We start from the raw sequence: 57,671 nt of genomic DNA, 5'->3' as shown, positions 1-57,671 counted from the left end.
CGGGCCTACGTTTAGAATCAATTCCTTTGCGGAATTCAAAATCGATTCCTGTTTTTCACGAGCTCTTTTTTGGACCGGGTTGGCCCTCGTAAGCAAAATTGACTCTCCGTCCATTCTGCCAGTCTGTATTCTTTCTTTTTTCATTCAACCAAATCATTGTTGACAAAAACATGAGGATCCCTCAGTATCGAACTAAGAAAATTAATGAGGGTTCCTCATTTTTAACTTTACCTCGGAAAGTCTATGAAACAAAAAATATTGATCGCCCTACTCTGCGTTGCCGCAGGCCTTCTTCTGATTCTATGGAGGTCTTTGTCCTACCCTGAAATCGGGATACATCCCAGAACCGATTTTATTTTAGATCAGGTTCGTGTCTTCGATCCGGATCGTAAGATTGTTTCAAACCTCAGTCTCGAATTTAGAAACAACCGGATCTTTAAAATTCAAAAAGATCGACCCCACAACAAAGCGGAATTTTCCGGAATGACCGTCACTCCTGGAATCGTGGATATGCACGCTCACCTTCCTCCGCACAACCTGCTGGATTTGATCCCGTATTTTTCTCTTCTCTACCTTTCGCACGGAGTGACGAGTGTACGGATCGCGGGGGACATCGATGGAACGGCCGTCCCCTACGCAAGAAAAGGGATCGAAGAGGAAAAATTTTTCGGACCAAAGATCGTATCCTGCGACGCGTTCGTAACTTCGGGAATTCCGAGATGGAAGAATTCGATCGTCGTAAATTCTCCGGAGGAAGCGAAGAGAGCCGTTTACGAACTCAAAAAAAAAGGCGCAGATTGTATCAAATCATATGAGAATCTCAGCGTTCCCATGATCCGAGCGATCGTAGAAACCGCGAACAAAGAGGGTTTGCCGGTGATCGGTCACGTCCCCTACGGAATGACTTACGAAGAATCGAATATTCCCGATGTTCAGCATTTTTTCGGAATTCCAAGACCTCAATCCTTGGAAAAAGACAGCGTTCTAAACCGAGGTTCGGACTGGGGTGAAGTAAGCGAGAAATTGTTAAACGACATCGTTCACCATTCCATCAAACACGGAATCGCCAACACGCCTACGTTAGTCGCCTCAGAAAGACTTTTGCTTTTTACCGATTACGAATCCGCCAGAAAAGATCCGGCAGTTTCTTTGATGCCCCGATTTTATAGGGAAGTCGTTTGGAATCCTGAGATAGGAATCCCGGCATATCGAGGAATCGGGAAAGAATATCTAAAGAACCACGTTCAGAGCGCCCTTACAAAAAAGAAAACCTTACTTCGAAAACTTTACCAAGCAGGTGCGACCCTTCATCTGGGTTCGGACGCACAACAACCCTTTGTGGTTCCGGGCGCAAGTTTGCACCAAGAGATGCGTCTCTTTCGAGAAGCGGGGATTCCCGCGATGGATGTTTGGAAAATGGCCACCGTGGACGCAAATCGGTCTATCGGCAATGAATCTTCTTTTTCTCTCATGGAAGGCGCTTCACCGGATCTTTTGATTTTTAAGGAAGATCCCACGAACGATCTGACAAAAACATCGAGTCTCTACGCGGTCGTTTCTCGGGGTAAATTGTATCTCAAAAAGGATTTGGATTTTCTCGTTCAAGAGTTTCAAGAACAACAGTCCGAATTTCTTTTCGAACAACTTTCCCTTTTTCTCGGAAAATTAGCGCTGGAAAAACAGACAAAAGAATTTAAACACTGACCATGAAAAAATTTTCATTTTTTGCGTTATCCCTTTTCGGTCTCGTTCTTTTGTTTACGGTCTTTCGGACGTTTTCGGCAAGCTCATTCCAAAAAAAGATCGACCCGGTTCCTAAAGAAACGCTACCGATGGAAGCCGCCTTACGACGACTTTCGGAGGGAGTTCGCTTTAAAACGGTTTCTTCCCTCGAAGATACGAACGCAAACTCGCGTGAATTCCTATCGTTAAACGAACACATCCGGAAGAGTTATCCATCCGTAGAAGCGAAACTTAAAAAAACGAAGGTAAGCAACTTTTCCTTTTTTTACGAATGGCAGGGTAAGAATCCGAATTTAAAACCGATTCTTCTTTGCGCGCACACGGACGTAGTGGACGTGGATCCGAGCACGATTTCTCTTTGGAGCCACCAACCGTTTGGAGGCGAAATACGGGACGGTTTTGTTTGGGGAAGAGGTGCTTGGGACGACAAAAGTAGCGTTTTTGCTATATTAGAATCTATTGAAATTCTAATAAAGAAAGGACATGTTCCGGAACGTTCTATTTTTATTGCGATCGGTCAAGACGAAGAGACGATCTACGGAAAACTCGGCGCAAAGGCGATCACCGAAATTTTCAAAAGAAGAAATCTTCGTTTTGAATACGTTTTGGACGAGGGTCAGATCATCGCAGAAGGTTTGATACCGGGAATCGAAAAACCGATCGCGTTGATCGGAATCGCCGGAAAAGGTTATCTTTCCCTTGGGCTCGAAGTCGATCTCAAAGAAGGAGGTCATTCTTCTATGCCTCCGGAAGAAACTGCGGTCGGAATTCTGAGCTCCGGTCTTTCGCGAATGGAGCAGAATCCGTTTCCGCTTTCCTTAGGAGAAATACAGAGAACAACCTTTCAGTGGCTCGCACCCGAGATGAAATTCGGATCCAGATGGGTTATGAGCAATCTATGGCTCTTTGGTCCGATTCTAAAGTCGCGTCTGAGTGAAAAAAATTCCACGAGGGCACAGCTTCATACTACTTCCGCAATTACAAAAATTTCCGGCGGGTTTAAGGACAACGTTCTTCCGGCGAGCGCCGAAGCCACGGTTAATTTTAGAATTCTCCAAGGGGATTCTCACCGGGGAGTTTTGGATCGAACCGAAAAAATCCTAAACGACGAAAGGATTCGTCTGAATCCTCCAGATACGATTTTCGAACCTTCCTCCGTTTCGAGCACCGATTCGATCGGATTTGAAACGATTCGACGTTCGATCCAAGAAACGATTCCCGATGTGATCGTCGCTCCTGCGCTCGTCTCCGCGTATACGGATTCCCTTCACTACGGAACTGTTGCGGATAACGCATATCGGTTTTTTCCGGTCCGAGTAAAACCGGAGGACGTAAAAAGATTTCACGGTATAGACGAAAGAATTTCGATTTCGAACTACGAGGAAATGATACGATTTTATATCAGATTGATTCTCAATTCTTCCAATTGATAAACGAAGTCGTTTTCGATTAGGTCGTAAAAAATTCCACTTCGGATTTGAGTTTTCCGGCTTGTTCGTTTAATTTGATGGCGAGTTCGTCGATTTCGGATACGACTTGATTTAAGAATTCGGTAGTTTCTGAAATGGCGACGATCGTTTTGGAAAATTCCGTCGAAGTCTGCGCTTGTTCCTGTGTATGGTTTCGAATTTCATCCGAAGAAACGGAAAGATCCGAAAACGCCGATTTCACTTGTTCGCTCGCCACAAGTTGAGAATCCGAAAGTTTTGTTACCGCCGATACCCGATCCAGTGTGACTTCCACCGTGTCCCCGATTCTTTTAAAAACGGTCTGAGTCGATTCGATCACTTCTCTTCCGCTCTTCGTGGCATTTAACGCTTCCGCGATCGCACTCGTAATTCGTTTCGCGTTGTCCTGAGTCTGCTCTCCGAGCTTTGCGATTTCCTGAGCGACGACAGCGAATCCTTTTCCGGCTTCTCCTGCCCTAGCGGCCTCGATCGCGGCGTTTAACGAAAGTAAGCCGATTCGGTCCGTGATGTCTTTGATGACGTTTACGGTCGCTCCCATTTTAGAAGTACTTTCTTCGATCGCTTCCATCGCTTTTTGAGTACCTTGTAAGGCGTCCTCTCCACTTTTGGTTTCGCTCCTCATCCGATCCGCGTCGACCTTCGTTTCGAGAAGCGCTGTGTGAACCTGGCGGATTCTTCCTTCCAGTTCCACTAAGGAGGCTTGGGCCTTTTTCGCGATTTGAGTCTGACCGTCCGCACGCGACGCCGTAGAATGGATCGAAGCGGCGATCTCTTCCACTCCGGAACTCATTTCTTCCGTGGACGCGGCTTGGTCCTGCATCTTTCTGGACAAATCTTTCGTGTTATCTCCGAGAGTTTTGGAACTTCCGGACAATTTTTCCGCTTCTCTCGAAACACTTTTTACGATAATTCGAAGTCGCTTAACAAATTCATTCAGTGCGCGACTGTTGGAACCCAATTCGTCGCTCGATACCATCGGAAGGACGTGGGTAAGATTTCCGTTGGACATTTCTCCGAAAATACGAATCATGTTTTCGGAATTTCTCCGGATCGTGAGGGAAAGCTGATACGAAGCCACAACGACCGCGATCAGCATAAAAACCAACGTTAGAATCAGAGGAATGGTCACGTCTCCCAGTTTGATCCAACCTGAGGTCTCTTCGAAAAGGAGGTAGCCGAGAATGATGATCGGTAGGATTGCGATCGCCGTGATCGTACTAAAGATTCTCGCGTGAACTCCCACCATAAGAATCCGATCGGAATCGATCTGAACTTCGTTGAGGCGATCCGATTCCAAGATATCGACAAAGCTGGATTCGGTGAGGAAAAAATGGGATACTCCCAAAATCGGATAGATGATCAACGGAAGAAAAGCAAATGGAATGGATTCCAAAAAGGTGGGTGTAAAAAAGAAATGCATGAGCCACCACGCAAATGGAATTCCTAAACTCCACTGAACCAGATAAAAAATGGAATTATAAACTGGGAAGTTCAGAATTTTCGTTTTTACCGCGACCCTCTGCTGTGTATTGAGAGAAAACCAAGTCTGGTCTTCCAGATTTTGAAGGATTCTTCCCAAATAAAAAAAGCGGATCGTAGGAAGCACATAAGAAGTCAGCGTTGAAATCGCGGCCGCAATAATGACCGCGATCGCCTGATCGAAATCATATCCTCCCGCAGAGATAATAAATAAGACCGCCAAAGGAACCGCCAAAATCGTTGTGAGCAATTCCAAACCGACTGTTAATTTCCATCTAAGTTTGAGTGATTCTGACTGATTCATTTCTTACTCTTTTTTAAAATTCGAACAACCAAGATATAATAAGGATCTTACTGATCCACTTTTTATCAGACGACCCTATTTTTTTTTGAAAACACGGAGGTAAAGAATTCCCATCCAACGGATCGTTCCTTTCTCAAAAAGACCGGATTCTGACACAAATTTTGCAACCGACTTCGAGATTGGAAAAGATAGGATCGGCTTGATTCCTTCATCGAAAAAGTCGGAATCAGAGGATTCTTCCCTAATCGGTTTTTGTTTCCAAGAATCTACGTCTCTTATGCGGTCTTTGTGTCCGGTTCGAAGGCCAATGCTTGTTCCGAGTCAAGTCCGGCGCTTCGGAGACGATTCATTGTTTGGTGATAAAGCCTTTTGACAACGTGCTCGCTCCAACCAAACCAGATTCCGATTTCCAAAAATGTATAGATCGAATCCGTTCTCAGAAGTTTTCTTTTGAATTTTTCCTTCAACCTCGAAGAGACAAAACTCGCGTCCTTTCGTTTGGAAAAGAGGATTTGATGAGAGGATTCCAATTTTTCCAAAAGTAGAAGTTCCTTATTTCGAGTGCGAAATCGTTTTTCTTTTCTCTCGCGTAAAAATTCGGGGATGGAATTTCCTGAGGCAAGGAGAATACTCTTGAGGAGGAGGATCTCCTTTCTTTCCAAATAGAGATTGTGTTTTAATTTGAAGATGAGTGTTCCTCTTCGATCCAGATTTTCCAGATTCTCTCGGAGAAAATTTCGGAAAGGATCGATAGAAAGTTCATAATCCGGTTCGAAAAAAGGAGATCCTTCCAGTCGATCCGGATCCAAAAAAGAAGCCTCTTTTTGAGAAAGGATTCTTTCCTTTTTCCATTGATTGTAGACGAGATGTTTCCAGAAGACAAAGGCGAAGGCAGGGAAATTTCGATAACCTTTTGTTTCAAAGATTTTGGAAAAGATTTCGATTTTTTGAATGAATTTAAGAATCACTTCCGCCCTTCCATCTTCATCCAGAGTATATTTTCGAGTCGCAAATCGTTTGATCCAAAATTCAGCCTGCTTGAGGAGAGAATCGGACTTACCGGTTCTTTTATATTCTAAATAAGAATTTATTAATATACGATCGATATCTGTCTTTTGATTCATAGTCGAAAAGAGGTGGATCGGAAGCTTCTTTGTCCAAAACTTTTGAGGAATCGATCTTCCACCTTTGATCAAAATCAATCTTTCTTTGGATAAAATTCTTCATTTTTTGATTGGAAAACAATCTCGAGAGAGATACAATTTTGGGAAAAAAAGAGAAACAAACATGCAAAGACTGATTAAAAAAATACTGGTTCCTGTGGATGGCTCCGAGAGTTCGAAGAAGGCGTTGGAGATGGGGATCGCGCTTGCCAAAGCTTCCGGAGGAAGTCTGACGATCTTAGAAGTCGTGGAAGAATTCGGCCCTCTCCCGGGTTATTATGAAAAAGCTCCGGAAGGGAAGGACAGGGTCAAATGGATCAGCGAACAGAGATTCGAAAAAATTCATTCCATCTTGGATGAATCTCCGGAGATCAAATGGGATCGTTTGGTCCTAGAGGGGTATCCTGCGGACACGATCGTTGAGACCGCCGCAAAAGGAAAATATGACATGATCGTAATCGGATCGAGAGGACTCTCGGCTGTAGGAAGATTTTTGGTTGGCTCCGTTTCGGACCGAATCGTCCACCACGCCCCTTGTTCCGTGACCGTTGTGAGATAAGAATCAAAAGTACGTCGCATTGTGAAGAAAGGAAAAAGTCGTCGGAACTACGACAAGAGATCGTGGGAGAGAATTGCACTTGCGAAAAGGAGAATTTTCTGATAGAGGAAAGTTCATCCGAGGTTTCCCGCGGACCCGCCTCCTCCACCCATTCAGGGTGGGGGCGCGCGACTTTCACGGAAAAGTCGTCGGAACTACGACAAGGTCTTACTCGCTCGCGCTTCTAACGAAAAGATCTCTGCTTCGAAGGGAAATTCGACTTCTTTCGACTCGGTGAAGAATGAAATCTCTGCGGAGGTCTTCCTCCTGAATTCGTCTTGGGCTTGATCCTTCCGGTAAAGTGCATTACGTTTTCCGAATGGAAGGGCTGATGTTGATTGACGGGAATCTTCTGTCCGATCACTCTTTCGATGTCTCGAACGAATGCCCTCTCTTCCATGTCGCATAACGAAATCGCGACACCTTGTGTCCCGGCTCTCGCGGTTCTTCCGATTCTATGAACGTAACTCTCCGGAATATTCGGAATTTCGTAATTGATCACGTGGGAAATCTCATCGATGTCGATCCCTCTTGCGGCGATATCGGTCGCGATGAGGGCGCGGATTTTTCCGGCTCTAAAATCTTCTAAAGCCCTTTGTCTCGCGGATTGGGATTTGTTCCCATGAATCACGTCCACCGAAATTCCGCTCTTCCCCAAAAGTTCGGAAACACGATTGGCTCCGTGTTTTGTCTTCGTAAAAACGATCACCCGTTTGAGTTCCGGATTCTTAAAGAGATGTTTTAGAAGTTCCTTTTTCTTATCCGAATCCACGAACATTACGGATTGCTGAATCAGTTCCACCGTCGAAGAAACCGGAGTCACTTCGATTCGAACCGGATTTACGAGCATCGTCCCCGCAAGTTTTTCGATATCAGGGGGCATCGTCGCGGAGAAGAAAAGATTATGACGTTTTTTCGGCAACATCGCGATGATCTTTTTGATCGAGTGAATAAAACCCATGTCGAGCATCCGATCTGCTTCATCCAAAACGAAAACTTCGAGTTCGCTCAAACTTAAGAATCTTTGATCGATCAGATCCACGAGCCTTCCTGGAGTCGCCACAAGAATGTCCACGCCGGAAGAAAGACTTTTCACCTGAGGACTCTGACCGACGCCCCCGAAGATCACGGCGGTTTTCAATTTCAAGTGTTGACCGTAGACTTTAAAACTATCATGAACTTGAATCGCAAGTTCTCTCGTAGGAGTTAAAACTAAAACTCGGGTTTGTTTCGGTGCGGCCTTTCTCGAATTCGTAAATAAACGATGAAGAATCGGGAGCGCAAAGGCGGCCGTTTTTCCGGTTCCCGTTTGGGCACAGCCCAAAAGGTCCTTTCCTTCGAGCAAAGGAGGAATCGCCTGAATTTGGATCGGAGTCGGTTTCGAATAACCGACGTCTTTGATGGATTGTTGGATTAAAGGAGCAAGGGGAAGATTTGAAAAATTTTCTATTGGATTGTGCAATGGGAACCGACTTGTTTCATCCAGATTTTGAGAGATCCCCCAAAGAGAATAGAAGAATAAGTTTTCCTTTTTTTACGCAGGCATCACGTCCGGACCGAATTCCGCGCCGGGAATCAGAGTGACCCCGGGAAGATTTCTCCAGTCGGGATGATCTCCGATATGTCTGTATTCGTGTTCCCAGACGATTCGATCCTTTACGACCAAAAAGGCTCCGGGCATTCGCAGAGAATTCCTTCCGGGAATCCCATAAAAAAGGCCTTTGAGAGTGGCCCTTGCCGTTCCGATCAAAACTTCGGGACCCGCTAACTGGACCAGAGTCGCATTTTTTAAACCGAGATTCTGATAGAATTCAACCCTCGAATCGGCTACAACCGAAGCCTCTTCCCAGATTTCTCCGAAAAATTCTTTGGCTTCTCCTAATTCTCCCGGAAAGAAAAAAAGAATCGGAGGAAAAGAAAGACAAGACTCGGAAATTTCTCTGAGATCTTGAACGGCTTCTCTGCTAAAAATACAACCGGAATGTCTCAGAAAGACGAGAAGGCTCAAACGAGGAGGGAGACAAGGAAGAATCGTCTTGGCACGCAGATGGATTCCACTCACCTCTTTGGTTCGAAAAACTTCCGGAAGAAACTCCATACTTCCAGTATGACCTCTTAAATTTCCTTGTAAATCGATTGATTTCTTTGTTTTCGAAAAATTAACTGCATTTGCATGGAACTCCTGACTCCCGATAAGATCATCGCAATCCTAACCTTAACCCTCATGGAAATCGTCCTTGGAATCGATAACATCGTCTTCCTATCCATCGTAGCCGGAAAACTTCCCAAAAATCAACAGGCTAAGGCGAGAAATTTAGGACTTACACTTGCCCTTGGATTTAGAATCGGACTTCTCTTTGCGGTCACTTGGATCGCCTCGCTTACCAACGCGCTCTTCACCGTCTTTGATTTTGCGATCTCCGGAAGAGATCTTATCATGTTAGGCGGGGGACTTTTCCTCATAGCAAAGAGCACGAGCGAAATTCACGGAAAGATAGAAGGAGCCGAAGACGGACATTCCGGATCCGAGAAAGAAAAAGTTTCCTTCTGGGGAGTGATCGTACAACTCATTCTCTTGGACATTATTTTCTCGGTGGATTCCATCGTAACGGCAGTCGGCTTATCCGGACACTTTGAAGTGATGGTGGTCGCCGTCCTTCTTTCGATGATCGTGATGTTGATTTTCTCGGGCGCGGTCAGCGATTTTATCAACGAACACCCGACGATGAAAATTCTTGCGCTTTCATTTTTGATCATGATCGGAGCTATGTTGTTTGCGGACGGGCTTCACTTTCATATCCCGAAAGGATACGTCTATTTTTCGATGGCTTTCTCTCTCGGAGTCGAACTCATCAATTTAAGAATCCGCAAAGCCGCATCTAAGAAACGCTGATTCCGACTTTCCGATTCCAAGAGGACCATTGCAGGTTGTAAAACGGCGCGAAGGCCTTCTTGGGACGTTTCTTTTTTAATTCGTTTAACAAATTCGCGTTCCAAAAACGATATTCTTGAAGAGCCACTCGACCTGCCTTTTCGCTCAAAAGATCGATTTCTTTGGAAGGATTGGAATTCTTTTCCAATTTGGAAAGTTCTTGAAACCATTCTTCTTCCAGAGAAGCGATTCTGGGTTGAACCAAATTTTTTGCGTCCGGATAAAAACGCTGAATCTCTCTATAAAATTTTTCGTGAGTCCACCAAAGAGAAGTATCCAAGAACGCGCTCGGTTGTTCGAAATTCTTCTCTAAAAAACTGGTACCGGGAAAACCCGCGGGAAGAAAAAGAGAAATCGAGGGAATCGCAGTTCCCGTAAACCAGAAACGATTTTTAGAAGTTTCGTTTTTCAACTCAGCCACAAAAGAACCCGTAGTACCGTTAGGCGTAATCGGTCCGGTCGCGTGAAGACAAACGGAACCCATATCGGAAGAAGAAGGATAAAAAGAATGGGAATTCCCCGGCTCACCTTCTTGTCTCAGAATTTCCATCGCGTCTCGAGGACCGAATGTTCCTTTTCTGGATTCTCCCATAGAAGCGGTCCGAGCTCGACGGAGTTTACATTTGCTGAAAAAAGTAAAAAAGGAATCCGAAAATACTTTACGAAACGAAAAGGGTTCTCCCTTTTTCAACCAACCTTCCTTCAGAGCAAACTCGATCGCGCGAGGATGAATCGCATCGAAGTTATCCTCCAAAGTAAGTCCGTTCGAGATCGAATAAAAACCTTCGATTCTTTTCCAAGCCCAGAACTTACCGGCAGTCTCGAGTACAAAGGCGTTTTGAGAATCCGCGATCAAAAAACTATTGTGATAATAAAAGGAAGAATTTGAATAACCACCGCAGGCATCCGGGCCGAACTGTTCCAAGAGTTGAAGAATGGTTTCTCTTGCGGCCTCCGCATTCTTACTTCGTTCCAAGGCCAACCGAAGAAGGTCCATTCCAGTAAGACCTTGATTCTTTTTTTCAAATGGGATTTTTGTAAAGACCGCCTCGTTACCGATGACGACACCGGAAGAATTGGCGCCCATTTCCGCTCCCCACATCTGAAACGGTTTCGATAAGATCACTTCCTGCGTTTCTTTCACGCTCGGAACCTTGATATACGTGCACTGCGTCTCTTTTTCTCCCGTGCGAGAAAGAACACGAAGAAGAGCTTGGGCCTCGTTGGGTTCTCGATCGGAATTCTTACCAAAAATCATAGAACCGTTGCCCGTAAAGGAAGGAGTCGCTAAGAATGTATCACACATGACGGGAAAACATTTCCTCTTTACAGGGCTTAGCAAGCTTTTTTAAACCGACTTGCAAATCGAAACCAACCTTTGAACCTCCAATTTATAAGAATAGAATCGGAACGTCCGTCATCTTCCTAACCCGCACTTTCTGTACCCAAAATCGATTTCTTTTTTCCAAAAAAGGGAATAGACGATTGTTTTTCGGTTGACAAATTACTTCATGTTTAAATCATTTAAAAACAAAGCAACTACTTCAAACATAAAGTATTGAGAGTTGATAGAAGGAGAATCATTATGTTAGAAACACTTTTTTCCACAAATTCCGATCTTGGCCCTTTTCTTTTAAGGGTGGTATTAGGACTCGTAATCTTTCCACACGGAGCGCAAAAACTCCTCGGATGGTTCGGCGGCTACGGTTTCAAAGGAACCATGGGTTATTTTACGGGGACCGTCGGACTTCCTGCGATCGTGGCTTTCCTTGTCATCATCGGAGAATCTCTCGGTTCCGTCGCGCTCGTGTTCGGACTTCTCACTCGTTTTACCGCGTTGAGCATCGCGATCATTATGTTAGGAGCGGCCTTTTTGGTTCACAGAGAAAACGGCTTCTTTATCAACTGGTTCGGTGCGCAAAAAGGAGAAGGATATGAATTCCATCTTCTTGCGATCGGTGCCGCCTTGGCCCTGGTTCTTACGGGTGCAGGTGCGTTTTCCTTGGACACTTGGATCTTAAGCTTACTTTAGAATTCTATTGTATAAAGTTTAGAGAATATGATCGATTGAGAGGAAATTCTAAGAAGAATGTCTGTTTCTTTTTTCGGACATTCTTCGAGTTTTCAAGTCTTGTCTAAAGAAGACAAAATTTAAAAGAGCTTCCGTTTCTTAGGAGAAAAGAGTATTTACATTTTTATCAATAGATGACAAAAAAATAAGAATCAAGCTCGCTCCTTAAAAAAACGTACCCATGATTTGAATTCTTCCCCGCGCAAAGTGCCCGTGCCCTTTCTCCAATTTAAAATTAAATCGTAATTCCTGTAAAAAGAGATTCTTTCGAGAAATCTTTTTTTCTCCGCAAAAATTCATTCTCGTCCAAAAGAGATCGAATCTTCCTTCCGAGATCGGAAAATTAATTTTATCTGCGTTTCAGAAGAAAGTTAGGTTTGCCCTTGGAAAAAAAGAGTCTTATAGACTTCCGGAAGTTGTGTCGGTTTTTGAGTCGCAAAGTTGAACCAGAGAAACTCTCCCTTTGCAGTCGAAACACATTCTCCTTCTTGATTCCACATCGTACAAGAGATGTGAAAGGAGCGGGAAGTAACGGAATCGACCTGTAAGGTGATATCCAAGACTTCCGGATAACGAACCTGTTTTCTATAATCAACTTCGATATGAGTGATCACGGGTCCGCCGGTCGAGGGACGATCCGGTGAATCCCAGAGCTTCAAATCGGAAAAGTAATTCGCCCTCGCGTTCTCAAAATACTTGGCATAGACTACGTGATTCACGTGCCCAAAAGCATCCATGTCTCCCCAGGCGACTTTCTGAGAGTAACTGTATTGATAACGAATCGGCTTTGGCATTGTCTTTGATTCTTCCTTGAATGGATCCAGCGTTCCGGTCCAAACTCAATTTTTAATTCAATAGATTCGATTTATGTAAATTAGGATTTTAGAAAACATTTCTATAAATCGAATTCTGATCTCACCGCTTTTGCGAAGTTCGTATAAACGCCTAGCAACCCTGCTCCAAAGCAAATCTCGCCGCTTTGACGAAGTTCGAATAAACGCGCGAGCATCCCAACTCCAAAGTGAATCTCGCCGTTTTGACGAAGTTCGTATAAACGCGCAAACGAGCCCGCTCCAAACCCGAAACACATTGCTTTCACGCAGTTCGTATAAACGCACGAACATCCCAACTCCAAAACAAATCTCATCGTTTTGACGAAGTTCGTATAAACGCATGAACAGCCCCGCTCCAAATCAAAACCCGTCGTTTCCACGAAGTTCGTATATACGCCCAATATCCCCGCTCAAAAGCAAATCTCACCGTTTTGACGAAGTTCGTATAAACGCGCAAACATCCCCGCTCCAAAGCAAATCCCACCGCTTTCACGAAGTTCGTATAATCGCGCAAACAATCCCGCTCCAAAGCAAATCCCGCCGTTTCCACGAAGTTCGTATATACGCAAAATCGGAACCGTCCGTCGAAGTCCCTACTTTCAGCTTTTGCAAAGGTTAAAAAGCTGAATTGCTACCACCTTCTTCTGCCTAAACCGCTTTTGCGACTCCAGGCCGAAGTTTCATTCTTCTTTCAAAAATATTTCGGCGCATTCTGCCTATAAGCCGGATTCTGTCCTCTCCGAAGAGATGGATGGCCATTTATCTTGCTCCGAAAGTTACCGATCGGAGTCCTTGCTCTCTACCCGCAACCCCGCGGAAACGGCTAAAGGTTGCCTATTTGAGATTGCACCCGGGAGGGTTTACCATTCCCGACTTCTCTCGAACTCGGAGGTGGGCTCTTACCCCGCCATTTCACCCTTACCTCTGCAGAATTGCTTCCGAAAAGGCGGTTTCTTTTCTGTTGCACTGTCCATACCCTAACCCTTGAAATTGCTTTCAAGAATCAAAATTCCGGGAATTACCCGGTCCCGTGTTTCCTGGTGTCCGGACTTTCCTCACCCTTCTCATTTCTGGGAAGTAGCGCGACCATCTGGCAGAATGCTTGAGATAGACAATTTTAGAAGCCCTCCTCAGAACCAGAAAAAAAAGAAAGAATCTGAGATTCTCCCCGAAAACTGGCACGGCACTTGCATATATCTATACAGAAGCCGGATTTAGGGGTGATAAGATGAACAAGTTTATAACAGTTGCTCTCTTTTTAAGCATTTTTACTGGACTTTATGCTATGCCTGAGGCCCAAAAGGTCGAGGAAGAGCTTATTAAGTTTACACCAGAGAATGAAATCCAACTCGCAAACAAGCTGAGTGCCCTGGGAAGTCTCAAACAAAAAGTGAGAGATTACAACTCAGCGATTGAACTCTATAACAAATCCCTCACAGTTCGTGAAAAAATAGGAGAGAAAGAATCTTCCGGATACGCTCTGGTTCTTTATCTCAAGTCCATCTCCGAGTTTCGCCAAGGAAAATCTTGCCAAGCTCTGGAAAACATTAAGAACGTAATTTCAATTTATCAAAAAATCGGGGATATCGACGCGGCCCTCAATGCGGAAGAAGAAGCTTATAAAAAATACCAAGAAGCTTGTTCCATCCACATGGAGAACGTTGCGAACGCGCAATAACTCAAGTAATTTGAGCCCATTAATTCATCCCATCTCTAGTTCTAACTGACTTGGCCCGCCCGAAAGGGCGGGATTTTTTTTTGATTTGACTCTTCTCCTTTCAAGACTAACCTGAAATTCCGGATCTTTGGTGTTTATGACTCCTCTCTTCGTCTAAACTGATCCGGGTTAAAAAAATAATTCGGAGCCGCCTATGAAAATAAATTATAATTGGAAGAATGTAGATCATTCGAAAGCCGCCGAAGAATATGCAGATAGTAAACTGGATCGTGTTTCAAAATATCTCCATTCCGTTCAATCGTTCGAGATCTCTTTCGAAATGATTCATGGAGAGGTGAGTGCGAATCTCAATCTGCACGGAGACGGAAATAAATTCAACGCACAAAATTCTAACAAAGATATCTACGCTTGCATCGACGGTTTGGAAGATAAGATCGTAAAACAAGTCAGCAAACACCACGATAAGAAAGCCACTCACTGATTCTATTTCGAAAGTCACCGCAACACTCCGGTGGAATGAAGATTTCCGCCGGATTCCAATCCAAAGAATAATTCTCAATGTCCTTTTCCCGAAAATTAGAAGAAGCGAATCAATATCTTTCCGATGGAGATTTTGAAAAGGCAAAGAAGAATTTTGATTCTCTCTTAAACGAAGATCCCGAGCACCCGGAGGTGATCGCCGGATTCTTCATTGCATCGTATTGGGACAATCGACTGGATCGAATTCACAACGCAAAAGAAGGAAGGGAAAGAAGTCATCTTCTTGTTCAATATTTTTCGGAGTTCCAGAACTCCTTCGAACTCAAAAAATTTACGGGAACGTCTTCGTTTCGTTGTATTTCGGAATCGGTTCTTTCCGAAGCAGTGGATCAACTGAAGATCTCGGTTCAAAGGGAAGGTTTGCATTTTCAAGACCCGTCCGCGCTTTTGGGACTCATCCGCGAACTGATCCGTTTTCGGGATTATAGAAACGCGCTCGAAATTTTGAACTACGCTTCTTCCGTGGAAAGGAATTCTCCCGAGTTTCTCTATCTTCGCGCAGAATCGCTTTTTCAAACCGGAGAAGAAAGAAGGGCTCTCATCTTGTTTCGGGAAGCGTTTCTCAAAGATCCTACCGCCGCCCCACTTTCGGTGATCAAGTCGGAACCGATTCTGAACTGGATAGAAACCCTAAAAAGTTCCTACCAAGAAGAATCGGATCTAAAAGAAGTGCTTCCGGTCGTCCTCGCAGAAAGAGGAATCTTTGAAGAGACCAGAAACTATTCCGAAAAGGAACTCTTAGAATATTATAAAAACTTAATCCGCCTAAAAGACACTCTGAATTCCAGAAAAGATCTCTACGATTTCAAAATCCGTTGTAGAATCCTCCAACACGCCTGTCTGATTTTGGACGTTTGCCGAGGTATGCAATACAGCGAAATTTTCCAAGAATCCAAGAGAATCTTGGATTCCGTCGATCCCGGTTTTTTTCAAAGAAGACAGGATGGAATTCGGAAATAAGAAGTTTTTTTGAACGAAAACTCTGTTCCAGAATTTTCATTCGAATCGAAAGAATGATCTCGGTTCTTTGCTGGATTCGCTTTTGAAGGAGATTCTTACTTTGAAAACTTGCCAAATGTAAGAGTTCCTACTTTTGTAATACGGAAAGTCAGCTTTTGTAAATGATTCTTACGTTGAAACATTCCTAAAAGTTAGAGATCCTACTTTTTACATACGGAAAAGAGTCAGCTTTTGAAAACAATGCTTACTTTGAAAATTCCCCAAAAGTAAGAGTTCCTACTTTTGAAATACGAAAGAGTCAGCTTTTGCAAACGATTCTTACTTTGAAAAATCCCTAAAAGCAGGAGTTCCTACTTTTACATACGAAAAAGAGTCAGCTTTTGCAAACGATTCTTACTTTAAAAACTTCTCAAAAGTAAGAGTTCCTACTTTTGTAATACGGAAAGTCAGCTTTTGTAAATGATTCTTACGTTGAAACATTCCTAAAAGCAGGAGTTCCTACTTTTACATACGAAAAAGAGTCAGCTTTTGCAAATGATTCTTACTTTGAAACATTCCTAAAAGTTATAGATCCTACTTTTTACATACGGAAAACAGTCAGCTTTCGCAAACGATTCTTACTTTGAAAAATCCCTAAAAGCAGGAGTTCCTACTTTTACATACGAAAAAGAGTCAGCTTTCGCAAACGATTCTGACTTTGAAAACTCCCGAAAAGTAAGAGGTCCTACTTTTGAAATCTTAAATAGGAAGAACATAAAGAACTTGGGACCAAGTCAGTTTGAAGGCGAGCATTTCGAAAGGAAAGAATTGGAAAAATGGCTTAAAGGAATTTGCCGTTCCTAAATGAGAACGGCAAAAATTTTCTTAAGGAAAAGAAAAGAAAAAAGATGGAGAGGCTTACTTTCCCTGCGTCATCTCTAAAATTTTACCTAATTCTTCAGCGGTTCTCAGATCTCCCTTTTCGGAAAAATATCTCTGGAGCGAATCCAAGGTTTTTTTGGCTTCTGCGTTCGCCGGAATTTGTTTCAATAGAACCGCGTCGAGTTCCGCCTGAAAAGATCCGGAAGAAGGAATATCCTTAAAATTACCGGATTCATTTTGGCCGAATACGGTTCCGGATCTTTCCGTTCGTATCGGTGACGTGGATGTCTGAAAGCGATTGTACGAGACGAATACGATGGCCAATGCCAAAGCGGCAGAGAAAGAAAGTTGTAAACCACGGTTGGAAAGAACGTTTTCTCGGATTCTTTCCCATCCTCTTTCGGGTTCGGGCTGTATTTGTTGGAGTTGGTTTTTCAATCGGAGGGAGAATTCTTCACTCAGCAAAATCGAGCTGAGTTCTTTCTTTCGGAGTTCGGACATCGTCTTTACGAGAGAATTTTCTATCTTGAGAAGATCCCCGTCCTCTTTTCTCAGAAAGAGCGGAACCTTGAATTTTGATTGTAAACTTTTCATCTTTTTTCTACCTGAAGTATCCTTCACCCTTGCCGTCTTGTAAAATCAAATGTTTTAGAAATTCTTTCGCCTTAAAGAGCCTGCTCTTTACGGTTCCTACGTTCGTCCCCAGAACTTCTGCGATCTCCGCGTAGGACATTTCTTCGAAATATCTCAGTTCGATGACCTCTTTGTAGAGATCTTCCAACTCGTTGATTTTGCTAATTAGATAGTTGGACTCATCACTAAGTTCAATTTTTTTTTCGAAACCAACCCTCTCATCCGTGACTTGGTATTCCTTATCGTCCATGGAATTCTCTTTAGCTCGTTTCCGTTTCGCTAACAAGTCCTTCGATTTGTTCACGACAATCCGGTACAACCAGGTATAGACTCCGGATTCGGCTCGGAAATTGCGGATGGAACGATATCCTGAAATCAATGCGTCTTGAACGATATCCTCCGCGTCATCTCCGTCTTTGACCATGGAGATGGCCTTTCGAAAAAGTCTTTCCCGAAATGGATTCACGAGTTGAATATAGGCTTCGTCATCACCCTCTTTGATTTTTTTAAGAAGGCCGATTTCGATTTCCCGCAGAGTTGGTTTTTTTGGGGTGATTTGTTTTTGGTCCATGCTTGTAAAAGTTGAATCCTGAATTCAAGGATCCTCAAGGAAGCGGATATGGCAATCCGGAAAATAGGATGAAAGAAGAATGGTTTAAGGATCTTGCAATGAGAGATTGATCAGAACCAGCGTTTCAGTAAGAATCATAGGCATTCGAAAACGAATTCCGTAGACATATCTCAATTTATGATCGATCGTTTCCGGACCGGACCATACGATATCGCCTTCAAACTCGAGACGTCTCGAAGTCTTTTTCTCGATGACCGATCCGCACACCGGTTCCGTCCGCTCCAAATCCTCCCCGTTAAATATCAGACAAATCCCCGTTTCCGAAATATTTCCTAACTTCGCATGAATCGTGATTAAACCGAATTCGATTTGTATGATATAGTCCGCATAGACACCCGGATAGTATCGATGGCTTCTCGGTTGTTGATCAGGGTTTCCGGACATCCAGATCAGGGTTACAGCAGAATCAATGTTTGTCGAGAAGGATTTTCATTGCGAAATTCTTCGACAAGTTGACGAACTACGTTTATCAACGAAGTTGTTTTGTTAGACGAAGTGGACAGGCTAAATCATCAAAACTGAAAGTAGATAAAAGGGACTTCTAGATCCGGAGTCAGAAGAGCCAAGCCAACGAATAAAATTGGATAGAATGCAAACTCGAACCAAACCGGAATATTCCAGCTTTTCTTTTTTTCAAATATGAGATAACCGAGCCACTGCCCTACAAAAACCGCGATGATCACCGGGATCCCGGTTTTCAACATGTAGGGACGTAAACCACCCTCGGTAAAGAGAAACATTCTCTTTACCATGATCCATTCTTTCGTAAGAGATTCTGCACGAAAACAGGTTCCAACAGCGACGGAAACAAAATTTGCCAAAAAGATTTGAATCGGAGCCAGGAGCTTCTCCGGAAGCAATCGAAAATGGGGAAAGTGTTTTTCCTTAATACTTCCGTACATGGCTTCGATCAAAAGAAGGGTTCCCTGACAACTTCCCCAAACGATAAAAGTCCAGTTGGCTCCGTGCCAAAATCCGGCTATAAACATCGTAAACCAAAGATTGAATCTATGACGAAATGCGCCGGCGCGATTTCCACCTAACGAGATGTAGACGTAGTCCCGAAGCCAAGTGGAAAGAGTGATATGCCATCTCCTCCAATATTCCGTAATACTTCTCGCCGTAAAAGGCATTCGAAAGTTTTCCGGAAGTTCATATCCCAGAAGAAGCGCCGCCGAATACGCCATGTCCGTATAACCGCTGAAATCGCAATAGATCTGAATCATAAACAAAGTGGCCGCAAGCCAGAGTGCCGCCGTTCCGTAATTTTCAGGATTTGCGAAGATCAAATCTACGATCGGTGACACGTTATCCGAAAGTACAACTTTCTTGATATAACCCAGGATGAAATAACGGGTCGCTTTGCGAAACGGAATCTCCGTTATATTCTTCATCGTTTCCATCTGCGGAAGAAACGTCCTCGCCGTTACGATCGGTCCCGCGACGAGTTGAGGAAAAAAAGAAACAAAGAGTGCGAATCTCAAAAAACTTTTTTCAGGAAGAATCTGACCTCGATAGACGTCGATCGTATAACTCAAAGATTGGAACGTATAAAACGAAATTCCTACAGGAAGAATGATATTCAAGATCGGAAGAGAATTTCCGATTCCGAACGTTCCAAGAAATAAATTGATCGAATTTGCGAAGAAATTATAGTATTTAAAAAAACCGAGAATAAAAACGAGATTGAGAACCAAGCTGATCGTGATGAGAAGAAATTTGGTTTCCTTGTTCTCGGTTTGGTGGATTCTTTCCGCAAGAACGAAATCGATTACGGTGGAAAGAAGAATCAATCCTCCGAATCTCCAATCCCAGCTCATATAAAAATAGTAGCTAACGGTGAGAAGAAAACTATGTGTAACGGTGAGAGCTTTCGAGTCTTTCCCGAAGAAATAGGGAATTATATACCAGTAGATCAGGAATACGAAGACAAAAAATACAAAAAATTCTAAAGTAGGAAAAAGCAAACTTCTACTCCCGATGTTCCTCTCATGTTTTTCCAAAGCTGGATCCGGTCAAGGAAATATGAGCACCCCGACTTTCTTCTCCCGCTCCAATTTCTCTTATCTGAAAAAAGAAAAATCTTGCATAATTTCGGATTCAAGGATTCACTTCTCAGAAATCTGACAAAGGAGTTGTTTTTCATGCAACAAAGTAAGTTTCGTAAATCTCTCGTCGTTCTCCTCATTCCGATGATCACCTTGATTTCTTTTGCTAATTGTTTTGGTAAATTTGCCATCGTCAAAAAAGTCTATGACGTAAACGAAAGTTTCAATATCGGAAGCGGACTACTCGCAAAGATCATCAAAACTCTCGTTATGTATTTTCCCTTCAGCATTCTCTATGCAGTGGGCTTTTTCTTTGACATCATTCTTTTTAACCTGATCGAATTCTGGTCCGGAAGCAACCCGGTAGGTTACAATGAATATGATCAAGATGGAAAATTCGTAAAAACCTTCGAAAACCAAGGCGAGAAGCTGACTTTAACATATTCTAATTTTGGAAGCAGACTGGATCTTCAGGTGGAAAAGGAAGGAAAGACACAATTTCTTTCCACTCTTCGTTCCGAGCCCGGAAAGTTTTTCGTTGAGAAAGACGGGAAACTCGAAGAAATCGCTGTGAGCGCGGAAACGATCGGTTCCAAAACCATCCTGAAGATGGCAGAGCAAGGAAAATTAAAATCTACAAAAGTGATCGAAACCAAAACGTTAAACGAATTGGAAGCGAAGCTGACAGCAGAAGCCCTTTAAAAAACATTTCAGTAATCGGGGATCCTTCCCCGGTTACTGAGTTGCTTTTACACGATCCGGAATTTTTAGAACTCCGAACTTGCCTATGTTCCTTTTCGCAAACCACCCCTGATTCACTTCAAGAGCATACAAAACCTTCTCGCTTGAATGATAGAGTTCCTTCGTCTGATTCGGCTTCATATCGTGAATGTCCGTAATTCTCTTGTCACGATTGAAATACGCGATACTCAGAGGAATCAAAGTATTCTTCATCCAAAAACTCAAATAATCCGGTTCTGAAAAGACGAAGAGCATTCCTTCGTTTTCCCCCATCGATTTTCGATACATCAATCCACGAGCACGGTCGGCCGGAGTATTCACGACTTCGACGAGAAGAGGATGTTCGTCCACATAGATCGTGATTTTTTCTATCTCTCTCGCGGATATGTTGTATGAAATCGTGAGAAGAAAAAGGAAAATGAAAAAGTATTGGAATCGAAGTCGGAACATTGTTTCGTTTTTTTTGTTTTCCATTGTTTATGCGGAAATCGAATTTTTGATTCTTCTTTTTTGCGCGTTGTCGGAGTTCCGACAACGTACAAGAAGAGAAATTTTTCGTTGCAGAAAACCCGTTTCCGTGATAGGAGAAATTTCCCGTTTTTTCCCGCCTCCACTCCCCTCCACCCAAGATCAGGGCGGGGCCCGGCGAGGTTTTCACGGGAAATCGTCGGTGCTCCTACGGAAAAGTAGGATCTACCACTTTTTTCCCGTTTTTTAAAAGACTAAAAATGAGCCGGTCTTTTTTCCAAGAATGCGCTCATCCCTTCCTTGGACTGACCTCCGTCAAAGCAAGCGCCGAATGCTTTTTCTTCGATCGAGATTCCTTCTTTGAGAGATACGTCCAATCCTTGTTGAATCGTTTTTTTCACCCTCTCGATCGCCTCCGGTCCTTTTTTCAGGATGGAATTCGCAATCATTTTACAAACTCCTAATAGATCGTCGCCCTCTTTCACGAGTTTGTTGAGAATTCCGATTCTATAACCTTCTTCCGCAGTGATCATCTCTCCCGTGAGCACAAGTTCAATCGCTCTCCCGTATCCAATCAATCTTGCGAGTCTCTGCGTTCCTCCGAATCCGGGAATCAGCCCGAGCGAAACTTCCGGTAATCCTAATTTCGCTTTTTCCGAACCGATCCTCATATCACAAGCAAGCGTGAGCTCCATTCCTCCACCTAACGCAAATCCGTTGATTGCCGCGATCGAAACGATCCTAGATTGATGCAATTTTTGGAATACGGAATTCCCAAGTTTGGAAAATTCTTCTCCTTGCGAGATTCCTAATTCCTTCATCTCCGCGATGTCCGCACCTGCTACAAAGGCTTTTCCTTCCCCGGTAAAAATCATCACTCGAATTTCTTTATCTTTTTCCAAAGAATCGATTTCTTGACCGATTTGAGTCAAAACTTCCTTGTTCAATGCGTTGAGCGCGGACGGTCTTTGGATGGTTAGAATTGCGATTTGCCCTTCTTTGTTTACGTTGATTAATTTTTCACTCATTCTTATTTTTACTCCACTTCCACAATGAGAAAGAGGGTGTCATCCTCCAGTGCTACGTTCCCAAAAAATTTCTCCACTGCCTTCTGCACGTTGGCTTTGAAGACGATCAGATCTTTTTCGAAACGATTCTCATTCAATATTTCCAAGAGGCCTTCCGTTCCAAGCTGTTTTCCTTCCTCGTTCTTGTTTTCTATCAACCCGTCGGTGTATAAAAAGAATCGATCCTCTTCTATGAGAGGAAGTTTTACCTGTTCGGCGATCGGCTTTTTAATCCCGAACCCGAGGATCGCACCTTCCGTTTCGATTTCATGGAACTCTTTCTTAAAAGATCCGTGTATCAGATATGGATGTCCGGCGTTGGAAAAGGTAATCTCCTTTGAAATAAAATCCAGAAACATATAAATCGCGGAAGCGTGATACGACTGAAACTGTTTTTGTAAAGAATCGTCTATATAATCCATCAAGCGGGAGGGATGGACTTTGAGAATATAAGGCATCGTAGAGACCATGATTTTTACCATCGAAGCGACCAACGCCGAAGCAATACCGTGCCCCGCGATATCCGTTAGGAAGATTCCTGTGTTTCCTTCCCTTAATTGAACGAAGTCGAAAAAATCACCTCCGATATGATTCGGAGTAATTCTCATCACCTCGTACCGGATTCCTTTGATGCTCAGTCGTCCCGGAAAAAGATTTTCCTGAACCTGCTTTGCAACGGTAAGATCTTGTTGAATGTATTTGTATTCGAGATCGAGCTCGGAAGAAATCGAGATCAATCGTTTTACGATGATCACCGAGGACGTTCCGATGATGATACAAAGGCCATAGACGACATCGGGAACAAAGAGAATTCTCGGAAAATCGTCCAAACCAAGTTCGATCCTCTTTATGGAAACGAAAAAAATATGCAGTGCGATCGCGATGACTCCCGTTAAAAAACAAGAGCCTTTTTTGAGACGAAACATCTGAAAGATTACGATAAGAGAAATGAGTAAGAAGTAGTTATTATAAATCTGTAGGCTTTCCAAATCCTGAAAACTATAAAAGGATTCGTGAAAAAGATTCATCATCAAAAAGATGATCGCGACGTTTGAAATCTGAATCACCGAGGAAAGAAATTTTTCCTGAAAGGAAAGAACCAAACTCATCACGTTGATCAGAAAGATGATTCCCAAATACAAAACTCCTCTTTCCGAATTTCGGACTTCGGGAATCGCAAGGGTCGGATACATCGTAAAGTGAAGAAGAAACGCAAGTCGAATAAAGGACTGATCGATCCGTGTCTGATCCTTCCAAGCCTCCGCCTCGCTGTAGTTGAATTCCCTATCAAAAAAAGTAAAGGGATTCAGGACGCCGGATCGAAATCTATTGAATCGTTTTATCCAAGTCATAGTGTGTGATTTCCGATCCGGAAAGATAAATTTTCATATTCCAACCGGATTCGAGATACTGATCCAATTTTTCGGATATTTCCAGCGCTTCTTTTTCGGTATTCACGCGAATAAAAAAAGAACCGGAGGTCGATTTATAATTATATGGATATCGTTCGTTTAACAAAAGTGTGACTCTTAGGTGATCGGCGCGAGTTTCGATTACGATATGAGAAACATGTTTTCTGTTGATGATTCTTTCATGAATCGGAAGGCTCCAAGGATTGGTTTCCGCGACTGCAGATAGGGTCATAAAAAAAAACGCAGGCAAAAGGAAATAGAACTTCATCGTTTCTGAAATCCCCTAGCCTGGGAACTTTGCGTCCAAATTTATAAGGCTCCCGGAATAGCGCAAACCATTCCGTTTCATACCTCTTTTTTTTTCGAAAATCATACGGATTCGGATTCGAGTTTACATTTTACCCGGACTTTGGAAAAATCTTTCCTATGCATTTATTTCCCGGTAATGTCTTGGAAAAACCTTTCCGAATGATCTGGATCTTCTCCATCTTTTTGTGTTTTTCCTTTTGCAAACCGTCTTCGGATTCAATGGGAAATAATCCATACGCGGAGATCTTTTCAAATCATAAAATAACAAAAGTGGAGCGTTATACGCTCACTCCAAGCTGGGAAACTCGAATCACGACTTTGGATTCAGACGAACAAAACTTTCTTCAAGAATTGAATCGAATCGACGGATTTGAGGATTCTCCGATCCCCGATCCGAATATCGAAGTGTGGAAGAATCGCCTACGCACCGTTAGGAAAAATTTTCCCGATTCCGTAAATTCTATCTTGGACGAGTCGCTTTTTCGGCTGGTCCTTTGTAAGAATTTAGGCGGAACCGGTTTGACCAGTTTTGTATACACTGCAAAAGGTCCAGTGGGTGGCGTCATTTTTTTGGATACCGGGATGCTCACCCAAACTGCGAACGAATGGATTACAAAAAAGGAGAATTCTCCGTTTTACCCCGGAAAAACAAAAGTTTCCGTTGAGATCGAATCGCCGTTAGGCGATGATTTGGAACACACAACGGAATACATCCTTCTTCATGAAATCGGACATCTGATCTCCGTTCGTGAAAAAATCGTTCCAGACTTTAGGGATAAAATCAGAGACTTTAGTACTTTCGAATTTTCTAATGGGATCTGGAAAGGAGAATTGGACTCGATTCTCGATTCACAATTTCCTTTGAGAAAAAAAATCCGCTTCTATACGACTAAACCGATGGATCTCGATTCCAATTGGAATCAAATCTATCCGATTTTAGAAAAAACACCCTTCCCCACTTTGTATTCGGCGATCAGTGGAGACGATTTTTTCGCGGAATCCTTTGTATCCTACGTGCATACCGAGATTCAGAAAAAAACCTGGAGATTACAAATTCTACGCGATCGACAAAAAATATTCGAAATGAAAAACGGGATCCAAGAAGCACGCTGTCGAAGGCAAAAGGAATTTTTGGATCGTTATTTCGGGAAAAAATAGTGGACTAGTTCGGTCTTTCGCCAAGTAAAAAGATTTCCTCGTTTTGGATTTTCTTGCGAGAAGAATCAATTTCCGAAAAAAAGATTAAGAGTATAGACGTTTCCTATTTCAAATCCATTTCTTCGCTAACCAATGGAGGTTGGATTCCCTACGGATCAACGCCTGAAAAGCGAACTTAAATCGGCATCGATTCCTTACATCGAAAAATTCTTTCCGTCTCCTTTCGTAAAATTGCGATCTTACTTTAGATCCATCTCGAGCATTCTCATGATTTTCTAGGATGAAAAACTCATTCACCCCTTAAAAGGAGTACACCTCTAAAAAAATGGATAAATACATTGGTGGTTATTTTTTTGAGACCATCAGTTTACCGGCAATCAAACTTATCCGTCGATTTGCCACCTCTAAAGTGCAAATCGAAAGGCAAAGTCGTATGTGAACCTTCGAAATCCCCCCGTGAAAGTGATCAACATTGAAAATTTCGCTTTTTGAATTACGAGAATCGAAATCGTGATCAAGGAAGTGTAACGGTGCACCTTACTTTGATATTCATTCGATTCCGATCGGAATCGACGGCTATTCCGGCATATTCTATTTTTTGAATGATCGTATTACTTTTTTTGCAACAGCCATACGTTTTCTTTTGCCGGGCAAACCCTTTTCAGTCCGCCTGGAACCTCTTTTGTTTCCACTAAATTCAATTGGTAATGATCGGAATACTGTTTCAGAACCTCTTCGTTCTGAATCGAAAAAGGAGGGCCTCCGATCAAAGTCTGATCGTATTCGTAACAGATCAACAGTTGAGGGGCGTTGTGCGTGATCTTCATTAAATGAGTCGTATAACGATCTCTCATCTCTTTCGGCAACGCAACTAAGGCGGCTCTATCGTAGATCGCATGAATCGTACCAAGTGCCGCCTCGTTCAATTGAAAGATGTCGCCCACAAAGATATCAACATTCTCCGCGCTATATCGATCCAATTCGCCGAGCTTTGTGATCGTAGGCTCTACCCCAAGACCGGAAAACAATTGTTCGATCGCAATCTGACTCAGCTCGGCACCCGCGACCCGATATCCTTTCGAAAGAAGCCAAGCAATGTCGAGTGTCTTACCGCATAACGGGACGAATACGCGATTTCCCGGATTCAAGGACAATTCGTGAAAGTAGGTGACTAAGAACGGATTGGCTTCGCGCTCGTGAAACGCGATCTCATTCTTACTCCATCTCTGATGCCAAAAATTTGCATCCATAAAAACCTCTTCAATAGTTTGCTACAAAGAATCCTTCGGTTTGGAAAGCAGTAAAGCGGGATTTGCATTCTTGAGACAGAAACGCGGCGAAGCGTTTCAAAAGATAGAATCCGGTGTTGTTCCCTACGAAACGATAGAATTTTTTTAAAAGATTCCGGTTTTCGTTTCTCCTTGCGTTCGACATTTAAAGCGCCTATTAGAGCGTGATATACGAAGTCTTTCGATGCGGAACGGATGACAATTTTCGATTATACAAGATTCTTCTAATATACAAACCCGAAAAGAGGGCGAACCTTTGACGATTGGCTCATCTCGTTTTTGGCGGCTCGTTAACGAAGCTCGAACGAAATCTTGATCTTTTGATAACAAGTTGAACTTACACCGTCCATCTTACAAGGTTTGCAGGAGCCGCATTCAACATCTTTCCCGCAGAGTCGTTAAAAGCCGAATCATCGCAACGATTCTTGGATATACATTAGTTTTCTAATTTTCCTTGCGAGTTGACTATTACATACGTATAGATCGCGCATTCGTAGATATTTTTATGAATAGCCGAACAAGGATAAGAGTTGATCGTCGATGCCCAGACGGGTTGGACCGAATGTTCAAAACTATCGTCCGAAAGAGGAAAGTTCTTCTCGATCAATTCTTGGCAAGAAATTAGATTCTTACTGATACCGTAATTGATGTCGGGATCGGAAAGTTTTGATTTCTCTCTTCGATCGGCAAACAAAACATTTCCTAGGAAAAAACCGCGATCCATCCGAATTTAAAAAATTTCAAAGGTTCGATCCTAACTATCAAACACAACAAGCGGAAAGGAGAATCTTATTCCTGCTCTTTCGTCCGTCATTATTATATCAAATTTTTTCGGTTTCCGAAATCTTGAATTTACCGATCAAACGAAGTAATCCCTCTGACTGTTTGTGCATATTACCCGAAAATCCCGTGAGATCGTCGGCTCCACTCGCAATATCCTGGGTACCATCGGAAATGCTCACAATCGTTTTTGTAATTTCTTCGGAAGCTCGTTTCTGTTCTCGAACTGCTTCTTCAATCTGAAGACTAAAACTCATAAGGGAACTTGCGCTTTGATGGATTTTCTCCGTATTCTTTTCCTGAGTATTGACGGAATCCAAAACGTTCTTCGCGGAAACTCCAAACATATCGACGGAACTTCTTAGTTTTGCAAGAATCCCGGACGCCTCTTTTACTTTGCTCGTTCCGTTCATCACGGCGCGATTCGTAGAATCGACAAGCTGGCCGATTTCTTGAACGCTATTGGAAGTCTGGGAAGCGAGTTTGGAAATTTCCTCTGCGACAACGGCGAAACCTTTACCCGCTTCTCCTGCCCTCGCGGCCTCGATCGCGGCGTTTAACGCGAGTAAGTTGGTCTTTTCGGAAATATCGGTGATGATCGATAGGATCTCGTTGATCCTTGACGCGCTATCCCCGATTTCATCCATCGCCTTAGTGGATTGATTCATAGAACTTTCACCGGTGGTCGCCTGTTGTTGCGATTCTCCCGCAAGCGAGGCCAAGGATTGCATTTCCTCATTGATCCGGGCGATTTGTTCTTTGAGAAGAACTACGTTCCCGTCGATATCCTTCATATGAGAAATGGCCTTCACCATCGAATCACCGACGTTCTCCGCAGAAGCCGCGAGCTCTTCGATTGCCGCCGAAGATTCTTCCGAGGCCGAAGCTTGTTCTTGAGCCACGTCATAAAAATTCTTAGAGGATTCCGCCATCTTATCCGAAGTTGCATTGAGAGATTCAGAAGAGCCCTTGATTTCGAATATGATTCCCTTGATATTGTTCTTCATCCGATCCAAGGATTGAAGTAACTTTCCGATTTCATCGGATCTTTCGTAGCTGTTGTTTACCACGAGATTTCCGGAGGCGATTTCTTCCGAAAAAGAAATGGCGGCATTGATTCCTCGAGTAATCAATTTTTGGAATATAAGATTGAATACGATTACGATGGCGATCATCGTAATGAAAGAGGAAGCGACCGTTTCCAAGATGATTTTTCCCAGATTGCTCCAAAAAACTCGATCCGGGACGCTGACTTCCAAAATCCATTTTTTGTCGTAGTTTCCGAGTAAGAACGCGTAGAAAAAATGAGTAGAACCGTCTTTTTTGAGAATCTGAAGATCTTGTTTCTCGCTTCCTTCCAGAATGGTTTTCTTCCATTCAGGATCTTGAATATTCTTTCCCACCAATCCCGGTTCTTTTCCGTTTGCCGCGTAAAATCCTCCCGGTGAAATCAGACTGAGATATCCTTCTCCTTGAAAAGGTCGAATCGGAGCGAGCATCCTTTGCATATTCTCCATCGTGATATCCATCCCAACCACGCCGACGATCTCACCATTTCTCCTAACAGGCTTTACGACCGAAATCATAAGAATCTCTTTACCCGAAACCGGGTATGCAAAAGGATCCGCGATATAGTCTCTTCCCGTTTTTTTGGGCATATTATAAAAATAACCGCTCGCATCTTGGTTTTCGTAATAGACCACCGGTTCCAAAACCAAGGGTTTGTCCGGTCCGGCCGCTTTATTGATGTAAGGAACGAATCTTCCCGTTGCATCATATCCCGTTTTATTAATATACTGCGCGTCCTTGGAATCAAACCTTCCGGGTTCGAATACGGACCAAGCGCCGAAATAATTCGGATCCGTTTTCGCGAGATCTTTCAGTGTTTCGATCGTTTCTTCCCTACTCGGTCTCGCGTGGGAAAGTTGAAATTCCAATCCCCTTAAACCTCCGAGTGCCTTATCAAAAAAATCCTGGATCTCAAGAGCGTATCTCGAAGCAATCAAAGATGAAGAGTCTCTAATATCTTCCGTAAGTTTAAAATAGGTAGTGATGGTGTTGATCGTAGTAATCGCCAAACTACCTGCCAATAAAATGAGAGAAAGATATAACGAAATTCTAAATCGTATGCTCATGTGATTCCTGAACTTTTTTGTTTTTAATAAATAATTAGAAGCTATGCGAAAATCCGATGCTAAACCAGAATAAATGCGCAGGAATCTTTTGTAACAAATAGGATTCCCGAATCGCTTGTCTGAGAGATCCGTCTCCGGCATCCGGAATCAAAGGACTGTTTGCGATCTGATCCAATAAGAATTGATTGATCGGACCGTTTACCTTGGAAGGATCCACAATCAAACCGTCCTTCGAACTTCGGTTGACATAACCGCCGGTCGCGCCGTAGTAATTGTCCGTATCGTACATATACAGATTCGGTCTATAAACGTGATTGCCTTTGATAAAGAATTTTCCGAAGTAAAAAGTCAAACTGCTCGTGATATCCTGGATCCCGTTTCGATTGTCTACGATGTTGTTCGACATTGCATAGCCGATGTTGACGGCAGGAGTGATCCGGAAGAATTTTTCGCTGAAATATTCATGACTCATATAAAGCGAAAGATAATTCTTGCCCGCGGCCAAACCCGCATTCTCCTGGCTCATCTGGGTATAAAAAGAGATCGTAGGAGTGACGTAAGAAAGGAACGGGAGTTGCCAAAAGATATAATACTCCTGCCAGGCGAGCCTCGTGATTTGGTTGGACGTGTTGTTCGAACTCGTCACACCTTGCGCGGCGAGAGAATTATAACCTCCTAATGGAGCGGAAACATAACCGGGGTTTTTGTTAAACGTATTGTAAAACCAAGTTCCTACGGTGAATTTACCCCAGCTCGTTTTTTCAAACGTGTAATAGAATGCGTAGAAAAGACCGTCAGCCCGTTTCATACCGTTCTGTTCTTTGTAAGGCCTCGGGGTCAGACCGCCGCAGGTAGGTCCAGTCGATAAGTTACCGCTCATCAAGTTACTCTGCGTATCATAGACACAACTTTGATTCGCCAAATCGGGATTAGGCGCCGTAAAAGGATTTCCTTGTCCTGGATAAGCAGGCCCCGCTCCTCCGGGAGAAAGTTGAAATCTTCCGTCGTTGTCTCGATCGTTTCTTTCGGTCAACTGAAAGTTTCCCCAAAATTGAACCATAAAACCTTTGAGCGGGGTATTGATGTTGATCGTAGGTTGATAAGAAGGTACGAACGTTGTCGCCGGGTAGCTATCGTTTCTTCTTCGATTTGCGATTTCTCCGGAAAAGCTCAACCCCCTCCAGATAAAGTCGGAGACGATCTCGTGAGTCACGTCGATCGTAGTATCGTTCCCTTGCGTTCCTGCGTGAGGCGGTTCTCTTTCAATGGGCGCGGCGATACCTGCATAAGGGTTGGTATGAGTCGGTTCCGTTTTTGGAGAAGTCGAAGATTTATCGGAAGCCGCCAAGGCATTCTTCCCTTTCTCCTGCGGTTTTTCATAGGTCACGCTTACGACGTTATCCTTATTGATATAACGAATGAAATCTTCGTTCTCCGCGAGGAGTATCTTCTCGTCATCTTCAAGAATTACCTTTCCGCGATAGATCAGACCGTTTTTTAAACGGACGATATCCGCGGCGAGGATCGGGAATGCAAAGAAGAGAAATGCGAAAAAAAATAGAAACGTCTTCGGCCTCATAAAGTTTCCAACCTTATCAATTTTTTATTTCCAAATTTTCCAATTTTCAAAGAGAAATGAAACCGAATTGAAGCTCTGTGTTTTTAACAAACAACCCGGGAAGAATAACAGAAATAGAAACCGAAGGCAAGAATCAACTCAGAAAAAACTTTTTCTTTCGAGCAAGTTCGGTTCGTTGAAATTTCAAGAAGTGCATTCTTTCCTTCAAAGGAGGAAAGAGAATTGAGACAAAACAGCGTCTTTTTAGAGATAATTTTAATAAAAATTCAACTCGTATAAAAAAGAGGAGGTATAGTTTTATAAATCGAAGCAAACTGAGACCCGCGTTCTCCAGCAAACTTACAAACAGTTCATTTCCGGTGAGAAAATAGAATTGCAAAGAAATGCCTTACCCAATTCGAAAAGAAGAATTAAGATAGAATGAATTTGGAAGGAGACTGAAATCTGAAAATCCAAACTGAGTCTCTCAATGAAATCGGAAAAAAGAATCATGAAATTTTATTTAAGACATAAGCAGGCTTTGAAGTTTTCTGAGGACTCACCTCAAAAGAGTAAAACCAAATTCTTAAATCCAATTGTAACAATGAGAGTTTCCTTCCCGATTTCGATCCAGGAGCGGTCCGCGTCATTTACGATCCTCCAAAAAAAAGGCGTATCCTTGTATTTGGAATCGATAGAAGCCGAAATGGAAGAATTGTCGGAGTTCCGACGCAGGAACGCTTTTTACTTGCAAAATAATGAATTTATGATACAGCAATGTCTCCCGATTTTTCCCGCCACCGCTCCCCACCACCCAAGATCAGGGTGGGGCGCGCGCCTTTTTCGGGATTGTCGTGGTTCCGACGGATTTTTCTTAGGGAGCCGATTCCTTTTTGATCGAGTTTTGCAAAACCGGGGGCAGAATGAATTATAATTTTTTAATGTTCTTTCGGTCTAAAGCTGGAAACGAAGTCGGGAATCGATCGTATGAGTAAGGATTTCGATTCTCTTGAACGTTTAAAAAAAGAATTAGAAGATTCTAAACTTCAAATTCAAAAGTTGGAATACGCGCTTCGAGAGAATGAATTCTTAAAGAACTCCCTCCAAAAGGCGGAAAAAAGAATTTCTCAAATCATAGAAAATTCCCCGGACGCGATCGTAATTCTAAATATGGAAACCGGAAAATTTCAATCCGTAAATCAAAGAGCCTCGGATCTTTTCGGTTATTCACTGGAAGAATTTCAGACGATCGGCCCGATCGAAATCAGCCCTTACCTTCAAGAAGACGGAAGATCGAGCGAAGAGTCCGCGATCGGTTATCTCAAAAGAGCAAGTCAAGGCGAGTTAGTCACCTTTGAATGGCTTCACAAATCCAAAACCGGCGAAATCATTCCCTGCGAAGTACGATTGATTTCTCTTCCGGGAGAAAGTCTTTTGATTCGCGGAAGTATTCTCGACGTTCGCGATCAGAAAAAAATCAAAGACGAACTCAAAGAAAATCAGAAACGTCTGGAATCGGCGATCTACGGAGGAGAACTCGGACTTTGGGAATGGGATATTCCGACTAACGGAAATACGTATAACGTCTATTGGGCGGAGATGCTTGGATATTCTCTCAACGAACTTTCGCCTCACATAGACACTTGGAAATCTCTGATTCATCCAGAAGACTCTCCGATTGCGGAACAAGCGCTTCAACGATATATAAACGGAGAATGTCCAGTCTATGAATGTGAATTCCGTTTAAAATGCAAAGACGGTTCTTGGAAATGGGTTCTCACCGTGGGAAAATTTCAAGACTACGATTCGAACGGTAAACCTCTGAAAATGTATGGTATCCACGCGGATATCAATCGTAGAAAAATAACGGAACAAGAATTGAAGGAAAAGGAAGCGGCGCTTTCCCGTTCCCAAAAGTTGGCTGGTCTCGGATCCTGGGAGTATAATATTTCGAGCCAAGAAATGCACGTTTCGGAATATCTTGGAAAAATTTACGAATCGGAGAATCTCTCTTCGAAAGGAATCTTCGGTCTTGAAATCGTTCACCCGGACGATCAGACACGGTTTCAAAATTATTTCCAAGAGGCAATTCTCAACAAACATATTCGAGAAATAGAATATAGAATTTTAACACCATCCGGAAAGACAAAAACTCTTCTCAATCAGAGCGAATTGATCGAAAACGAAAAAGGAGACGTAGTTAAAATTATCGGCTCGATTTTGGACGTAAGTGAAAAAAGAAAAAACGAAAAACTTCTTCAATATCGACTCGGTTTTGAAACTCTTACCACCAAAGTCTCCAGTGAAATCATCAATCTACCCTCCCATGAAATTCCGAAAACGATCCAAAGGGCCCTTGAAAAACTCGCGTTGTTTCTCAACATGCAACGAGGATCCATCGTTCTTTATAACGAAGATTATACGACCAGACAAGTGATCTACGAATGGATTCATCCGAGAGCATCAATTCAAAGGGAGAATCTGCATCGGATCGAGGAAATCGATCCGAATAGCTTTCTCACAAGCGAAATGAGAGCCGGAAGAATCGCGAAAATCGAAAAAAAGCGAGATCTTCCATTGCATTCAAGATCGGATCAGGAACTTTTTATTCGAAATGGCTTCGAGTCCTATCTCGCAATTCCACTCATGATCGGCGGAATTCTAAAAGGAAGACTCGGCTTCGGTTCGGAAAGTATCGGAATCAAAAAAGAACAGGATCTCGATCAACTTGAAAATCAACTCCTTAGAAACTTCGCGGAAATTATCATCAACGCTCTTGAAAGAAAACGAGTGGAAGACGAATTAAAACAGGAACGGGACTTGCTTTCTTCGATCACCGAAAACAGCGCCACCTCAATTACGGTTTTAAACACGGAAGGTAAAATCCTCTACGCCAACAAAAGTTCCGAATACGTTTTGGGAATCAAGAATACGGACATCACTTCCCGATCGTATAACTCACCGCAGTGGGAAGCAAGATCCCTCGATGGAACGGAATGGAAAGAGGAAGACCAGCCATTTACACAGGTTATAAAAAGTGGCGCACCGGTCTACGATATACGTCACGCGATCGTAACGGAGAACAAAGAAATCAAATATCTTTCCGTAAATGGCTCTCCCGTAAAAAATGAAAAAGGGGAAATTCAATCCCTCGTTTTTCTTGTTACCGATATCACGGAGAATGTTCTAAAAGAACGCGCGCTCAAAGCAAGCGAGGATCGATACAGAACAGTAGCGGAACAAACGGGAAGTATTGTCTACGACTACGACATATCCACCGGAAACGTAACTTGGGCCGGGGCCGTGTATTCTCTTACCGGATTCAAATTAGAAGAATTCCAAAATTTTAATATAGATAAATGGATCGAATTCATTCATCCGAAAGATTTGGACCGTGTTCTCCGTGAAATGGAAGAATCGATGGCGAAACATACGAAGTTTAGGTCCATCTATCAGTTTAAAACGAAACAAGAACGATACATATTGGTCGAAGACAGAGGAGTTTTCCTCTATGACAAAAACAATCAGCCGTTCCGAATGATGGGAGCGATGATCGATATCGCCGAAAAGAAAAAGGCGGAGGAGATGTTAAAGGACAGCGAAGAAAGACTTCGTCTCGCTCTGAACGCCGCGAACATGGGAAACTGGAGTTGGGATATCAAGGAAGACAGAATCACTTGGTCCGAAAAAGCCTTCCAGATATTTAGGACCCAGCCTTCCGAATTCAAAGCCAACCTTCGGGCTCTCTACCAGCTAACACATCCCGATGACAAACCGCTTCTCGAAAGAACGATTCAAAATCTCTTAGCCGGAAAAAATCCTGGAGACGACTATTACTTTCAACACCGATTGCTCCTTCCCAACGAGGAACTCGCTTGGATCGAAGCGAAGGGAAAACTCTACAGAGATAGAAATTCTCAACCACTTCGCCTCGTGGGAACCGTTACGGATATCACGGAGCGAAAAAAAGCGGAGGAAGAACTCAAAACCTCCGAAATGAGATTTCAGACATTCTACCAATTCTCCAACGAAGCGATCATTCTATTAGAAAAAGGCAATATTCTTATCAACGACTCGAATCCTGCCTTTCAAAAACTTTTCGGATATTCCGCAAGCGAAGCTACCGGACTCAATTTGATACGTCTTCTCTCAAGAGGTTCTTTGAAGGATCTGAGAAAAAGAAACTTTTCGCTCGGAGGTAAGGATTCCATAGAGATCGTCGCAAGGAAAAAAAATGGAAACTTCTTTCCGGCAATCGTAAGCCTTCGAACCTTTATCAATAAGGGCGTTGAATTTTACTCCGTCAACGTCATCGATACGACTCCGTTTAAGGAAGCCGAAGAACTCCGAATCGTAAATAACGAAATTAGGGTCAGAAACAAACTCATCGAAATTCAGAAAACGGAATTGGAACATACTCTTGAGAATTTAAAAAAAACACAATCCCAGTTGATCCAATCCGAAAAAATGGCCGCACTCGGACAATTGATGGCTGGGATCGCGCACGAAATCAACAACCCGATCGGTGCCGTACAAGCCTCAAACCAAAACATACAAGAATGCCTCAATCGATTTCGATCCCTTCTCCCCGATGTTCAAATCGCGATGGGATCGCTCAATGCAACTCTAAGGGAACTATTCGCAGAATTCATAGAAATGGCTATTTCCGGAAACGAACATTTCACCGGGATGGAACAGAGAAACCGAAAAAAAGGGATCGCCAGCGTATTAGAATCCCATAAAATACCTGCTCGACTGGCCGTTTCCTACGCCGACACGTTAGTCGATATGGGCATCGGAGAATTACCTGAAAAATTCGTACCCCTTCTCCTTTTGGATCAGTCGGAAATGATCTTAGAATATTCCTCCTTGGAGTCCTATTTTTTTAGGAACACAAAGACGATCCAAATCGCGGTAGACCGTATTTCCAAAATTCTCTACGCACTCAAAAACTTCTCACACTTCGATATCGCAGGGGAACGAATCCTTGCGTCGGTCAAGGATACGATAGAAACCGTTCTTACGATCTATCACAACCAGTTAAAAAAGGGCGTGGACCTGCGAAAGGATTTCGAAGAAGTTTCTCCGATTCTTTGTTTTCCGGACGACCTCCTCCATATCTGGACCAATCTGATTTACAATTCTTTGCAGGCGATGCAGTTCAAAGGAAAAATCACAATTCGACTCAAGAAACTTAAAGATGAATTGATGGTAGAAGTAAAAGATAACGGACCAGGAATCCCATCGGAAATTCAGGAAAAGATTTTCGAACCGTTCTTTACGACCAAAGCTCCCGGAGAAGGAAGCGGACTCGGTCTCGATATCGTAAAAAAGATCGTACAAAAACACGAAGGAAGAATAGAACTGGAAAGTGTTCCGGGAATGACTTCGTTTAAGATTTACCTTCCGATTCTTGCCGAAAACGTACTTTAGAAGTTAGCCGATTTTTTTTTGCTTCAAAATAATTTTTTTCCATACTTCAATGCTGATTTCGATTTCAGAAGAAACCGGAACAATTATATCTATACCATAAAACGGAAAGGGAACTCTCTTAAGAATGTTCGCTTGTGGTTGTCCTTACGAAACCCGTCTTTACCGGAATGCAAGAACCTTCTCCTTTACATTCTTTCAAAATAAGAATGCCGTGCTACAGATTTACAAACGCGCTCTTCAAGAAAAAGCGAAAGAGTCGAGGTTTTTATAAAAGAAGCGCGATTCCAGCAAAGAGGAGCAAACCATACACGACGATCTTAAATTTTTCTTCCGGAATCACGTGGTGGAGTTTTTCGCCGGTAATAATACCAAGAGGTATTAGAATCCAATAATATGACAACATTTCTAAATTCTTGGCGTTATAGAGACCCTTAAAAAAATAAAGAACGCTAAGGGTAGAATTCAAAATCAACCAAACGCAAGAGAGCGTGACCCTAAATTCAGCCTTACCTTTTCTCAAACCTGACAAAGCATAGACTAAAATTGGACCTCCGGATGCATAGATACCATGCATTACGCCGGCGGCGATGGTACATACCAGCATCCACCAAGTCGAATGCGGTTTTATTCCACCTAACTTTGGTATTAGTCTAAAGATCAATTCCCTAAATGAAACCAGAATGATAAAAATGCCGAACGCACTCTTTAAGTAAGTATTTGTCAACTGGAGAAATATCCCGTATCCTAACAAAAATCCCAACACCATCCCTGGAAGAATTTTTCCAAACAAAAGGGCTGGATCAATTTTTTTATAATATCTGCTTACAATATAAACTCCAAGAATTATATTCAAAGGCGCTAATACTGGAAGTAATTCCGGAATAGGAAACAAAAAAGAACCGAATGTCACTGCAATCACGATACTTCCGAATCCGGTAATCGTTTCGATCGTATAACACAAAAATATGATCAAGCCTAAAAGAATAAGAATTTCCATCACAGAAACTCCGATTGTGTATTTTTTTTCATAATCCAAGTAAAAAAATTCGGAAACAGTCGTGATAGTAAATAAGATAGTTTTGCGATTGGAGATAGTACAATTCGTTTTTTCCTCTTCGCAACAGATCGAAATATGTTTTTTGCGACGACTTCAGGAAGCAAATGACTACCGATTGTCGGCTTGTCTCTGGTTAATTTTTTACCATCCCCATCCATTGTATTTTTATCAAAGAGCGTTTTTACAAATGCGGGGTAAACTAAACAAACGTGTAATTCGGGTTCTAACTCGGAACGGATTGTTTCAAAAAAACCGGATAACGCATGTTTAGAAGAAACATAACCTGTCCTGCCGTATAGAGGTGAAAATCCTGCTACGGAAGAAATCCCGATTAAAGATCCTTTCCCCTTGACCAAATGTGGAATTGCCGCATGACATAAAAAGACGACTGAGTTGAAATTAATGGACATTACCTTTAAAATTACTTCCGGATCGGTGTTTTTAAAAAGCGACCGATGGGCAATGCCGGCGTTACAAATTAAGCAATCAAGCCTTCCAAATCGCTCGACGGTTTCTCCAATCCAAGTTTCACAGCTCTCTCTTCTTGTTATATCGAACTCACTGGATAATATCCGGTTAGAATTCAATTTATTTTGGGTCAGTTTTTGTGTCATCATAGCGCCGTCTATATCGCATAGGCTCAGATCCCAACCATTATTATAAAATTCTAATGCAGATTCAAAACCGATTCCACCTGCGGCTCCGGTGATAGCGACTACTTTCCGTTCATTTTGTGACATCGTTATTTTCCAAATAAAAATCTAAGACTTCGCTACTTGATCTTTTGGGTACATACCCGAATTCTTCTTTTAGATTCCGATTTGATAATACGGGTCTATATCGTAAAAAATTTACCTGATCGGGTCCATATTGAGTGAGGTGTAATTTCTGCAAAAACCACAAAATCGTTTTGATGACGATCGCCGGTATTGGTAGGTAGATTTTATTGATTCGTGCCGCGATTTCTCTCAGAGGTATCGCCCCGTCGCCTGCTAAATTATATATACCGTCTTTTCTCGTGATTAAACCTTGCAGGATTATGCTGGAAACGTCTTCGTCTTCAATAAACACGAACGGTGTCTTGCTTCCTACGATTCCGATGATCACGGATTTTTTGAAAAGATCGGTTATTTGATTGTTTACGTTTTTACCTAAGATTGTCCCGGGACGTAATATTAATTGTTTTAAGTGCGGGGAATCATCTCTATATTTAGAAAGTAATTCTTCCACCTCTCTTTTATGAGCGGAATAAGCGAATTCTTCATTCCCTCTAATTTCATCCGTTTCGACAATCCACTCAGGATTATTTTCGTAATATCCGTACGCCGCTCCGCTACTTGTGACAATAATATAATCGGTTTTAGCTTTTAAACACGCATCCAGTAAATTTTTGGTTCCTCCTATATCTATTTCATGCTGAGTTTCTCGACTCATTTTTCCGATAGGATTCATAACCGAAGCGAGGTGCACTACCGAATTTATATTATTATTTTTTAATACATTTTCAATTTCCGGAGATCGAACGTCCATTTTTTTGTATTCGAAGTATTCCGGAAACTCCCCGATTTCATCCCGCAATGATTGAATCAGATCTGAAGATTCAGACACAATGTCTAATCCGATCACCCGATTTGGACGATCAATGTTTAGGAAAATTTTTCTTAAAACTGCCTTCCCTATAAATCCGAAGGCGCCGGTAATCAATATGTTTTGATTTTTTAAGGAATTCAATCAACGATCCATAGAGGAACCTATTCGATAGGTCTCTTATTAAAAATTTTTGCCAAAGTAAGTCCGGATATGATATGCCAAACACCCCACCACGCGGCCACCAAAGCCATACCACCAAGGCCTCCGAAAAAATCAAAAATCAGTGTTAATCCTAATCCGGAATTTTGGATTCCCACTTCGATTGCGACCGCTCTGGAATCATATTCCGTTAACCGGAATATCTTGGAGGAAAAATAACCGACAGCAAATGCGACCGAATTCTGAACAAACACCGCAAAAAAAACTAAGTGAATATATTTTCTAAAATTTTCAAAGTTCGCGGTCAGCGCCAAACCAATAAAAACGATGAAGAAAATAATCGATGCATACTTGAAAGATTTTTTAATTTTTTGAGTCAGCTGGGGAAGCTTGTGGGAAAAGAACAACCCCAATGCAAGCGGTATACCGAGGATTAAAAAAACGGTGATCACCATCGAAAAAGTATCCAACTGAATTTCTTTCAAAATCTTATCCGTTCCCGGAGTCAATGATCCCCAAAAGGCAATATTGAGCGGAGTCATCACGGTCGCCAACGCAGTCGAAATGCCTGTCATACTTACCGACAAAGCGGTATTTCCCTTAGATAAGTGAGTGATAAAATTTGATATGTTCCCGCCAGGACAGGCCGCGACCAGAATCATTCCTAAGGCAATCGAGGGTGCTGGCTGAATGATTTGCACTAAGATCCAAGTGCTAAAAGGAAGTAAAATGAATTGAGCGATCACGCCTATAATGGGCGCTTTCGGTTGCTTCCAAACGCTATAAAAATCTTTCAACTTTAAATCTAAAGCTACACCAAACATGATGAATGCTAAAACTACGTTTAATGCAATTAAACTATATGGGTTGAAATTTAAGTGTATTGTATCTATATCCACTTTTTCTCCTTTTGGAACGCCTTTAATTTCCGTTAACTTGCCATTTAGTCAATGTTTATATGAATCACATTCACATAAAAACATCTCTCCGCCGATGGAAACGACCAATAAAGTATTAAGACAGAAAACTCTTTAGGTCGTTTGAAATCATTTTCATAAGTCGGTTTTCGATTTGTTTTTGTCTATTTGTTACTTACGACTCGTTTTTTGAACATTCTGAATACCCAATAATAAGGTATCGATACTTTTTGAAATTAATTCGTTCAATTCAATACCCACTACTTTTAGATTATTACGGGTTTGTAAAGTCAAAACGCCGTCTAGAGTGGCCCAAAAAGTGTATGCCGTCGTCCAGGGATTTACTTTCCTGAATTCACGGGTTTTTATTCCATCTTGGATATTATTTTTTACTAATCTAAGAACCCTAAGTGTCTTTTTGTCGATCAACTTGCTGATCCTACTTCCTCTTTCCCGTAAGTCGTTATCTTGTAATGTCACCATTACGATAATCTGATAATATTCCGGATTCTTTTTATAGTAATTACAGTAGGCGAGAGACAACTCTCGCAATGCATTTCCCCTTGTTTGCTTGATCGATTTTTTAACGGCGTCCATCAATTCCCTTCTCAAGCCGTCGATCCCGATATTTAAAAGGGTTTTGAAAATTTCAATTTTGCTCTGATAATAAATGTAAAACGTCCCGGTGCTTAGCCCTGCATACTTGGTAATGTCTCCGATCGTTGTTTTTTCATAACCGAGTTTGCAAAACTGCTTCATCGCGCTATGAAGCAACTTTTCTCTTCGTTTCGATTTGTCCTTTTGATTCCTTGCTCTCTGACCTTTCATTTAATTCTTTATTTAACCGTGAAATTTTTTGACGAACCGTATTGCGATAAGTATCCCTTTCTACGTAATAGGCCATCCTGTCTAATTTTATATAATGGAATCCGCCGCTTAGGTCTATGTTTCCGTGCGACTTTTCTTCTACTAATTTTCTTGCTTCTTTTGTATTTTCTTCTAATCCCTTTATAAATCCCGCGACCATTTCGGCCTGCTCATATCTTCCTTCCCATCCGATCCCGGATGCTTCGACCATACCCATAACAAATAAATTGTTATATACCGGATGAAACGTATTCAAATACAAATCGGGAGCGGCTCCTTTCCAATTTAAGTAAGTCGGACTTATGAATGGATAATAGAGTTTATATCCCGTCGCATACAATATGAGATCAAATTCTTCGGATGTTCCATCCTTGAAATAAACGGTCTTTCCGTTGAATTTTAGAATATCCTGTTTGATAGCAATGTCGCCGTGTCCTAAATGATGCAATATAAGAGAATTCACGATCGGATGACTTTCATATAATTTATGATCCGCCTTTGGAAAACCGTATTTTTCCGGATCCAAGGTGAACATGCCCAATATAATAGAATCCACTTTTTGTTTTGCCCAGGCTGGGAGTTTAAATAGACCGCCTAACGTATCCGCGGGCTTTCCAAAAACATATTTTGGTACGAAGTGATAGCCTCTTCGTACGCTCATCTTTACTTTTTTTGCGTAATGAATCGCATCGACGGCAATGTCACATCCGCTATTCCCGGCTCCTACGATGAGGACTCTTTTCCCTTCGAAAATTTTCGGACTTTTGTATTCGGAAGAATGCATGATCTTGCCGGAAAATTTTCCCGGATATTCGGGGATATTCGGATGATGAAGAGTCCCCGTCGCGATCAGAATCCCCTTATAAACTGCGGAATCGCCATTGTGAAATTCTACTAACCAGTTTTGATCAACGGCTGTTACATTCTTAACCTTTGTATTGAATTTATAATATTTGTATAAATCAAATTCTTTCGCGAAGTCTCGAAAATAAGTCGCCAACTCCGTGTGCGAGGGATATTCCGCAACGGATTTCTTCATCGGAAATTCTGCGAATTCAGTCATTCTTTTTGAAGATATAAGATGAGCCGTTTCATAGACGGTACTATGCGGATTTTCGATGTCCCATAGTCCACCAACGTCTTTATACCCGTCCACTCCTTCAAAAGGAATATGATATCTCTGAAGGTTTCTCGCCGTAGCAAGACCGGCCGGACCGGCGCCGATAATTAAGAATTTTTCACTCTTGTCCTGCGGCTTACGTTTTGATCCGGTTTTTTTGATTTCAGGCTTAGCGTTCGACATAGAATTCCTCTCGAGGGCCAATCTATAACTCAGACCGAATTAATGTCAACAAAATAAGTGAATGATATTCATATATATTCGAGGCACGCATCTTTTGAACTAGATTTTTAAACTATTTGAGGAAACAGGTGTTCGGCGTCATCGTTCGAAAAACGTATGAAAAAGAACAGACTTGTCTTTCTAATTTTTCAACCTGTATGAATCTCTGCAGGTTAATCTAGGATTGATTCCCGGAAAGAGAGAAAGAGAATATGGAAACGAGTTCGCGTTATAAGAATCGGGGTGAATTGATAATTCATGCCTGAACGCCATTGTGCATTTCGGGCGATCCAACCTCGAATATGCTTTTGATACGCTTTTTTTACGAATTCCTATTTCGAAGTGATCCGCGAAACTCAACTGGACCGGGATGAGCGGTCTATAATGCGACCAGACTCTTTTCTACCAATAGTCGTGGATAAATTTTTTAGTTTTTTTTCTCCATTCTCGCCAAAGTAAATTTGGTTCCGATGATTCTTCTTTGATGCTTTCAATACAAATTGGAGAGATCCGGTCTTTTGGTGGAGACGGAAAATGTTCGATTGGTTTTTATATAGGAATCTAAACCTTAACCGAAATGGAAGACGTGTTTCGGAAAAGCGCTAACGCGAAGACGAATCTTATCCCTGTAATGCGGTGGTGATCGTTGAAACCAATTCTCTTTCATCCCAAGGTTTTTTAAGATAAGAGCGAAGATTGATTTCCTTTTTTAACGCTTCAATGGAGGAATCGTCCGCGTGACCCGTAACGATCACTTTCTGGATTTCAGGATATTTGCTGTGAACCTGTCTTAAGAATTCGTCCCCTTTTACGTTCGGCATCAACCAATCGGAAATGATGACCAAAATTCGGACGTCTTCGTGAACCAGCTCTTCTATGATTTGCCAAGCCTCACCGGCGTCTAACGCCGTTTCGTACCGGTAGCCGTCTCCAAGATGACGTTTCACCTGAGATTTCATGCTCATAAGAATCAGAGCTTCATCGTCTACAAAAAGAATTGCCTTATCCAACTGAGGTACTCACCTATTCTATTCGACTCGCCTAATGAGAAAAAAACGCAAGGGGTTACACTATTTGGAAAAAAAATAATGGCAAGTCAATTTTGAAAAAAAGATCGACCTCTTTTAAAGCGAAACTTTTGGAACCGGAAGAATTTCGGGAGAAGGTTCCATGATATAATAACCCTGACAATATTCCACCCCAAGGGATCGAACCGTGTCAAATTCTTCTTTCCCAGCGACGAATTCCGCGATTACCTTCGCACCGATACGATGTGCCATTTCCGTCATTGCAGAGGTAAGAAGCAAAGGAGTCCGGCTCAAGTGAATCCCTTGGATGAACTTGCCGTCGATTTTGATAAAGTCGGGATCGATCTCCATCAGTCTTTCGAAATTGGATTGATCCACCCCGAAGTCGTCTATGGCAATTTTACAACCGCATTCCTTCAGCTCTTTGATCGTTTCCAAACCCCGGTCGCCTCCGGTAAGTCGATCCGTTTCTAAAATTTCGAGAGTCAATCGTTCCGGAGGAATTCCGTAGTGTTGAAGACGACTCATCACCCAAAGTGTGAACCCTTTTTTTTCCAAATCGGATTCGGAAATGTTTACCGAAAAGGAATATTCGGGATGTTTTGAAAAGTAACGAAGTGATTTTTCGATCATGATCGGAGTTAAACGTCGAATCACTCCGGTGGATCTCGCAATGGAGATAAAACTCGCGGGAGAAAAAACTTCGTTCCCTTCTTGAATTCTTGCGAGACATTCGAACTTTGTAATCTTCTCCAATTTGTTGTCGTAGATCCCCTGAAAAAAAGGAATCACATTACCGGCGTTAATCGCGTCGTTGAGTTTTCTGCCCAAAACAAGATTGATTTGATACTGATCCCCTTCTTCCATCGAGTTTGAATACTGCATCAGCTCAAGTTCCCTGTTTTGAGCCGCATTCATCATCGCGATCCTCGCTTTATAGTATAACGCGGAATAGTCGGTGGCCACTCCTATGGAAACGTTGACTCGAAAAGAAATTCCGTCCGCTTCCAGATATTCCGATCGGAGAAGAATTCGGAAGGCGACCAAAAGAGAATGGAATTTACTTTCTTCGAGGTCGGAAAGAACGGCCACTTCGTCTTGATAAAGATGGAACAATCTCCCCGACTTTCCTAAAAACGTCGAAAGAAAATTTAAGAATCGGTTGAGAACCTTATGATAGACGCCGACGCCGAAATGATGCGTGGTCGAAGTGGAGGATTCGATTCGAATCACGGATAAAGTGGAAGGAATTTTTCTACCTTCCTTTTCCTCCAATTCCCTACGCAGACTTTCTAAATTGGGGAGATCCGTTTCCCTATCATACAGAAGCGTCTTCTCCAATTTCTGATTGAGGTCCAAAAGAGAAACGTCTTTGAAATACGATTTGAGCGCCTCTCGAATCGTAAGAATCAAATCGTTGGAGTCCCAAGGTTTAGAAAGATAACGATATAAATTCGCGTGATTCAAAGCGTTTCCTACGGCGTCGGCCGACGCTTGGCCGGTAAGCATGATCTTACGAATGTCCGGATTTCGATTGTGGATTCGAATGAGAAGTTCATCACCTTTCACACCCGGCATCACTTGATCGCAGATCACGACCGGAATGTCGATCCCGCTCGCCATATATTCTTCCAAAATTTCCCAAGCGGACTCCGCATCTTCGGCCGTCTCGATATCGTATTCTTTTCCGAACGCGAGTTTGAGTTGTTCCTTGAGCCCTCTCAGAATGATCAATTCGTCGTCGACCAAAAGTATAACGGGTTTAGAATCTCCGCTTTCTTTCTTAGGAATTTCGTTTCCGTTCATTCATGATCCTAAACAGTGGTTCGTTTCACATCGTATCTTCGGGATGGAAAATATTTCATCGGAAGAATGATTCTGAGATATCGATCCCTTTTTCACCTTCTCAATCTAAAAAAGAATCGAAAGATTTCTCGTCCGTTCCATTCCTAACTCGCGTTAGTTTGTTCTATGGACGAAGGCTCAAACCAAATCTTCAGAGTTCTTCTATTTGACAACCGGGTCTGTAATTATACTCTTCCCCGTAGAACGCCAATGATTTTTTTCTATTCCTTTAAAATCCGGAAGGTTTGAATGCTCCTTGTTAATTTTGAGAACGAAAGAGAAATTAGTTTACCAGAAAATTCCTCGGCTCAGAGCCTGTTAGAAATCAGTTTATCGAACGGAATTCCTCACACTCACGCATGCGGTGGAAATGCAAGATGTTCCACTTGTCGTGTTTTAGTTTTGGAGAATCCTTCCAATCTTTCCGAACCGGAACAAAAAGAAAAGGATCTGTCTCAAAAGAAAGGCTTTCCGGAGGCAGTTCGACTTGCGTGCCAAGCCAAGGTTCTCGGCGACGTTCGAGTAAGAAGAATCGTGTTGGACGACGAAGACTACAATCTAACGATTCCGGGTTCGACAGCGGTCTCCGGTGAAGAAAAAGAAATTGCGATTCTTTTTAGCGACATCCGTGATTTCACCAGTTTTTCGGAATCGCATCTCCCATACGATGTCATCCACATTCTCAATCGTTATTTTTACAAAATGGGAGACATCGTTTTAAAACACGGCGGTAAGATCGACAAATACATCGGCGACGGACTTATGGCCCTCTTCGGAGTGGACGGAGGTTCCGCCGAAGAAATTTGTATCAGCGCTTTGCGCGCGGCGAAAGAGATGGAATTGGAACTCTATTCTCTCAACGAATATCTGAAATCCCATTTTCACATTTCCTTTCGAATCGGAGTCGGACTACATTACGGAAGTTGTATATTAGGACAATTGGGACATCCGGCTAACATGTCTTTTACGGCGATCGGAGATTCCGTAAACATGGCGAGCCGAATCGAATCAAAGACAAAAAAGGCAGGAGCTACCGTTCTCATTTCGGAATCGTTCTATCAACAAGTGAAGGATCGAGTTCGAAAAGGAAGAATCTTCTCCACCAAACTCAAAGGAAAAACGGGAGATTACAAACTCTATGAAATCCAGGAGATTCTAAAAAAAGCGAGTCTCAATACTTGGGAAGAAGCGAGAAACTATCTGCGAAAAATCATTCTCGTTCGGGAAACAGGGAGTTGGTTAAAACTAGTCTATCATCTTTCTTGTCTCTTTGACGAAGATGAAAACTGGTTGGGACTCAGCGCCGCAGTGAGCTTTCAAAACTTTCGATCCCTTCCCGAAAACCAGGACATCCTTTCCAATTTGGATCGGTTGATCGAGGCCAAAGAAAATTTCTTCCAAAAAAACGGAACCTCTTATTCTCTCGCCGACTTCTTAGCGTTAGCCGGCGCGGTCGCTCTCGAAAAATCGGGAGGTCCAAGAATTGCAGTCTCACCAGGAAGGACGGATCAGACGATCTCCCCGGTGAAACAAATTCTTCCATTGGCAATGTTGACTCAAAAAGATCAGCTCCCCTGCCTTGGAAAGATGAATCTCAATGTGAAAGACTTGGTCACGATCTCCGGAGCTCGTACGATCGGTTGGTTGGGAGCGGAATCGTTTACCGCAAATCCGTATTATTTCGACAATAGCTATTTCCACGTCCTTTTAAAAGCAGGCCTGGAAGGGCCGCTCTTAATTCCAAACGATCGAGAACTTTTAAAAAACGACGAGTCGAGAGCGCTTGTTTTAGAATACGCACTCAATCAAAACAAATTTTTCGAGGATTTTAGCGGAACGTATTTGCGACTCACGGCTTAGACATTCCCTCTGGAAATTTTTTTCTTGAACGAATCGGATTCTTCTCTAACTTGATCGATCAACCCTATTCCACTCTTACGTATAGGATTTTAGGAGATAGAAATGCAGAATGAAAATCAGAAATTCTCGACCGACGCGAAGGGAGAAGAACTTTTTCTCATCTATTTAAAGAATATTTTTTTTACCATCATTACTCTTGGAATTTACTATTTCTGGGCAAAGGTGAACACGCAAAAGTTCGTGCATAGACACGTTCTCTTTCAAGGCCAACGTTTCGATTATCACGGAACCGGAAAGGAGAATTTTCTAGGTTTTCTAAAGGGATTTGGACTGATTCTTGCGGGAACGATTCTCGCTGGTGGAATCTATTATATCGCTTCTCTCATCGGCGCTTGGGCCAGGTTTATCGTCATCATCGCAGTCTATTTGGGTTTGTTATACGTTATACCTTACGTCTCCGTCGGCTCCAGAAGATATTTCCTGAGCAGAACTTCGTTTAATAATATTCGATTTCGATTTAACGGAAAGGTAAACGAACTGGTGAAGGTTTTTATTCCCGGAGCGCTTCTTTCGATCGTTACGTTAGGAATTTATTCCGCTTGGTTTATCAATCATCTGGAAAAATTCTATATCGAAAAATCCCATTTAGGGAACGCAGACTTTCAATACGAAGGGAACGGGAAAAAACTATTCTTTATCTATCTCAAAGGAATCTTCTTTACTCCTTTTACTGCCGGTATTTATTTCTTCTGGTTTCACGCAAACGTTCATAACTATTTCTGGAATCACACCAAATTTCAAGGAATCTCTTTTCGTTCCGAACTCAAAGGTGGAAGCGTATTCCTAAATTCTCTCATCGCGATCTTTCTTGTATTTTTCACTCTCGGCATCGGAGTTCCTTGGGCCTATCTCAGAGGATTAAGAATTCTACTTCAATCCTTATCGTTAGAATCGGCTCCCGATCTTTCTTCGATCCAGAGCGTAAGAGATCCGAACGCAAGCGCTTTAGCGGACGGACTTACCGAAGCGAGCGATGCAATCGGAAGTATTTTCGGCAACTAAAAAGGATGCCCGATCTTTATTACGACGGTAATTCTGCCTTACCGGTCTCGGGAGTTCTAACTCCGAAAGAGACCGGTTTGGTTTTCCAATCCTCGGATTCCCCTCCAAATACATTCCATTTTTCTTATACTCAAATTCGATCCTTGGAAAAATTGGGAAACGAATTTAGACTCGAACTAAAAAGCGAGGAAGAAGGATTCGATTTGATTCTTACGTTCGAATCCAAAGAAAAAGCGAAACAAATCAAGAAGAATCAATACAAAACGTTTGGAGACGGATTCGGAGGTTTTTTATCCAGATTTTTGCAACTTCCGAATTTATACCAAATCGTTATCGCAGGATGTTTAGCCTTTGGAATCGGATTTCTATTGTTTACGAAACTAGATCGACTGTATGTATTTGTTCCGGAAACCGCGGACAAATCCTTAGGGAACCTAATCGGCGATCGTTTCGAAGCGAACTACTCAGAATGCAAAAATCGCAAACTCAAATACGGAATCGAAAAAATAACCAAAACCATTCTCCCCAAAAAAAGAAAAGGGCAACACGAAATTAAAATTCTGAGGAGCGATGATATCAATGCGTTCGCTCTTCCAGGAGGCAAAATTTATCTCCTCTCCGGATTGATTCAAGAATCGGAAAGTCCGGAAGAAATCGCCGCGATCCTCGCGCATGAAATTTCCCACGTCGATCAAAGACACGGAGTCCGCCAAGTCATACGGCTTTTGGGAATTTCCGTCGTAATCAAACTGGCGATCGGACTCGGCTTTGACGATATCGGTTCCCTGGAAACAATTACGGAAATTGTGAACACGCTCACGATTCTAAAATATTCCAGAGAGTTTGAAGAGGAAGCGGATCAAAACGCATTCGAAATTCTCAAAAGATCGGGAGTGGGAGTGAAAGGGTTCATCGATTTTTTTGAAAGGGAAGAAGCCAAAAAAATCTCCGTTAAAAAAGAACGGAACAAAAAACACCCCAAAGAGGAAGAGAAGAAGAATTGGGATCCGGCGAAGATCTTAGATTGGTTGAGCACACATCCGGATAATCAAAGTAGAATTCAAAGAGCAAAGGATTTTTCCAAAGGTCTCAAAACGCAAAGACGAGAGATTCAAATGGAAAATTGGAATCGGATAAGAAAGAGTTGTTCCGAATCTACTTGATTTCATCCAAAGGAAAGAATTCTTTTACAGTGTTCCCTAACGCGCGATCGAAATTTGCGAAGGAATTTAAAATTTCCTGAAGTAATGCTTCACCGTTCTTCAGGTCGTAGGAAGTAAGCGGTGTTGCTTCGAGAAGTTCTTGTTCTAACTGCGTATCTTTCATTGTCGTTCCAGATTTTAAGTGATTCGGTTACGTTAAGATTAGAGGGAAAAAACCGATAAAACCAACGGCGAAAAATATTTTTTTCCAAGACGAGATCTGAAATTCTTCTTAAATCGATTCCCAAATTTTTTTGCTCTCAAAAGTATGGGAGAAGATGGTCCAGTTTCAAACGATACTCAATTCTCTTAAAAGCTACGAAGCAGGAAAACCGATCGAACTCGTGGTTCGCGAATTCGGAATCGATCCGAAGGACGTGATTAAACTCGGATCAAATGAGAATCCGTTCGGTTGCGCTCCCGCGGTTATCAAAGCAGTACAAGACTTCGCTTCTAAGATGTCGTATTATCCGGACGATTCTTATCTGGACTTGAAGAATGCACTCGCGAGGAAATTCGAAGTTACGCCGGATCGGATCATTCCTGGAAACGGAAGCGATCAAGTTTTGGATTTTGCCTGCAGATGCGTTTTAGGAGTGGGTGATTCCGTCCTAATCAATCGAATCACATTTGCGATGTATCGCATCTACGCGCTTCAGTGCGGTGCAAAGGTCCATTCAACGGAAACGGTTCCTCATGACTTGGATGCATTCTTAGATCTCGCCAAAATCGTAAAACCCAAAATTCTATTCTTATGTACTCCGTCAAACCCAGTAGGAGACGCCCTTTCCAAATCGGATGTCTACGAATTTCTTCGGAGACTTTCACCCGAAACGTTAGTCGTCATTGACGCGGCCTATATGGAATTCGGAAAACAAAAGGACCAAAACAAGTTCATTCCGGCAAAAGAAGTAACGGATTTATTTCCGAACGTTTTTTTTACGGGTACATTTTCCAAGGTTTACGGCCTTGGCGGTATGAGAATCGGTTACGGAATCGGGAGTTCGGAGTTGATCAAGAATATTTACAAGATGCGTCCACCCTTCAGCGTGACCAATCTTTCGGCGCTCGCCGCCACCGAAGCCTTAAATAACGAAAGCCACGTCGAAAATTATCTCAAGAGCAACTTGGAAGAACTCGGACGTTACGAAAAATTCGCGAACGAAGAGAGTATAGAATTCATCGATTCGTACGCGAACTTTATTACATTCTTTGCAAGGAAACACGGAAAGTCTTCTACGGAAATTGCGCAGTCGCTTTTGCGAAAAGGAATCATCTTGAGAGATTTGAAAAGCTACGAACTGAACGCGCTTCGAATCACGATCGGAAGACCCGAGCAAAACGATAAGGTTTTGGAGGCTCTAAAAACGGAATTCATATAAGAATTTCATAATTTTTGAAGTCGATCGATTCACAATTTCAGAGTCCGAATCGCCGGAGGGAATCCCTTTCGCTCCCGAGACGAACGCAACCTAAAAAAAATCCGTCGGAACAACGACAATTCCTCCGTAAAAGTCGCGGGCCCCACCCTAATCTTGGGTGGAGGGGCGGGTGGCGGGAAAGTTCGGAAGATTTTGCTCTATCAGAAAATCATAATTTTGCAAGAGGAAAACTTGCTCTTTTCTTTTGTCGGAACTCCGACAAATTTCCTTTCGGGAAGATTTACTTTCAAAGAACATTTTCACGGGTAGATACGCTTTGAAAGTTCGCAAGGATCGTAAATTTGGAGTTTGGACGTCCAGGTTTCAAAAGAGATCAACTTTGGAATTCCATTCTTACCGATCTCCACCCAAAACAATTCAAACAGAACTTGGAAAATGACGGGAGAGGTCTTCGAAAGAACGAACAAAACGAATTTGTAATCGAAACGCAATTCTCCCTTGAAAAAAAGGGTTTAGTATTTTCTCAAAATACACGAAACGAATACTAAACCGAAAAGGTCTTACCCTCAAAAGGAGGAAATATGTTCAACTCAGAAGCAAAACAAAAACAAACGAACTCCGCAGTTCAAAGAAGCTCTCTTCAACGAACCGGCGAACATCAAATGCAGAAAAACGAAAAAGAAACCAAAGACAATTTTTTAGAAACTACGAGCAAACAATTTAGAATTCGACCCGAGCTCTACGACAAATAATCAACTTCCCTTCTTCCAAGCCGATTTTTCCCAAACCTTTTCCAGATATTCTTTGAGTTTTAACTCCATTCCGTTTCCGGTCGGAAAGTAAAAACGCGGAGGTTTCTCTGCAATCTCATCCGGGAAATAATTTTGTTCCTTAAATCCGCCGAAATCATGCGGATATAAATAACCCTGAGAAGCTCCTTCTTTTTTATGAAGAAAGGTAGGAGCGTTTCTCAGACGATTCGGAATTTTGATTGCAGTTCCGTGTTCTCTCACGAAGGACAAAGCCGCTCCGATTCCCTGATAACTCGCGTTCGACTTCGGACAAGAAGCAAGAAACGTAGTAACGTGTGCGAGAATCAATCTTCCTTCCGGCATCCCGATCGCCTCGAGCGCGTGCAAACCGGAAACGGCCAATGGCAAACCGTTCACCGATGCGTTTCCGATATCCTCGCTCGCGAGAATGATCAGTCTTCGCATAATAAAAAGCGGATCTTCTCCGCCTTCGAGTAAAACGGCAAGGTAGTATAACGCGGCATCCGGATCGCTTCCTCGCACCGACTTGATAAAAGCGGAGATGACGTCGTAGTGTGATTCTCCACTCTTATCGTATTCGATCACCCTGCTCTCCAGATATTCTTCGATATCCGCTTTTGAAATTTCGGATTCGGGAGGGAAACTAAAACTGATTCCTTCCAAGTTGGAAAGAAGTTTTCTCCCGTCCCCTCCGGAGAATCGAATGAGAGTTTCTTTCGCTTCGTCGCTGAGTTTGATCGGAGGTGAAAGATTCGAGAGACCTCTTTCTAAAAGCGAAGACTGTTCTTCCAAACTCAAAGGTTCTATTTTAAGAATCTGGCATCTAGACAAAAGAGGTCTTGTGATTCGGAACGCAGGATTCTCGGTCGTAGCTCCGATCAGAACGAGATGACCGGTCTCCACACCTTTTAAAAGGCTGTCCTGTTGCGAAGCGCTGAATCGATGAATCTCATCCAAAAAAAGAAGGATGGTTCCTTCTCTTTCCGCTCTTTCCAATAATTTTTTGATCTCGGCGACTCCGGTGGAAACCGCGTTGTATTCCACGAACGGAAGATTCCATCTTCTACAAAGAATTCCGGCTAACGTCGATTTGCCGGTTCCGGGAGGACCGTAGAGAATGATCGAAACCGGAGAACGATAATTTACGAGTTGTTTGGTGGCACGGGATTGTCCGATCACTTCCTCGAAAGAGGAAGGACGAATCTTATGCGCTAAAGGAGGAATCGGTTTTTTTGTAAAGAGGTCGCTCAATTGGATTCCAGTTCGTTTCGAATCTTTCGAAGGCAAGTTCGGATCGTCGCATTGCAGACGTCGCAGGCGCTGTGACAACAGACTAAGGATTGTTCTCTCACGTTCCCCTGAAGAATATTTTCGATCAATGCCGAAATGCGAATCGGAAGATCGAATAGATTCAAGTTTTCGCGAATGACTTCTTCTCTCGTTTTAGGAAATAAATTGGGTTGATTGGTTTCCAAGAATTCGACCTTGATTGCAATAGATTCTTCTTATCATAAGACTGCTGTAAAGAGCAGATGGTTTACATTCCGCCCCCGACCCAACCGAATTGGATCAGATAATAGAATACTATAAACCGAGGAATTCGAAAAAGACAACCCTGAAAAAAAAGAACATATCTCATTTTCATCGCACCCGCCGCGAGAGAAACCCAAGAATACGGAAGCGGTGTCAGAGCCGCCAAAACCACAGCCCAAAATCCGTAACGATGCAAGTAGTGTTCTAACTTTTGCTCGTGCTTCTTTACAAAACTCGCAACACCTTGGATCTTTGGGAGAAGAATTCTGCCGGTAAGATAGGAGATTGTTCCGCCTATGAGGCTTCCGATCGATGCGGAAACGATCACCAAAATGGAATTCAATTTACCGGCGACTGCGATCATCAAGAATACGTCGGGCGGAATAAAAACGTGTAAGGAGTCCGCGAGAAGAATTCCGATTCCGACGCCGAAAACACCCGTGATTTCGATAAACTTCTGTGAAACCGCAAGGACCGGTTCCGGAAACACTCTCGCAAGAAAAACAACTCCCAAAACGAGAATCACGATTCCGACTAACGTTTGACGAAATAATTTACGAACGACTCGATCCGGTTCTTTTCCCGGAACTTCTTCATTTTCTGTGGAACATTCTTTCGAGGTCATCTCTGCTCAACTTAACTAAGGTTGGTCGTCCGTGAGGACAACGGGAAGGATTTTCACAATAACTCAATCGGTTCAAAATTTCGGCGAGAATCGGATCGGAAAGATGATCTCCTTTTTTGATCGCCGAACGACAAGCCACACATTTCGCCATCAAATCGTATAACTCCGGTTCGCTGGATTCCTTTCCTTCGGTTCGGTTTAAAAAATCGAGAATAATTTCTTTTTCCTGGCCCGGCTCCATATAAGCGGGAATTTCGCGCAGTACGACGCTGTCCTCTCCTAAGGCGTCCAAGAATATTCCAACTTCCTCATATTCTTTTCTTCGATTTAAAATGTCTTCCTGTTCCTGTTTGGAAACGTCGATTCGAATCGGAGTCAGAAGAGGTTGGATTCCGTAATTTTTCTTTTCGAGTTTTCTCAAAACTTCTTCGTAACGAATCCTTTCGTGCGCGGTGTGCTGGTCGATGATATAAAAACCGTCCTCCGCTTCCGCGAGAATAAAGGTCTCAAACAAAACGCCGAAATGTTTTTTCGGAATAAAAGAAGAATGTTTTACGACGTTGTCCGTCAGAGCGTTCAGAGAAGCCCCCGGTCCCATCCGATCCAAATCAAAACCTTCCTGACGAGGAACGTCCGCAAAAAGTTCCCTGCTCAAAAGAGGACTTTGTCCGTTTCCCGCCGGAGAATGCGCTTGATAAAGAGAACTGCTTTTGAACGTATCGGAGGTTGGCCTCAAAAGACGTTTTTTTAATTCTAAAAAACTAACCGGAGTACTGGAACGAAGTTCCTTTTGTATGAGCGTTAAGAAGAATCCGTTGAATCCTTCTTCGTCCAAAAAACGAATTTCCTTTTTTGCCGGATGAACGTTGACGTCGACTCTCGAAGGATCGATTTCAAAAAATAAAAAACAATACGGATGACCGTTCGGTGGAAGGAGTTCGTCATACGCTTTTTTTAAGAGGACCGAACTATATTTGATCTCGATCGGACGTCCGTTGATAAAGATAAACTGACCGGTTCGATTGGACTTATAAAAATCCGGATCGCTGATATAACCGAAAGCTTTGATTCCACCTCGATCCAAACTTACTTCCAAAAGATGATCTCGGAAGTTTTCACCAAAAAGATCGATGATTCGATCCTTTTTGTTTTCTCTCGCGGGAAGCACATAGACTTCCTTTCCGTCTTGGAACAAACGAAAACGAATGTCCTCTCTCGCCAAAGCTTGAGTCGTAACACGGTCTCGAATTTTTTTATCTTCGGAACGAATTGATTTAAGAAACTTTCTTCGAACCGGAGTATTGAAGAATAATTCTTCTACAAGAATTTTTGTTCCGGTAAAACCGGGAATTTCCTCTTTTTCGGAAATTTTACCGCCTATGGATTGAATCTTCCACGCAGTCTTTCGGTCCTTCGTCCCACTTTCCAACGTTAGGCGAGATACGGAGGCGATGGAAGCGAGCGCCTCCCCTCTAAACCCATAACTCAAAACGTTTTCCAGATCTCCGTAGTCTTTGATCTTACTTGTGGCGTGTCTTTTCAGGGCCGGTTCCAAGTCTTCGGGATCGATTCCGGAACCGTTGTCCGTGATCCTCAATAAGGAAAGGCCGCCGTCTTTGGATTCGATATCGACTTGTGTCGCTCCGGCATCCATGGAGTTTTCCATGAGTTCTTTTACGACGGAATGTGCCGACTCGATGACCTCGCCTGCGGCGATTTGATTGATGAGTTCGGGACTTAGTTCTCTGATTTTTCCCATGGACTTCATTCCAGTCTCGGGAAGGAAAGCGCCGCTGTCAAGGACGGGAAGCCCTGGAATTCTACATTTTTCCGACAACCTAGTCCGGAAATTCAGATCCTCATTCCTTCCTGCAAAAGAACTTTCAGTCAAAATTCTACAGAGTTCAAAAAGAATACCGAGATATTAAATATTCAAATTACCATTTGATAAAAAACGTTCATACAAACAGAACGACCCGTTCTAACGATGAATGAGCGGTCCTTTCTTGTTATAACATTATCTATTTTATTTAGATATATTATATAATTCAGATATACTATTTTTCATTAAATCCTTGTAGCGTGGACGGATTCATTTTCTTTTCTCGTAAGGATTGTTTTTCTATCGACGTCCATTCCAGGAAGAGATGGTTTCAAAATTCTTTAGATCGGTTTTCCGATTTTTAAAAAATCAAAAGATTGAATCTCTCGAATTGATTTTGAAATCAAGAAACGGTGGCTTCTTTAAAACCCACAAAAAACACCTTAGAATAGAACGGATGAGGAAATATTAAATTAACAAAATGAACTTCGAACACGAATATAATTTAGAAAAGTTTGTAAACAATTCTTTGGATCTTATTTCGATTCAGAGATTGGACGGAACAGTCATACAAGTGAACCCTTCTTTTGAGAGGATCTTAGGTTGGTCTGAAAAAGATCTTCTTGGTAGTAATCCGTTTCACCTCTTACATCCGGACGATTTGGATTCTACTCTGAAAGAAATTGAAAAATTAAACCAGGGAATTCCTACGCTTGCGTTTCAAAATCGATTTCGATGTTCCGATGGAAGTTATAAATTCTTCGCATGGACTTGTTATCCGGACTTAAACGAAGGTTTGTTGTACACTTCCGGTCGCGATATCACGGATCTTGTGGAATCCAATCGAAAGATCAGTCAACTTGCGGCGGAACTCAAAGAAGCAAACAATCGGCTCTTTGAACAAGCTTCGACCGATCCTCTTACAAAACTCAAAAATCGAAGAGCCTTCAACGAAGCGCTTCACTATCTCATTCATCTTACTCTAAAACAAGAAAGCCAAATTTCTTTGATGATGATCGATGCAGATCACTTCAAAGCATTCAACGACCAGTTCGGTCATCCGGAAGGGGACCAGGTCTTAATCCAATTGGCTTCTCTTCTTTTGGAAAAAGCCGGAAGGGAAGACATTGTCGGTCGTTTTGGCGGGGAAGAATTCATCGTTGCATTACCGAACACTTCAGCCGAGTCGGCCCTTGGAATCGCGGAAACTTTCTTACATGCAGTTCGAGAGTTTCCCTGGGAGAAACGAAAGATCACGATCAGCATCGGAATTTCAACGTTTCCATTCGATTCTTCTTCGTTCGGCGAAAAAATGGATTTGCAAAAACTTCTCATCGCAAATGCGGACAAAGCTTTGTATCACTCGAAGGTCAACGGAAGAAACAGGGTGACGCACTATTCCTTCCTGGACCCGAAGGAGATTCTTCCCTGTCCTCAAACCAATCCGAAAAATTCCCTTCCGGATTGATCCGGTTTCTATTTGAGGACTTTGACGATGACGTATAACAACGAATACAATCTCGAGAAATTCTACAATTATTCCTTAGATCTTTTCTCCATCCAAAGGATGGACGGAACGGTGATTTCGGTCAATCCGGCCTTCGAAAGAATACTGGGTTGGTCGGCGGAAAATCTCCTCGGTAAAAATCCTTTCGATCTTTTGCATCCGGAGGATGTCGAGGAAACCATACTAGAATTTTCCAAACTCAATAGTGGAGTTCCAAAAGCTTCCATTCAAAATCGACTGCGTTGTGCAAACGGCAACTATCGCTATCTTTCGTGGACGGGCTTTCCCGACCTCGAATCCGGTTTGGTTTATATCACGGGTCGCGATATCACCGATCTTGTAGAGTCCAATCGAAAGATCAGCCAACTCGCCGCAGAACTCAAAGTAGCAAATGATCGATTGTTTGAACAAGCTTCCACGGATCCGTTGACTCAACTCAAAAACAGAAGAGCCTTCGGCGAGGAACTCCAGCGTCTCCTCTTTCTCATGCAAAAGCAGGAAAGCCAAATTTCTTTGATGATGATCGATGCAGATCACTTCAAAACATTCAACGACCAGTTCGGTCATCCGGAAGGGGATCAGGTCTTAATCCAATTGGCTTCTCTCCTTTTGGAGAACGCCGGAAGGGAAGACATTGTCGGTCGTTTCGGCGGGGAAGAATTCATCGTTGCATTACCGAACACTTCAGCCGAGTCGGCTCTTGGGATCGCGGAAACTTTCTTACGTGCCGTTCGAGAGTTTCCCTGGGAGAAACGAAAGATCACGATCAGCATCGGAATTTCAACGTTTCCATTCGATTCTTCTTCG

At 42.6% G+C, this 57,671-nt stretch carries 50 protein-coding genes and 1 other RNA gene (1 of these 51 running past the window's edge); 18 read left to right on the top strand and 33 right to left on the bottom strand.

What is annotated here, in order from left to right; translation table 11 throughout:
• Positions 1–144 carry the start of a TetR/AcrR family transcriptional regulator gene (locus DLM75_RS22655; RefSeq protein WP_118970784.1) on the bottom strand. The gene continues 540 nt to the left of window position 1, outside the view, so the window shows 144 of its 684 coding nt (coding positions 1–144); its start codon is at positions 142–144; its stop codon lies off the left edge, out of view.
• A 99-nt stretch (positions 145–243) separates the two neighbouring features.
• Here DLM75_RS22655 and DLM75_RS22650 point away from each other — a divergent pair, with 99 nt between their 5' ends.
• Entirely contained in the window at positions 244–1,704 is a 1,461-nt protein-coding gene (locus DLM75_RS22650; RefSeq protein WP_118970783.1) for an amidohydrolase family protein, read from the top strand.
• Between the two features lie 2 nt (positions 1,705–1,706).
• Positions 1,707–3,173 (top strand): M20 family peptidase, encoded by a 1,467-nt coding sequence (locus tag DLM75_RS22645; protein ID WP_118970782.1) that lies wholly within the window; start codon positions 1,707–1,709, stop codon positions 3,171–3,173.
• Positions 3,174–3,192: 19 nt separating this feature from the next.
• On the opposite strand, the gene DLM75_RS22640 is transcribed toward DLM75_RS22645, so the two are convergent.
• Both DLM75_RS22640 and DLM75_RS22635 read right to left on the bottom strand, forming a co-directional pair.
• Complete coding sequence (locus tag DLM75_RS22640; protein WP_118970781.1) at positions 3,193–4,995, bottom strand: methyl-accepting chemotaxis protein; 1,803 nt, start codon at positions 4,993–4,995, stop codon at positions 3,193–3,195.
• A gap of 275 nt (positions 4,996–5,270) precedes the next feature.
• Positions 5,271–6,119, bottom strand: a complete 849-nt coding sequence (locus tag DLM75_RS22635) for a sigma-70 family RNA polymerase sigma factor (protein WP_118970795.1) — start codon at positions 6,117–6,119, stop codon at positions 5,271–5,273.
• Between the two features lie 163 nt (positions 6,120–6,282).
• Between DLM75_RS22635 and DLM75_RS22630 the strand changes: the two genes are divergently transcribed.
• Positions 6,283–6,717 (top strand): universal stress protein, encoded by a 435-nt coding sequence (locus DLM75_RS22630; protein WP_118970794.1) that lies wholly within the window; start codon positions 6,283–6,285, stop codon positions 6,715–6,717.
• Positions 6,718–6,940: 223 nt separating this feature from the next.
• Here DLM75_RS22630 and DLM75_RS22625 read toward each other — a convergent pair whose 3' ends face one another.
• Together DLM75_RS22625 and DLM75_RS22620 are read right to left on the bottom strand one after the other, a co-directional pair.
• Complete coding sequence (locus DLM75_RS22625) at positions 6,941–8,218, bottom strand: DEAD/DEAH box helicase (RefSeq protein WP_118970780.1); 1,278 nt, start codon at positions 8,216–8,218, stop codon at positions 6,941–6,943.
• A gap of 72 nt (positions 8,219–8,290) precedes the next feature.
• On the bottom strand, positions 8,291–8,854 hold the full coding sequence (locus DLM75_RS22620) for a SelL-related redox protein (RefSeq protein WP_118970779.1): 564 nt from the start codon (positions 8,852–8,854) through the stop codon (positions 8,291–8,293).
• A 75-nt stretch (positions 8,855–8,929) separates the two neighbouring features.
• On the opposite strand from DLM75_RS22620, the gene DLM75_RS22615 reads away from it, so the two are divergent.
• Positions 8,930–9,649 carry a TerC family protein gene (locus DLM75_RS22615; RefSeq protein WP_118970778.1) on the top strand — a complete coding sequence of 240 codons (720 nt, stop codon included), beginning with the start codon at positions 8,930–8,932 and terminating at the stop codon, positions 9,647–9,649.
• Here DLM75_RS22615 and DLM75_RS22610 read toward each other — a convergent pair.
• Positions 9,636–10,994 (bottom strand): carcinine hydrolase/isopenicillin-N N-acyltransferase family protein, encoded by a 1,359-nt coding sequence (locus tag DLM75_RS22610; RefSeq protein ID WP_118970777.1) that lies wholly within the window; start codon positions 10,992–10,994, stop codon positions 9,636–9,638. The two genes, DLM75_RS22615 and DLM75_RS22610, sit on opposite strands and share 14 nt — an antisense overlap.
• 279 nt (positions 10,995–11,273) lie before the next feature.
• On the opposite strand from DLM75_RS22610, the gene DLM75_RS22605 reads away from it, so the two are divergent.
• Complete coding sequence (locus DLM75_RS22605) at positions 11,274–11,720, top strand: DoxX family protein (protein ID WP_118970776.1); 447 nt, start codon at positions 11,274–11,276, stop codon at positions 11,718–11,720.
• A gap of 410 nt (positions 11,721–12,130) precedes the next feature.
• On the opposite strand, the gene DLM75_RS22600 is transcribed toward DLM75_RS22605, so the two are convergent.
• A complete protein-coding gene (locus DLM75_RS22600) occupies positions 12,131–12,553 on the bottom strand; it encodes an acyl-CoA thioesterase (RefSeq protein WP_118970775.1) in 423 nt (140 codons plus the stop codon).
• Between the two features lie 742 nt (positions 12,554–13,295).
• Positions 13,296–13,694: RNase P RNA component class A (gene rnpB / locus DLM75_RS22590), an RNA gene on the bottom strand.
• Positions 13,695–13,820: 126 nt separating this feature from the next.
• On the opposite strand from rnpB, the gene DLM75_RS22585 reads away from it, so the two are divergent.
• From DLM75_RS22585 to DLM75_RS22575, 3 genes are all read left to right on the top strand, one after another.
• Positions 13,821–14,270 (top strand): tetratricopeptide repeat protein, encoded by a 450-nt coding sequence (locus DLM75_RS22585; protein WP_118970773.1) that lies wholly within the window; start codon positions 13,821–13,823, stop codon positions 14,268–14,270.
• 193 nt (positions 14,271–14,463) lie between these two features.
• Positions 14,464–14,751 carry a ribosome hibernation-promoting factor, HPF/YfiA family gene (gene hpf / locus DLM75_RS22580; RefSeq protein ID WP_069609281.1) on the top strand — a complete coding sequence of 96 codons (288 nt, stop codon included), beginning with the start codon at positions 14,464–14,466 and terminating at the stop codon, positions 14,749–14,751.
• A 77-nt stretch (positions 14,752–14,828) separates the two neighbouring features.
• On the top strand, positions 14,829–15,770 hold the full coding sequence (locus tag DLM75_RS22575) for a tetratricopeptide repeat protein (RefSeq protein WP_118970772.1): 942 nt from the start codon (positions 14,829–14,831) through the stop codon (positions 15,768–15,770).
• 897 nt (positions 15,771–16,667) lie between these two features.
• On the opposite strand, the gene DLM75_RS22570 is transcribed toward DLM75_RS22575, so the two are convergent.
• From DLM75_RS22570 to DLM75_RS22555, 4 genes are all read right to left on the bottom strand, one after another.
• The gene (locus DLM75_RS22570) at positions 16,668–17,225 is read right to left on the bottom strand and encodes an LIMLP_12425 family protein (RefSeq protein ID WP_118970771.1); all 558 of its coding nucleotides are present in this window, start codon (positions 17,223–17,225) and stop codon (positions 16,668–16,670) included.
• Between the two features lie 7 nt (positions 17,226–17,232).
• Positions 17,233–17,835, bottom strand: coding sequence for an RNA polymerase sigma factor (locus DLM75_RS22565; RefSeq protein ID WP_118970770.1), 603 nt, complete (start codon positions 17,833–17,835; stop codon positions 17,233–17,235).
• A gap of 84 nt (positions 17,836–17,919) precedes the next feature.
• The gene (locus DLM75_RS22560) at positions 17,920–18,279 is read right to left on the bottom strand and encodes a PilZ domain-containing protein (RefSeq protein WP_118970769.1); all 360 of its coding nucleotides are present in this window, start codon (positions 18,277–18,279) and stop codon (positions 17,920–17,922) included.
• A 128-nt stretch (positions 18,280–18,407) separates the two neighbouring features.
• On the bottom strand, positions 18,408–19,862 hold the full coding sequence (locus tag DLM75_RS22555) for an MBOAT family O-acyltransferase (RefSeq protein ID WP_118970768.1): 1,455 nt from the start codon (positions 19,860–19,862) through the stop codon (positions 18,408–18,410).
• A 177-nt stretch (positions 19,863–20,039) separates the two neighbouring features.
• Between DLM75_RS22555 and DLM75_RS22550 the strand changes: the two genes are divergently transcribed.
• Complete coding sequence (locus DLM75_RS22550) at positions 20,040–20,645, top strand: DUF3332 domain-containing protein (protein WP_118970793.1); 606 nt, start codon at positions 20,040–20,042, stop codon at positions 20,643–20,645.
• A gap of 33 nt (positions 20,646–20,678) precedes the next feature.
• Here the strand turns inward: DLM75_RS22550 and DLM75_RS22545 are convergent, their stop codons facing one another.
• The 4 genes from DLM75_RS22545 to DLM75_RS22530 form a co-directional block, all read right to left on the bottom strand.
• On the bottom strand, positions 20,679–21,134 hold the full coding sequence (locus DLM75_RS22545; protein ID WP_118970792.1) for a DUF192 domain-containing protein: 456 nt from the start codon (positions 21,132–21,134) through the stop codon (positions 20,679–20,681).
• A 272-nt stretch (positions 21,135–21,406) separates the two neighbouring features.
• Positions 21,407–22,180 carry an enoyl-CoA hydratase/isomerase family protein gene (locus tag DLM75_RS22540; RefSeq protein ID WP_118970767.1) on the bottom strand — a complete coding sequence of 258 codons (774 nt, stop codon included), beginning with the start codon at positions 22,178–22,180 and terminating at the stop codon, positions 21,407–21,409.
• A gap of 8 nt (positions 22,181–22,188) precedes the next feature.
• Entirely contained in the window at positions 22,189–23,571 is a 1,383-nt protein-coding gene (locus tag DLM75_RS22535) for a PP2C family protein-serine/threonine phosphatase (protein ID WP_118970766.1), read from the bottom strand.
• Complete coding sequence (locus tag DLM75_RS22530; protein WP_118970765.1) at positions 23,546–23,899, bottom strand: hypothetical protein; 354 nt, start codon at positions 23,897–23,899, stop codon at positions 23,546–23,548. Before DLM75_RS22530 ends, DLM75_RS22535 begins: the two co-directional genes overlap by 26 nt.
• Before the next feature lie 158 nt (positions 23,900–24,057).
• Here DLM75_RS22530 and DLM75_RS22525 point away from each other — a divergent pair, with 158 nt between their 5' ends.
• Positions 24,058–25,098: a hypothetical protein gene (locus DLM75_RS22525; protein ID WP_118970764.1), complete on the top strand. Its 1,041-nt coding sequence runs from the start codon at positions 24,058–24,060 to the stop codon at positions 25,096–25,098.
• A gap of 611 nt (positions 25,099–25,709) precedes the next feature.
• Here DLM75_RS22525 and tmpT read toward each other — a convergent pair.
• The 4 genes from tmpT to DLM75_RS22505 form a co-directional block, all read right to left on the bottom strand.
• Positions 25,710–26,348 (bottom strand): thiopurine S-methyltransferase, encoded by a 639-nt coding sequence (tmpT, locus tag DLM75_RS22520; protein WP_118970763.1) that lies wholly within the window; start codon positions 26,346–26,348, stop codon positions 25,710–25,712.
• A gap of 475 nt (positions 26,349–26,823) precedes the next feature.
• Positions 26,824–27,081: a hypothetical protein gene (locus DLM75_RS22515; protein WP_147456694.1), complete on the bottom strand. Its 258-nt coding sequence runs from the start codon at positions 27,079–27,081 to the stop codon at positions 26,824–26,826.
• A gap of 127 nt (positions 27,082–27,208) precedes the next feature.
• The gene (locus tag DLM75_RS22510) at positions 27,209–29,302 is read right to left on the bottom strand and encodes a methyl-accepting chemotaxis protein (protein ID WP_118970761.1); all 2,094 of its coding nucleotides are present in this window, start codon (positions 29,300–29,302) and stop codon (positions 27,209–27,211) included.
• Between the two features lie 34 nt (positions 29,303–29,336).
• Positions 29,337–30,881 carry an LA_0442/LA_0875 N-terminal domain-containing protein gene (locus DLM75_RS22505; protein ID WP_118970760.1) on the bottom strand — a complete coding sequence of 515 codons (1,545 nt, stop codon included), beginning with the start codon at positions 30,879–30,881 and terminating at the stop codon, positions 29,337–29,339.
• A 966-nt stretch (positions 30,882–31,847) separates the two neighbouring features.
• Between DLM75_RS22505 and DLM75_RS22490 the strand changes: the two genes are divergently transcribed.
• Positions 31,848–36,293 carry a PAS domain-containing protein gene (locus DLM75_RS22490; protein ID WP_118970757.1) on the top strand — a complete coding sequence of 1,482 codons (4,446 nt, stop codon included), beginning with the start codon at positions 31,848–31,850 and terminating at the stop codon, positions 36,291–36,293.
• A gap of 265 nt (positions 36,294–36,558) precedes the next feature.
• Here the strand turns inward: DLM75_RS22490 and DLM75_RS22485 are convergent, their stop codons facing one another.
• The 8 genes from DLM75_RS22485 to DLM75_RS22450 form a co-directional block, all read right to left on the bottom strand.
• The gene (locus tag DLM75_RS22485) at positions 36,559–37,290 is read right to left on the bottom strand and encodes a sulfite exporter TauE/SafE family protein (RefSeq protein WP_118970756.1); all 732 of its coding nucleotides are present in this window, start codon (positions 37,288–37,290) and stop codon (positions 36,559–36,561) included.
• Entirely contained in the window at positions 37,290–38,090 is an 801-nt protein-coding gene (locus DLM75_RS22480; RefSeq protein WP_118970755.1) for an SDR family oxidoreductase, read from the bottom strand. The genes DLM75_RS22485 and DLM75_RS22480 overlap by 1 nt, the downstream gene beginning before the upstream one ends.
• Positions 38,077–39,054 (bottom strand): NAD-dependent epimerase/dehydratase family protein, encoded by a 978-nt coding sequence (locus tag DLM75_RS22475; protein ID WP_241548024.1) that lies wholly within the window; start codon positions 39,052–39,054, stop codon positions 38,077–38,079. The genes DLM75_RS22480 and DLM75_RS22475 overlap by 14 nt, the downstream gene beginning before the upstream one ends.
• Before the next feature lie 47 nt (positions 39,055–39,101).
• Positions 39,102–39,998 (bottom strand): bile acid:sodium symporter family protein, encoded by an 897-nt coding sequence (locus DLM75_RS22470; protein ID WP_118970754.1) that lies wholly within the window; start codon positions 39,996–39,998, stop codon positions 39,102–39,104.
• Between the two features lie 189 nt (positions 39,999–40,187).
• Entirely contained in the window at positions 40,188–40,790 is a 603-nt protein-coding gene (locus tag DLM75_RS22465; protein ID WP_158586510.1) for a TetR/AcrR family transcriptional regulator, read from the bottom strand.
• A complete protein-coding gene (locus DLM75_RS22460) occupies positions 40,780–42,186 on the bottom strand; it encodes a flavin-containing monooxygenase (protein WP_118970752.1) in 1,407 nt (468 codons plus the stop codon). Before DLM75_RS22460 ends, DLM75_RS22465 begins: the two co-directional genes overlap by 11 nt.
• 659 nt (positions 42,187–42,845) lie before the next feature.
• Positions 42,846–43,235: a response regulator gene (locus tag DLM75_RS22455; RefSeq protein ID WP_118970751.1), complete on the bottom strand. Its 390-nt coding sequence runs from the start codon at positions 43,233–43,235 to the stop codon at positions 42,846–42,848.
• 114 nt (positions 43,236–43,349) lie between these two features.
• A complete protein-coding gene (locus DLM75_RS22450) occupies positions 43,350–45,059 on the bottom strand; it encodes an EAL domain-containing response regulator (RefSeq protein WP_118970750.1) in 1,710 nt (569 codons plus the stop codon).
• Positions 45,060–45,347: 288 nt separating this feature from the next.
• Here DLM75_RS22450 and DLM75_RS22445 point away from each other — a divergent pair, with 288 nt between their 5' ends.
• From DLM75_RS22445 to DLM75_RS22435, 3 genes are all read left to right on the top strand, one after another.
• On the top strand, positions 45,348–46,958 hold the full coding sequence (locus DLM75_RS22445; protein WP_118970749.1) for a peroxidase family protein: 1,611 nt from the start codon (positions 45,348–45,350) through the stop codon (positions 46,956–46,958).
• Between the two features lie 102 nt (positions 46,959–47,060).
• On the top strand, positions 47,061–48,020 hold the full coding sequence (locus DLM75_RS22440; protein ID WP_118970748.1) for a YjgN family protein: 960 nt from the start codon (positions 47,061–47,063) through the stop codon (positions 48,018–48,020).
• A gap of 5 nt (positions 48,021–48,025) precedes the next feature.
• Entirely contained in the window at positions 48,026–49,183 is a 1,158-nt protein-coding gene (locus DLM75_RS22435) for a M48 family metallopeptidase (RefSeq protein ID WP_118970747.1), read from the top strand.
• Here DLM75_RS22435 and DLM75_RS24520 read toward each other — a convergent pair.
• Complete coding sequence (locus DLM75_RS24520) at positions 49,176–49,346, bottom strand: hypothetical protein (RefSeq protein WP_167731806.1); 171 nt, start codon at positions 49,344–49,346, stop codon at positions 49,176–49,178. The genes DLM75_RS22435 and DLM75_RS24520 overlap by 8 nt on opposite strands.
• 154 nt (positions 49,347–49,500) lie before the next feature.
• Here DLM75_RS24520 and hisC point away from each other — a divergent pair, with 154 nt between their 5' ends.
• Complete coding sequence (gene hisC / locus DLM75_RS22430) at positions 49,501–50,604, top strand: histidinol-phosphate transaminase (RefSeq protein ID WP_118970746.1); 1,104 nt, start codon at positions 49,501–49,503, stop codon at positions 50,602–50,604.
• Positions 50,605–51,185: 581 nt separating this feature from the next.
• Positions 51,186–51,356: a hypothetical protein gene (locus DLM75_RS24340; protein ID WP_158586509.1), complete on the top strand. Its 171-nt coding sequence runs from the start codon at positions 51,186–51,188 to the stop codon at positions 51,354–51,356.
• Here DLM75_RS24340 and DLM75_RS22420 read toward each other — a convergent pair whose 3' ends face one another.
• The 4 genes from DLM75_RS22420 to mutL all read right to left on the bottom strand — a co-directional run bounded on the left by DLM75_RS22420 (position 51,357) and on the right by mutL (position 55,294).
• On the bottom strand, positions 51,357–52,628 hold the full coding sequence (locus tag DLM75_RS22420; protein ID WP_118970744.1) for a replication-associated recombination protein A: 1,272 nt from the start codon (positions 52,626–52,628) through the stop codon (positions 51,357–51,359).
• Complete coding sequence (locus tag DLM75_RS22415) at positions 52,625–52,852, bottom strand: hypothetical protein (protein WP_118970743.1); 228 nt, start codon at positions 52,850–52,852, stop codon at positions 52,625–52,627. The genes DLM75_RS22420 and DLM75_RS22415 overlap by 4 nt, the downstream gene beginning before the upstream one ends.
• 62 nt (positions 52,853–52,914) lie before the next feature.
• Positions 52,915–53,535, bottom strand: a complete 621-nt coding sequence (locus tag DLM75_RS22410) for a YqaA family protein (RefSeq protein WP_118970742.1) — start codon at positions 53,533–53,535, stop codon at positions 52,915–52,917.
• Entirely contained in the window at positions 53,504–55,294 is a 1,791-nt protein-coding gene (gene mutL, locus DLM75_RS22405) for a DNA mismatch repair endonuclease MutL (protein ID WP_118970790.1), read from the bottom strand. The genes DLM75_RS22410 and mutL overlap by 32 nt, the downstream gene beginning before the upstream one ends.
• A gap of 544 nt (positions 55,295–55,838) precedes the next feature.
• Between mutL and DLM75_RS22400 the strand changes: the two genes are divergently transcribed.
• Positions 55,839–56,825, top strand: a complete 987-nt coding sequence (locus tag DLM75_RS22400; RefSeq protein ID WP_118970741.1) for a sensor domain-containing diguanylate cyclase — start codon at positions 55,839–55,841, stop codon at positions 56,823–56,825.
• Positions 56,826–56,852: 27 nt separating this feature from the next.
• A partial coding sequence (locus DLM75_RS22395; protein ID WP_147456693.1) for a sensor domain-containing diguanylate cyclase occupies positions 56,853–57,671 on the top strand: 819 nt, incomplete at its 3' end.

Source organism: Leptospira stimsonii (assembly GCF_003545885.1).
Classification (GTDB): domain Bacteria; phylum Spirochaetota; class Leptospiria; order Leptospirales; family Leptospiraceae; genus Leptospira; species Leptospira stimsonii.
Note: the sequence above shows the minus strand (reverse complement) of the source record. Positions and strands in the feature narration are given on the sequence as shown.

Bases quoted from the DNA above. Each gene is read 5' to 3' on its own strand.
- DLM75_RS22600 (WP_118970775.1), bottom strand. From the start codon at position 12,553: ATGCCAAAGCCGATTCGTTATCAATACAGTTACTCTCAGAAAGTCGCC.
- DLM75_RS22445 (WP_118970749.1), top strand. From the start codon at position 45,348: ATGCTCCTTGTTAATTTTGAGAACGAAAGAGAAATTAGTTTACCAGAA.
- hisC (WP_118970746.1), top strand. From the start codon at position 49,501: ATGGTCCAGTTTCAAACGATACTCAATTCTCTTAAAAGCTACGAAGCA.
- DLM75_RS22635 (WP_118970795.1), bottom strand. From the start codon at position 6,119: ATGAATCAAAAGACAGATATCGATCGTATATTAATAAATTCTTATTTA.
- tmpT (WP_118970763.1), bottom strand. From the start codon at position 26,348: ATGGATGCAAATTTTTGGCATCAGAGATGGAGTAAGAATGAGATCGCG.
- DLM75_RS22560 (WP_118970769.1), bottom strand. From the start codon at position 18,279: ATGTCCGGAAACCCTGATCAACAACCGAGAAGCCATCGATACTATCCG.
- DLM75_RS22540 (WP_118970767.1), bottom strand. From the start codon at position 22,180: ATGAGTGAAAAATTAATCAACGTAAACAAAGAAGGGCAAATCGCAATT.
- DLM75_RS22630 (WP_118970794.1), top strand. From the start codon at position 6,283: ATGCAAAGACTGATTAAAAAAATACTGGTTCCTGTGGATGGCTCCGAG.
- DLM75_RS24340 (WP_158586509.1), top strand. From the start codon at position 51,186: ATGTTCAACTCAGAAGCAAAACAAAAACAAACGAACTCCGCAGTTCAA.
- DLM75_RS22615 (WP_118970778.1), top strand. From the start codon at position 8,930: ATGGAACTCCTGACTCCCGATAAGATCATCGCAATCCTAACCTTAACC.
- DLM75_RS22440 (WP_118970748.1), top strand. From the start codon at position 47,061: ATGCAGAATGAAAATCAGAAATTCTCGACCGACGCGAAGGGAGAAGAA.
- DLM75_RS22610 (WP_118970777.1), bottom strand. From the start codon at position 10,994: ATGTGTGATACATTCTTAGCGACTCCTTCCTTTACGGGCAACGGTTCT.
- DLM75_RS22550 (WP_118970793.1), top strand. From the start codon at position 20,040: ATGCAACAAAGTAAGTTTCGTAAATCTCTCGTCGTTCTCCTCATTCCG.
- DLM75_RS22535 (WP_118970766.1), bottom strand. From the start codon at position 23,571: ATGACTTGGATAAAACGATTCAATAGATTTCGATCCGGCGTCCTGAAT.
- DLM75_RS22480 (WP_118970755.1), bottom strand. From the start codon at position 38,090: ATGTCACAAAATGAACGGAAAGTAGTCGCTATCACCGGAGCCGCAGGT.
- DLM75_RS22460 (WP_118970752.1), bottom strand. From the start codon at position 42,186: ATGTCGAACGCTAAGCCTGAAATCAAAAAAACCGGATCAAAACGTAAG.
- DLM75_RS22605 (WP_118970776.1), top strand. From the start codon at position 11,274: ATGTTAGAAACACTTTTTTCCACAAATTCCGATCTTGGCCCTTTTCTT.
- DLM75_RS22585 (WP_118970773.1), top strand. From the start codon at position 13,821: ATGAACAAGTTTATAACAGTTGCTCTCTTTTTAAGCATTTTTACTGGA.
- DLM75_RS22565 (WP_118970770.1), bottom strand. From the start codon at position 17,835: ATGGACCAAAAACAAATCACCCCAAAAAAACCAACTCTGCGGGAAATC.
- DLM75_RS22620 (WP_118970779.1), bottom strand. From the start codon at position 8,854: ATGGAGTTTCTTCCGGAAGTTTTTCGAACCAAAGAGGTGAGTGGAATC.
- mutL (WP_118970790.1), bottom strand. From the start codon at position 55,294: ATGGGAAAAATCAGAGAACTAAGTCCCGAACTCATCAATCAAATCGCC.
- DLM75_RS22510 (WP_118970761.1), bottom strand. From the start codon at position 29,302: ATGAGCATACGATTTAGAATTTCGTTATATCTTTCTCTCATTTTATTG.
- DLM75_RS22485 (WP_118970756.1), bottom strand. From the start codon at position 37,290: ATGGAAATTCTTATTCTTTTAGGCTTGATCATATTTTTGTGTTATACG.
- DLM75_RS22570 (WP_118970771.1), bottom strand. From the start codon at position 17,225: ATGAAAAGTTTACAATCAAAATTCAAGGTTCCGCTCTTTCTGAGAAAA.
- hpf (WP_069609281.1), top strand. From the start codon at position 14,464: ATGAAAATAAATTATAATTGGAAGAATGTAGATCATTCGAAAGCCGCC.
- DLM75_RS22575 (WP_118970772.1), top strand. From the start codon at position 14,829: ATGTCCTTTTCCCGAAAATTAGAAGAAGCGAATCAATATCTTTCCGAT.
- DLM75_RS24520 (WP_167731806.1), bottom strand. From the start codon at position 49,346: ATGAAAGATACGCAGTTAGAACAAGAACTTCTCGAAGCAACACCGCTT.
- DLM75_RS22640 (WP_118970781.1), bottom strand. From the start codon at position 4,995: ATGAATCAGTCAGAATCACTCAAACTTAGATGGAAATTAACAGTCGGT.
- DLM75_RS22400 (WP_118970741.1), top strand. From the start codon at position 55,839: ATGAACTTCGAACACGAATATAATTTAGAAAAGTTTGTAAACAATTCT.
- DLM75_RS22545 (WP_118970792.1), bottom strand. From the start codon at position 21,134: ATGTTCCGACTTCGATTCCAATACTTTTTCATTTTCCTTTTTCTTCTC.
- DLM75_RS22505 (WP_118970760.1), bottom strand. From the start codon at position 30,881: ATGAGGCCGAAGACGTTTCTATTTTTTTTCGCATTTCTCTTCTTTGCA.
- DLM75_RS22650 (WP_118970783.1), top strand. From the start codon at position 244: ATGAAACAAAAAATATTGATCGCCCTACTCTGCGTTGCCGCAGGCCTT.
- DLM75_RS22645 (WP_118970782.1), top strand. From the start codon at position 1,707: ATGAAAAAATTTTCATTTTTTGCGTTATCCCTTTTCGGTCTCGTTCTT.
- DLM75_RS22450 (WP_118970750.1), bottom strand. From the start codon at position 45,059: ATGAACGGAAACGAAATTCCTAAGAAAGAAAGCGGAGATTCTAAACCC.
- DLM75_RS22530 (WP_118970765.1), bottom strand. From the start codon at position 23,899: ATGAAGTTCTATTTCCTTTTGCCTGCGTTTTTTTTTATGACCCTATCT.
- DLM75_RS22490 (WP_118970757.1), top strand. From the start codon at position 31,848: ATGAGTAAGGATTTCGATTCTCTTGAACGTTTAAAAAAAGAATTAGAA.
- DLM75_RS22435 (WP_118970747.1), top strand. From the start codon at position 48,026: ATGCCCGATCTTTATTACGACGGTAATTCTGCCTTACCGGTCTCGGGA.
- DLM75_RS22410 (WP_118970742.1), bottom strand. From the start codon at position 53,535: ATGACCTCGAAAGAATGTTCCACAGAAAATGAAGAAGTTCCGGGAAAA.
- DLM75_RS22525 (WP_118970764.1), top strand. From the start codon at position 24,058: ATGCATTTATTTCCCGGTAATGTCTTGGAAAAACCTTTCCGAATGATC.